The organism is Vibrio sp. 10N.222.52.B12 (genome assembly GCF_002875385.1).
Taxonomy (GTDB): domain Bacteria; phylum Pseudomonadota; class Gammaproteobacteria; order Enterobacterales; family Vibrionaceae; genus Vibrio; species Vibrio jasicida.
In genome coordinates, this window is the sequence record NZ_MDAW01000123.1 from 1 (window position 1) to 54341 (window position 54341).

Annotated in this window: 52 protein-coding genes; 24 read left to right on the forward strand and 28 right to left on the reverse strand. The window is 45.2% G+C overall.

The window, feature by feature from the left end; genetic code table 11:
• The coding region (locus tag BCT11_RS15780) for a transposase (RefSeq protein WP_198593956.1) at nt 1-168 on the forward strand (168 nt) is incomplete at its 5' end.
• Here BCT11_RS15780 and BCT11_RS15785 read toward each other — a convergent pair.
• Both BCT11_RS15785 and BCT11_RS15790 read right to left on the reverse strand, forming a co-directional pair.
• The gene (locus BCT11_RS15785) at nt 86-478 is read right to left on the reverse strand and encodes a hypothetical protein (protein WP_241909024.1); all 393 of its coding nucleotides are present in this window, start codon (nt 476-478) and stop codon (nt 86-88) included. The genes BCT11_RS15780 and BCT11_RS15785 overlap by 83 nt on opposite strands.
• Nucleotides 479-1082: 604 nt before the next feature.
• Complete coding sequence (locus BCT11_RS15790) at nt 1083-1892, reverse strand: helix-turn-helix domain-containing protein (protein ID WP_102388707.1); 810 nt, start codon at nt 1890-1892, stop codon at nt 1083-1085.
• A gap of 542 nt (nt 1893-2434) precedes the next feature.
• Between BCT11_RS15790 and BCT11_RS15800 the strand changes: the two genes are divergently transcribed.
• Nucleotides 2435-3211: a hypothetical protein gene (locus BCT11_RS15800; protein WP_102388708.1), complete on the forward strand. Its 777-nt coding sequence runs from the start codon at nt 2435-2437 to the stop codon at nt 3209-3211.
• 51 nt (nt 3212-3262) lie between these two features.
• Here BCT11_RS15800 and BCT11_RS15805 read toward each other — a convergent pair whose 3' ends face one another.
• The 4 genes from BCT11_RS15805 to BCT11_RS15820 all read right to left on the reverse strand — a co-directional run bounded on the left by BCT11_RS15805 (nt 3263) and on the right by BCT11_RS15820 (nt 6101).
• Complete coding sequence (locus BCT11_RS15805; RefSeq protein ID WP_102388709.1) at nt 3263-4018, reverse strand: hypothetical protein; 756 nt, start codon at nt 4016-4018, stop codon at nt 3263-3265.
• 286 nt (nt 4019-4304) lie between these two features.
• Entirely contained in the window at nt 4305-4535 is a 231-nt protein-coding gene (locus BCT11_RS15810) for a YgjV family protein (protein WP_102388710.1), read from the reverse strand.
• Between the two features lie 79 nt (nt 4536-4614).
• Nucleotides 4615-5637, reverse strand: a complete 1023-nt coding sequence (locus tag BCT11_RS15815) for an LLM class flavin-dependent oxidoreductase (RefSeq protein WP_102388711.1) — start codon at nt 5635-5637, stop codon at nt 4615-4617.
• A 29-nt stretch (nt 5638-5666) separates the two neighbouring features.
• On the reverse strand, nt 5667-6101 hold the full coding sequence (locus BCT11_RS15820; RefSeq protein ID WP_045406490.1) for a carboxymuconolactone decarboxylase family protein: 435 nt from the start codon (nt 6099-6101) through the stop codon (nt 5667-5669).
• A 119-nt stretch (nt 6102-6220) separates the two neighbouring features.
• Between BCT11_RS15820 and BCT11_RS15825 the strand changes: the two genes are divergently transcribed.
• Nucleotides 6221-7126 carry a LysR family transcriptional regulator gene (locus tag BCT11_RS15825; RefSeq protein WP_102388712.1) on the forward strand — a complete coding sequence of 302 codons (906 nt, stop codon included), beginning with the start codon at nt 6221-6223 and terminating at the stop codon, nt 7124-7126.
• 32 nt (nt 7127-7158) lie between these two features.
• Nucleotides 7159-7890, forward strand: a complete 732-nt coding sequence (locus BCT11_RS15830; RefSeq protein ID WP_102388713.1) for a hypothetical protein — start codon at nt 7159-7161, stop codon at nt 7888-7890.
• 105 nt (nt 7891-7995) lie between these two features.
• On the opposite strand, the gene gltS (BCT11_RS15835) is transcribed toward BCT11_RS15830, so the two are convergent.
• Nucleotides 7996-9222, reverse strand: a complete 1227-nt coding sequence (gltS, locus tag BCT11_RS15835) for a sodium/glutamate symporter (protein ID WP_102388714.1) — start codon at nt 9220-9222, stop codon at nt 7996-7998.
• 447 nt (nt 9223-9669) lie between these two features.
• Between gltS (BCT11_RS15835) and BCT11_RS15840 the strand changes: the two genes are divergently transcribed.
• The 3 genes from BCT11_RS15840 to BCT11_RS15850 are packed head-to-tail and all read left to right on the forward strand — an operon-like array spanning nt 9670 to nt 11725.
• On the forward strand, nt 9670-10041 hold the full coding sequence (locus BCT11_RS15840; protein ID WP_050902345.1) for a GntR family transcriptional regulator: 372 nt from the start codon (nt 9670-9672) through the stop codon (nt 10039-10041).
• On the forward strand, nt 10038-10895 hold the full coding sequence (locus tag BCT11_RS15845; protein ID WP_102388715.1) for an ABC transporter ATP-binding protein: 858 nt from the start codon (nt 10038-10040) through the stop codon (nt 10893-10895). The genes BCT11_RS15840 and BCT11_RS15845 overlap by 4 nt, the downstream gene beginning before the upstream one ends.
• Entirely contained in the window at nt 10895-11725 is an 831-nt protein-coding gene (locus BCT11_RS15850) for a membrane protein (protein WP_039840737.1), read from the forward strand. Before BCT11_RS15845 ends, BCT11_RS15850 begins: the two co-directional genes overlap by 1 nt.
• 79 nt (nt 11726-11804) lie before the next feature.
• Here the strand turns inward: BCT11_RS15850 and BCT11_RS15855 are convergent, their stop codons facing one another.
• Nucleotides 11805-13166, reverse strand: coding sequence for a tetratricopeptide repeat protein (locus tag BCT11_RS15855; RefSeq protein WP_102388717.1), 1362 nt, complete (start codon nt 13164-13166; stop codon nt 11805-11807).
• A gap of 74 nt (nt 13167-13240) precedes the next feature.
• The gene (locus BCT11_RS15860) at nt 13241-13810 is read right to left on the reverse strand and encodes a TetR/AcrR family transcriptional regulator (RefSeq protein WP_102388718.1); all 570 of its coding nucleotides are present in this window, start codon (nt 13808-13810) and stop codon (nt 13241-13243) included.
• Between the two features lie 135 nt (nt 13811-13945).
• On the opposite strand from BCT11_RS15860, the gene BCT11_RS15865 reads away from it, so the two are divergent.
• Together BCT11_RS15865 and BCT11_RS15870 are read left to right on the forward strand one after the other, a co-directional pair.
• Nucleotides 13946-15043: an FAD-dependent oxidoreductase gene (locus tag BCT11_RS15865; RefSeq protein WP_039973849.1), complete on the forward strand. Its 1098-nt coding sequence runs from the start codon at nt 13946-13948 to the stop codon at nt 15041-15043.
• A gap of 213 nt (nt 15044-15256) precedes the next feature.
• Nucleotides 15257-15784, forward strand: a complete 528-nt coding sequence (locus BCT11_RS15870) for an RNA methyltransferase (protein WP_038880074.1) — start codon at nt 15257-15259, stop codon at nt 15782-15784.
• 95 nt (nt 15785-15879) lie between these two features.
• Here the strand turns inward: BCT11_RS15870 and BCT11_RS15875 are convergent, their stop codons facing one another.
• From BCT11_RS15875 to BCT11_RS15890, 4 genes are all read right to left on the reverse strand, one after another.
• Nucleotides 15880-16425 carry an OsmC family protein gene (locus BCT11_RS15875; protein WP_102388719.1) on the reverse strand — a complete coding sequence of 182 codons (546 nt, stop codon included), beginning with the start codon at nt 16423-16425 and terminating at the stop codon, nt 15880-15882.
• A gap of 101 nt (nt 16426-16526) precedes the next feature.
• On the reverse strand, nt 16527-17297 hold the full coding sequence (locus BCT11_RS15880) for an SDR family oxidoreductase (RefSeq protein WP_095760348.1): 771 nt from the start codon (nt 17295-17297) through the stop codon (nt 16527-16529).
• Nucleotides 17298-17583: 286 nt separating this feature from the next.
• Nucleotides 17584-18819 (reverse strand): sodium/glutamate symporter, encoded by a 1236-nt coding sequence (gene gltS, locus BCT11_RS15885; RefSeq protein WP_038869865.1) that lies wholly within the window; start codon nt 18817-18819, stop codon nt 17584-17586.
• A gap of 564 nt (nt 18820-19383) precedes the next feature.
• Nucleotides 19384-20016, reverse strand: coding sequence for a CatB-related O-acetyltransferase (locus tag BCT11_RS15890; RefSeq protein ID WP_039973855.1), 633 nt, complete (start codon nt 20014-20016; stop codon nt 19384-19386).
• Between the two features lie 198 nt (nt 20017-20214).
• Between BCT11_RS15890 and BCT11_RS15895 the strand changes: the two genes are divergently transcribed.
• The 4 genes from BCT11_RS15895 (at nt 20215) to BCT11_RS15915 (ending at nt 24134) form a co-directional block, all read left to right on the forward strand.
• The gene (locus BCT11_RS15895) at nt 20215-20988 is read left to right on the forward strand and encodes a DUF4344 domain-containing metallopeptidase (RefSeq protein WP_102388736.1); all 774 of its coding nucleotides are present in this window, start codon (nt 20215-20217) and stop codon (nt 20986-20988) included.
• Between the two features lie 41 nt (nt 20989-21029).
• Nucleotides 21030-21416, forward strand: coding sequence for a DUF393 domain-containing protein (locus tag BCT11_RS15900; RefSeq protein WP_039986424.1), 387 nt, complete (start codon nt 21030-21032; stop codon nt 21414-21416).
• A 175-nt stretch (nt 21417-21591) separates the two neighbouring features.
• On the forward strand, nt 21592-23253 hold the full coding sequence (locus tag BCT11_RS15905) for a methyl-accepting chemotaxis protein (RefSeq protein ID WP_102388720.1): 1662 nt from the start codon (nt 21592-21594) through the stop codon (nt 23251-23253).
• A 386-nt stretch (nt 23254-23639) separates the two neighbouring features.
• The gene (locus tag BCT11_RS15915) at nt 23640-24134 is read left to right on the forward strand and encodes a peptidylprolyl isomerase (protein ID WP_020195057.1); all 495 of its coding nucleotides are present in this window, start codon (nt 23640-23642) and stop codon (nt 24132-24134) included.
• Nucleotides 24135-24237: 103 nt separating this feature from the next.
• Here the strand turns inward: BCT11_RS15915 and BCT11_RS15920 are convergent, their stop codons facing one another.
• The 9 genes from BCT11_RS15920 to BCT11_RS15960 form a co-directional block, all read right to left on the reverse strand.
• On the reverse strand, nt 24238-24888 hold the full coding sequence (locus BCT11_RS15920; RefSeq protein WP_102388721.1) for a DUF2268 domain-containing putative Zn-dependent protease: 651 nt from the start codon (nt 24886-24888) through the stop codon (nt 24238-24240).
• 68 nt (nt 24889-24956) lie between these two features.
• The gene (locus BCT11_RS15925; RefSeq protein WP_102388722.1) at nt 24957-25748 is read right to left on the reverse strand and encodes a LytTR family DNA-binding domain-containing protein; all 792 of its coding nucleotides are present in this window, start codon (nt 25746-25748) and stop codon (nt 24957-24959) included.
• Nucleotides 25749-25763: 15 nt separating this feature from the next.
• Nucleotides 25764-26786: a sensor histidine kinase gene (locus BCT11_RS15930; RefSeq protein WP_102388723.1), complete on the reverse strand. Its 1023-nt coding sequence runs from the start codon at nt 26784-26786 to the stop codon at nt 25764-25766.
• The gene (locus BCT11_RS15935) at nt 26787-28133 is read right to left on the reverse strand and encodes a hypothetical protein (protein WP_102388724.1); all 1347 of its coding nucleotides are present in this window, start codon (nt 28131-28133) and stop codon (nt 26787-26789) included.
• A gap of 45 nt (nt 28134-28178) precedes the next feature.
• Entirely contained in the window at nt 28179-28964 is a 786-nt protein-coding gene (locus BCT11_RS15940; protein ID WP_102388725.1) for an outer membrane lipoprotein-sorting protein, read from the reverse strand.
• Nucleotides 28957-30225, reverse strand: a complete 1269-nt coding sequence (locus BCT11_RS15945) for an ABC transporter permease (RefSeq protein WP_102388726.1) — start codon at nt 30223-30225, stop codon at nt 28957-28959. Before BCT11_RS15945 ends, BCT11_RS15940 begins: the two co-directional genes overlap by 8 nt.
• Nucleotides 30213-30911: an ABC transporter ATP-binding protein gene (locus tag BCT11_RS15950; RefSeq protein ID WP_045422972.1), complete on the reverse strand. Its 699-nt coding sequence runs from the start codon at nt 30909-30911 to the stop codon at nt 30213-30215. The genes BCT11_RS15945 and BCT11_RS15950 overlap by 13 nt, the downstream gene beginning before the upstream one ends.
• Before the next feature lie 9 nt (nt 30912-30920).
• Entirely contained in the window at nt 30921-31589 is a 669-nt protein-coding gene (locus BCT11_RS15955) for a hypothetical protein (RefSeq protein ID WP_102388727.1), read from the reverse strand.
• A gap of 84 nt (nt 31590-31673) precedes the next feature.
• Nucleotides 31674-32594, reverse strand: a complete 921-nt coding sequence (locus BCT11_RS15960; RefSeq protein WP_102388728.1) for a LysR family transcriptional regulator — start codon at nt 32592-32594, stop codon at nt 31674-31676.
• Nucleotides 32595-32713: 119 nt separating this feature from the next.
• On the opposite strand from BCT11_RS15960, the gene BCT11_RS15965 reads away from it, so the two are divergent.
• The 3 genes from BCT11_RS15965 (at nt 32714) to rodA (ending at nt 36182) form a co-directional block, all read left to right on the forward strand.
• On the forward strand, nt 32714-33763 hold the full coding sequence (locus BCT11_RS15965; protein WP_102388729.1) for an HlyD family secretion protein: 1050 nt from the start codon (nt 32714-32716) through the stop codon (nt 33761-33763).
• Nucleotides 33764-33773: 10 nt separating this feature from the next.
• Nucleotides 33774-34784 (forward strand): DUF2955 domain-containing protein, encoded by a 1011-nt coding sequence (locus BCT11_RS15970; RefSeq protein WP_102388730.1) that lies wholly within the window; start codon nt 33774-33776, stop codon nt 34782-34784.
• Between the two features lie 315 nt (nt 34785-35099).
• Nucleotides 35100-36182, forward strand: coding sequence for a rod shape-determining protein RodA (gene rodA, locus BCT11_RS15975; protein ID WP_038869887.1), 1083 nt, complete (start codon nt 35100-35102; stop codon nt 36180-36182).
• A gap of 83 nt (nt 36183-36265) precedes the next feature.
• On the opposite strand, the gene BCT11_RS15980 is transcribed toward rodA, so the two are convergent.
• The 3 genes from BCT11_RS15980 to BCT11_RS15990 all read right to left on the reverse strand — a co-directional run bounded on the left by BCT11_RS15980 (nt 36266) and on the right by BCT11_RS15990 (nt 39347).
• On the reverse strand, nt 36266-36982 hold the full coding sequence (locus tag BCT11_RS15980; protein ID WP_038869888.1) for a YebC/PmpR family DNA-binding transcriptional regulator: 717 nt from the start codon (nt 36980-36982) through the stop codon (nt 36266-36268).
• Between the two features lie 135 nt (nt 36983-37117).
• Nucleotides 37118-37327, reverse strand: coding sequence for a DUF3283 family protein (locus BCT11_RS15985; protein WP_038869889.1), 210 nt, complete (start codon nt 37325-37327; stop codon nt 37118-37120).
• Nucleotides 37328-37418: 91 nt separating this feature from the next.
• Complete coding sequence (locus tag BCT11_RS15990) at nt 37419-39347, reverse strand: hybrid sensor histidine kinase/response regulator (RefSeq protein ID WP_061035174.1); 1929 nt, start codon at nt 39345-39347, stop codon at nt 37419-37421.
• 68 nt (nt 39348-39415) lie between these two features.
• Here BCT11_RS15990 and BCT11_RS15995 point away from each other — a divergent pair, with 68 nt between their 5' ends.
• Nucleotides 39416-40171, forward strand: coding sequence for a transporter substrate-binding domain-containing protein (locus BCT11_RS15995; protein WP_102388731.1), 756 nt, complete (start codon nt 39416-39418; stop codon nt 40169-40171).
• Between the two features lie 96 nt (nt 40172-40267).
• Here the strand turns inward: BCT11_RS15995 and ribA are convergent, their stop codons facing one another.
• A complete protein-coding gene (ribA, locus tag BCT11_RS16000) occupies nt 40268-41326 on the reverse strand; it encodes a GTP cyclohydrolase II (protein WP_102388732.1) in 1059 nt (352 codons plus the stop codon).
• A gap of 167 nt (nt 41327-41493) precedes the next feature.
• Nucleotides 41494-41691 carry a hypothetical protein gene (locus BCT11_RS16005; RefSeq protein WP_038869893.1) on the reverse strand — a complete coding sequence of 66 codons (198 nt, stop codon included), beginning with the start codon at nt 41689-41691 and terminating at the stop codon, nt 41494-41496.
• 361 nt (nt 41692-42052) lie between these two features.
• Between BCT11_RS16005 and BCT11_RS16010 the strand changes: the two genes are divergently transcribed.
• From BCT11_RS16010 to BCT11_RS16020, 3 genes are read left to right on the forward strand one after another with little or no spacing between them, the layout of a single operon-like run.
• Nucleotides 42053-42907 (forward strand): ABC transporter ATP-binding protein, encoded by an 855-nt coding sequence (locus BCT11_RS16010; RefSeq protein WP_038869895.1) that lies wholly within the window; start codon nt 42053-42055, stop codon nt 42905-42907.
• Nucleotides 42904-43836: an ATP-binding cassette domain-containing protein gene (locus tag BCT11_RS16015; RefSeq protein WP_102388733.1), complete on the forward strand. Its 933-nt coding sequence runs from the start codon at nt 42904-42906 to the stop codon at nt 43834-43836. The genes BCT11_RS16010 and BCT11_RS16015 overlap by 4 nt, the downstream gene beginning before the upstream one ends.
• A complete protein-coding gene (locus BCT11_RS16020; protein ID WP_042600295.1) occupies nt 43836-44303 on the forward strand; it encodes a hypothetical protein in 468 nt (155 codons plus the stop codon). Before BCT11_RS16015 ends, BCT11_RS16020 begins: the two co-directional genes overlap by 1 nt.
• A gap of 310 nt (nt 44304-44613) precedes the next feature.
• Here the strand turns inward: BCT11_RS16020 and BCT11_RS16025 are convergent, their stop codons facing one another.
• Nucleotides 44614-46584 carry a replication initiator protein RctB domain-containing protein gene (locus BCT11_RS16025; protein WP_038871608.1) on the reverse strand — a complete coding sequence of 657 codons (1971 nt, stop codon included), beginning with the start codon at nt 46582-46584 and terminating at the stop codon, nt 44614-44616.
• 1243 nt (nt 46585-47827) lie between these two features.
• On the opposite strand from BCT11_RS16025, the gene BCT11_RS16030 reads away from it, so the two are divergent.
• From BCT11_RS16030 to BCT11_RS16045, 4 genes are all read left to right on the forward strand, one after another.
• Nucleotides 47828-49045, forward strand: a complete 1218-nt coding sequence (locus BCT11_RS16030) for an AAA family ATPase (protein ID WP_038871606.1) — start codon at nt 47828-47830, stop codon at nt 49043-49045.
• Nucleotides 49046-49052: 7 nt separating this feature from the next.
• Entirely contained in the window at nt 49053-50027 is a 975-nt protein-coding gene (locus BCT11_RS16035) for a ParB/RepB/Spo0J family partition protein (protein WP_012130357.1), read from the forward strand.
• A gap of 115 nt (nt 50028-50142) precedes the next feature.
• Nucleotides 50143-52161: a GNAT family N-acetyltransferase gene (locus BCT11_RS16040; RefSeq protein WP_102388734.1), complete on the forward strand. Its 2019-nt coding sequence runs from the start codon at nt 50143-50145 to the stop codon at nt 52159-52161.
• A gap of 447 nt (nt 52162-52608) precedes the next feature.
• Nucleotides 52609-54288, forward strand: a complete 1680-nt coding sequence (locus BCT11_RS16045) for a FapA family protein (RefSeq protein WP_102388735.1) — start codon at nt 52609-52611, stop codon at nt 54286-54288.
• Nucleotides 54289-54341 lie beyond the last annotated feature (53 nt).

The following is a 54341-nucleotide window of genomic DNA, read 5'->3' on the forward strand; positions in this document are numbered from 1 at the left end:
CCATATCTTCATGGGATTACTGCTTCAGCAAACTACCCGCTGAATACCTGTACGCTTGAAGGGATAAATAACAAGATAAAGTTAATCAAGCGGATGGGATATGGCTATCGAGACACCGATTACTTCTTCTTAAAGATAAAAGCGGCTTTCCCCGGAAAGCCGCGATGAACCAAAAAAAAGCGTTGGTGAAGCTAATTTCATTAATGAACACAAAGGGAAGTGACGCAAACGCGCTGCCTAGAACCCAGACTAGCGTGGTGATCAAAAACGCATCTTTTACTTTGAGAGCGAGTGACGTTTTTCCGCCAATCGCCACACACACCAATCCCCCGATATGGGTAATGATTGCTGATAAACCAAAATCTAACGCCCCTTGAGTCCCTGTCACTACAGCCATCAAAAATGGGATATACATAAACAATGCGAGTTTAGATAACAGGAATCCCAAAACGAGAAACACTGGTTTATAGCTAATCATTAAAAATCAGTTCATTTATTCTTACCAACAACTTTATTATTTATTCAATTTTCCCAATTAAATTCAATTGATATATAAGGTTTAATCAATGACAGATACAATATGAGCAAAAATATAAATCATGCTATTTATTAGGAAGAAACATCAAAACACAATAGGCAGATAGCGCAATGACTTATTCTTATCGTTCCGTTACATTGATATAAACAACTGATAAAGAACCATCTAAATTAATATTTATAACTTTATGTTTCTGCCTAAAAAGATCCCTCTATTACCTAGTTATTCGATGTCGAGTAACTGCTATATAAACACAGACTTTTCATCCCCCTTGAGCAATTGCAGTGAAAAGATTCAAATTACATCATGTTTAACAACGGTTTATGTCAAGTTATACAAAACCACCACTGATTTATATCTCTCGAAGTTTTGTTTGCCATTAAGCTCCATCATGAGCAATGGACTCATCAATTCACTCGACATTCTGCTCAAGAAAAATGACGATACTCTATCTTCCATGGATAAAGATTTACTAACCCATGCCATCTACTTTTTTAGGTCTCAGTTCTCAAACTAACGCTGAGCCACCATATAACCATCATCTTTAGACATTGTTTTCTTTGGAGTTTTTTCTGAATTCCTGAGGCGTTACACCATACTTCTTCTTAAAGATCGTACAAAAGTACGCCGAGCTATTGAAGCCACTGAGTTCACTGATTTTTAAAACATTGTATGACGTGAACGTTAAGTAGTTGATGGAGATACCTAACCTTACATCATTGAGAATGTGCGAGAAGGCTCCCCCTTCCTTCGAGAGGTTTCTCCGTAACGTAGAAGGGCTGGTAAACATACAACTCGCCGCCAAGTCTAACGTCCACTTCTTCGTTGGTTCAGACATAAACAGCTTGGCTAAACGAGAAGACAACGATATGTGATAATCACTGTTAAACAATATGCTGACATCCACACCTTTTTTATACAGCAGTAATACCAAGTGAAAGATACTCTGCTTCAGTGCGATATTTTTAATGCTTTTCAGCTTTTGGCAATTATTAAGTTGTCTATTTGAGTAAAAAATTTCGCACAGCTCTTTACTCTTATACAGAATAAATGACTCATTCTTGTTTTTGTTTAAGATGAGGTCATTAAGCTTTTCGAGCTTCACCTTCATCTTTTTGATGTCAGTCTTGTTGAGAGTCACTACCTCAAATGAGCTCTCATCCCCCTGCCTAAGCAGATCGCACTCAACCATCGCCCCTTCCGGGATAACCAATAAGCTATTGTTAAACAATGACAGTTCGTTTCCATTGATGGCGATGAACCCTTGGTAATTGGAGATCCGAACGAGTAGGCTCCTTTTCGAACGATAGGGCTTCAGTGTGACTTTCTTTGATTGAACTTGATGGAAAAACATATGCGAATAACCTGATGCTTTTTTCTGAGAGTATCACTCCTCCCACTGAAAACATCATGAGCCATAATCAATGAGATATTTTCAAAATAATATGATGGTATTTCTACATTTCGTATTTATTGGTTTATTTTCTGGTAAAAAAACGCAGTTAACATGATAAGCGTCTGTTTATTACATAAAACAGACAGAAAACCCTACCCTTGTTATTTAACACCTAATAATAACAACCATTTAATTATTCGCTCATTCGATATAACACAGCTAGGTTGGTACACTATCTGGGTTTCTGTTTGTATTTTTTAAATCACCTGAGATATACCACTATTTTCGAAGGAATTATGGAGCGAATTATTCGATTTTTTACTTTCGGTCTTTGGGGAACGAAAGAAGAGCGACACCTTTCAAGAAAGATCAATCATTCTTACACATCATTAAAAGTCGTTGGCAGGGGGACCGTGTTTATATCTGCCAAAGAGGTTCATCAAGACCTAATGACGAACAATATTTATGAAAGAGCTCGGTTACTCGTTGAGGAGAAATAGTTGTTTTTGTTGCTAATCTTACCAATCTTGGTAAGTGGTTTTTTGGTTTGTCATATCCATCCGTTCTATCGATACAAGGTGCACCGTTATGAAGGACAGTACCTGTACTTAAAAAGCGCAAACTTAGGCATGATATGTTTGTTTATCGCCTTAGGCTTAGTCTTGCTCATTAATCGCTACGCGTATTTTTTCGCAGCCATCGTACATGTCGCTCCGATAAAATGGTTGCCTGACGCATTGTTGGCACAAACGCCTTATGAGTTTACATCGAACCTACTCTACGAACTTGATGCCTTTACCAATCAAGAGGTAATTAATCTCACCTGGGTGACCCTGATTACGTTTTCGATGTTGCTCGTGCCTGTATTTTGGTCTCTGCTCGCCTACATCAAATATTGCATTCGCTACATGACGTTTAGCCCAAAAGAGCGACTGAATGCGAGAGTCTTTTCCGACAGCTCACTGGATGACTTTCTCTTTAAATCAGCGTTAGAAAAAGGGGACAAAATGGTCATGTTAACGCTATCAGATAGAAGGTTATATGTGGGGAAAGTGCTCAGCTTAGGCGAGCCCAACGAAGCGGAAGGACTCAACCAAGAGATATCGATAAAGCCGGTAATGAGTGGGTATCGAGACAAGGGTACGCTAGAAGTCCATTTTACTAAGCACTACGCCAACACTGATGCCAATGCCGTCACCATCATCAAGCAAGATCTGATCTCCTCAGCTTGCGCTTTTAGCTTTGCAACCTATGAGAAATTGCATCGAAAAGGCTAGAACTTGTGAAAGCGTATCATCCTACCCACGGTTGATACGCTTATCATACTTCTACGCTGGCTTAACGTTTAAAAGAAACTGCTCTAGAGAACCGATTCCCGCCAGTTCAAAAATCTGATTAAGCACGTTCTGATGGTAATTGTGCATATCAAGGATTTCCTCAATCACCTCTCGCTCCATGCTACCCAGAAAAATACCCGCTAATATCGCGTCAAACCAGCGGAAAGTACACCGAGCGACGACGTTTTTTACGTTAAGTTCATTTGCCCTAATCGTGATATCCAGCAGCAGTTGGTACTTATAAAAATATAGCTCACTGCCATATTCCTCCGTAATAGGGAACGCCTCCGCTTCCTCGCCAAATATCAACAAGCGATCTTCTATCATTTCTTGATGCTTGGTTTGCACATTGCGTTTGAAATTACTGACTTCCACACCCAACCATGAACCGGCCAGCAAGATGTAGCTGTCCATGCCTTGAAGGCTCTCAAGTACTTCCTGCTGTTTTTCATAGATGGCCTTTCTCACCGCTGGCACTTTAGCCTTTGGGCATAAACCACGCCAAGCAAGGTCCAATAAAGTCACAAGTTCATTGGGATCTTCGTTATCCGAGTAATAAAAAGTAGAGCGGTTGATGAAGCGATCTGCCAAACGTTGATGTTTATCCCTGTAGAGGTGAATCAGACAGGCATCCGTCGTTTTACAATAAGCTTCACAAGGTATAGAAACATAGTGTGATTGGACACGGTTGACTTGATAATGCGTGTTCTCGCACGAGTGTCCCAAAATACGTTTTAAGAGGCCCATAAATCTCCTAAAGACCTACAAGAGGTTGATATCCTTAACAAACAAACTTAATGGTGACTCTGCACCCTAGCACACTCATTTTTTATTTGGGTCTCATACCGGAAGTTGACGGTTTTTCACTGTAACTTGCTTGAGAATCTAAAGGAGAGAAGCCCTGCACCGCAACTCATTCAGGAGAAGAAGTACGTCAGATCAAAAAAGCCAGTCTCTCGGGACTGGCTTTTGTTTTGTGGAGTATTGCTGATTACTTAATTCAGGCTGCACTTCGCCAACTGCGATCATCAAATCACAGGTTATGGATGCCATTCCTTTGTATTTTCCAAAGATAATAGACATTTATACAAGTAATGAAGCTATTAGTAACCGTCACTGGCCATGCACTAATCATCACACCATAAATGGCAAATAAGGAGCAACCTATAAGATTCAAGACTCTTAAACTTACAATATTTTTCATTGTTAGAGATAACGCCACTATCGTTGAAGCAGCATACCCAGTAATTTCGACTACATTCATCGTTTTCTCTCAGATAAAATATAGAAACGCCTAACCACCCAAAACTAGGTCACAGCGTGTTGACGTGAGGCTAACAGCACTAATTTTCGAAATGAGGTAATACATGATCAGTAAATAACTTTAAGCAATGACTGTTCTGTTCATAGCTTAAACCATTCGCCAACCATAATGCGAACTCATCGATGCCTAAGTCCTGATATTGTTTCAGCACCTCGAGAATTTCATCTACAGTACCAACAAGTAAGCTATCTTCGAGTTCCTCTAATGAACAACCAACAGGTACACTTAACTCACCTTCTAATCGCCCCTTACAGACCGAATTAGATTGGTTAAACCATGCGAAGAATTCACTGTAATATCGAATAAAATGCCGACGTATAGTTGCTTTTTCCTGCTCACTTTCAACGATATAAGCATGCTGCAGCAGCATTAGTTTAGTGTTACGAGGTGATTCCTTTTTCGCATCATTGAATATAGCTACACTATCCTTTACCTTTTTCATACCGTGCCATAGCGGTGTCATCTGAACATTGCATTTTTGCTCAATTGCAAATTTAACAGTCTCAGGACTCTGCGCAGCAATCCAAATTGGGACACTAGTACCCTTTGAGGTCTGAGGTATTATGGACGTACTTGGGAATGACCAATTTTTTCCCTGGTGGGTGTAATTTCCATTCCACAAGCCACGCAATGTAGTCACATGTTCGCACAACATTTCAGAGGCTTGTTCACTGCTTATCCCTTGAGCAAGTCGATCGTATTCATATTGGAATGCTCCTTTAGAGAGACCAACTTCTAACCGCCCTTGAGTTATCTGATCTGTAAGCGCTACCTCGCCTGCGAGTCGAATAGGATGCCAAAATGGCGCCACAATCGTTGCCGTTCCAAGACGAGCATGTTGAATCTGGTCAGATAATGCGGCAATCGTAAGTAATGGATTGGGAGAAATAGCGAAATCCATTGCATGATGCTCCCCTGTCCAAATTGTATGAAAACCACCATGATCTCCTTGTTTGCAAAGTGCAACAAAGTGTTGATAAGCAGTTTCATAACTCGTTTCTACATCTGCCCTTTCAGTATGTAAACAAAGAGATAGTTTCATGGTGACGCCTCTAGGTTTGAGAGTTGAGATTAATGATGCATTTTTGTTGCTAGCGCAAAACGGTTCCAAGCGTTGATCATAATCACCTGCATCATAGCTTCTGCTGTTTGTTGTTCACCTAAGCTTTCTATGCACATTTGATAGGTTAATTCAGATACGCCTTTATGGTGAATCAATGTCATTTCATCAACCAGTTGTAAAAGCGATCGCTCTTTATCATCGAAGCGAGGGGACTCTTTCCATGCTGATAGCGCAAAAATCTTTTGTTGTTCAATTCCAACTTTGAGCGCTTCCTTACTATGCATTTCAATACAGTATGCACATTGATTAATCATTGAAGCTCTCAGTTTAATCAGTTCTTTTAAATTTGCAGAAAGTTGAGTGTTTGATAGATAATTTTCTATACCAAGCATAGCTTTAACTGCTTTTGGTTGAATTTCTGCTATATCAATTCTAGTGTTCATAATCTTGCCTATTCTTAGTTTATGTGTCTCATCGACAAAGCAGATTGTGAGCTAAAATATCTAAATAAAGAATGCACAGCGTAATGAGTTCAGTTTTGCAAAAAACGCAAAGGTAAAAAATGCTAAATCAAATTAGAATACTGGTTCAGGTAGTTGAGTCTGGAAGCTTTTCAAAGGCCGGACAGGTGCTCAATATGGCACCGTCATCAATATCTAGATCTATAGATAATCTGGAGCATACGCTGCAATCAACCCTATTCAGGAGAAGTACAAGAAGCTTGTCTCTTACAGAGGATGGTGAATATTTTTATCAGCAATCTACGAAGATTCTATTTGACACAAATAAGCTAATATCCGAAATGAAAGGAGACCGAGCAGAGCCTCAAGGTATGTTACGTATATCGGTGTTTGAAAGCTTTGGTAACTTAGTATTAGCACCTATTTTGCCGCGATTTCTCGCGATGTATCCTAAAGTCACTGTTGAAATTGACCTAGACAACAAAGTAGTAGATTTGAATAGTGAGAACGTTGATGTTGCGATTCGTATAGGTACTCCTCAGGACAGCGGTCTAAAAGCCCGACGCTTGATGCCCAACCTCACGTCTTTAGTCGCAACACCTGAATACTTGGCATCTCACTCTCCCATACAAGAGCCAGAAGATATTCAAGAGCATAACTGCCTACTCATTAGTCATGGGCGAAAAAGGCACAGCTTCTATTTTTCTAATGGTACAGAAAGTAAGCGAGTTGCCGTTAATGGCAATTTGGTATCTAAAGGAGGCTCACCATTACTCAGTGCAGCATTGAGTGGCTCTGGTGTCCTGTTGTTGTCGACATGGATGGTAGAGCCTTACTTAAAAAACAAACAATTAGTAGAGATACTGCCTGAATGGATAACAAGTTCTTCAGAGAGGGGGAGCGGTGAAATATATGCCATTTATAAAGGTCTTGAATACCCTAAACCTCACCTAAGGGCATGGTTAGACTTTTTAGTTTCTGAACTCAATAAACCTCAGAATTCTTGAATAAAATTATCAGTCTCGCAAATAGGAATATAATGAAGAGTATTCGCATTGCTGTGCCTGCTCTACTGAGTGAGCGAAAAAAACGTTACCATCTTGCTAAAATCGCACTGAAGCGCAAACAAAATACACCACATGACGCCTATTCAGTTCGAGACTTCTACTTCGGCGCCTACGAAAGCGAGTGGGTCTCCCCTTACACTAAGTCAGCAGCAAACCTAAATGCCGATGTGATGGTATTACTACAAGATTGGGCATCGAAAGAGTACCTTTCCAAAAAATTTCGACCGGAGTTAGCTTTGTTAGGTTTAGATCCCAAACTACCTACATCTCAAAGACTAGACCGCCTATTAACGCATCATCTTAATTTAAGACTTTGTGATACTTTCGCGACCAACCTGAACCCATTTATCAAACAAGGTTCGTTGTCTGCGGCGATGACTTGGCAAAACTTACTTTTCTGCGCCGAACAGTATGCTTTACCGCAAATAGAGATAATATCACCTCGACTTGTTATCTGTTTAGGGCTTAATGTATTCAATGCTCTCTCAATAGCCGCAGGCGGTGTTCGTCATAAACGTTTGGACAACGCTATTAAGGCGCCATTTCTTCTATTATCTCAAAATGGGAACTTTTGCTATGTATTTGCCCAATCTCATACAGGTTTCCATGGGTATACATCTCGAAATCGTAATAATCGTCAACAGGTAGAGCTAGACTGGAACCAAATGATGAGCCATTTTAAATATGAATTTAGCCCATATTAAAGGCGCACATTTTGCTCTCTTTTTACTTATCTTCATCAAGATAAGCTCTATAAAAAAGGTCATCGTTTGAGTGTGACCTTTTTTCTATATGTAGTATTTCTCTGGTTACTTGATAAAAGAAATACAGCCTTGCAGAATCACTAGGTTGACGATGTCGATAAAGAACGCGCCAACAATAGGCACCACCATAAAGGCTTGTGGTGATGGACCGAAGCGGTTAACGATAGAGCCCATGTTCATTACTGCGGTTGGGGTTGCGCCCAGACCAAAGCCACAGTGACCACTTGCGATGACTGCTGCATCGTAGTTGCTGCCCATCACGCGGAATGTCACGTAGTAAGCAAAAACCGCTAGAATCACCGATTGCACCGCCAAAATGATGAGGAACGGGATTGCTAAGTCGAAGATGTTCCACAGTTTTAGGCTCATTAGCGCCATCGCTAGGAACAGAGACAGCGAAACCGTACCAAGAATATCGACCGTCTCAACATCCACTTTGCGTACTTTGGTCACTTCCATGATGTTGGTGATCACCACACCGATAAACAGCGCGTAAACAAAGTCCGGAATCATCAACCATTTGATGCCAAAGCTGCTCACCCAGCCTTCTAAGTAATCGGCACCAGTAACACACAATAGAATGATCGATAAACTCTCGACCACTTTCTTCGCGGTTACGCGGTCTTCTTCGTGCTCGTTGTAGGTCACCAATTCAGGAAAACGTTCGTGAGTTTGGTTGGTGCGTCCGTATTCAGATTCAAGGTTACGTTTATCAATCAATCGCTGCGCTACTGGGCTGCCGATGATGCCACCAATCACCAATCCAAAGGTAGCGGATGCCATTGCCACTTCTAGTACGTTGTGTAAGCCGTACATGTCTTGGAAGGTTTGCGACCATGCTGCGCCTGTACCGTGACCGCCAGACAGCGTAATCGAGCCTGCAATCAAGCCTATTAGCGGGTCTAAGCCGAGTGCGGTTGCCAAAGATACACCGACCGCGTTTTGGATAAGAATGTACACCGATGCTACAGCTAAAAAGATAAATACCTTAGCGCCACCTTTAATCAACTGGGTGTAGTTCGCTGCTAAGCCAACGGTAGCGAAGAACATCAACATGAAAGTGTTTTGCAGCGGTAAATCGAAAACTAAATCCACGCCATTGAAGTGCATCGCGGTGATCGCACATGCGACAATCAAACCACCCACAATTGGCTCGGGAATATTGAATTTCTTTAAGATCGGTAATTTAGCGTTAACGAATTGTCCCAAGAACAACACACAAATAGCGACGAGAAACGATTCTTGTGGACCGACAGAAATGACCTGATTCATAAAACCTCTTTGCCTCCTTTTTCTCATCCTTTGAGTAACAACTCGCAGGTTGAGCGGTATTTAGGCAGGTCAGAGTGCCTACTGAACGTGTGGTTTTCTAGGGTCCAAACCCACTAAATTCTCATTAAATAAGAAAGCAACAACTCGGATATTCACCCAATTCTCACTCAGTGAAAAAACACACTTTTTCACCAAGTTTTGTGGCGCAATTTTCTCGTTTTTTTGGCTCTTCTCAACTTATGAGAAGTGAACAATTTTTTGCCAGTTTTTAGGGGCAAAAACGTATGCGATTGCGTGCAAATTTTGCGTGAAACTCTGGTGCAAACTTTGTCGAATTTTCGTCAACAAAAGTGATTGAGAAAACAGCGCAAGAAGATTGGCGCTTTCTATCCCATCGCTAAGGTGTTATACATATATATAACACCAACTCAGCCAAGGAAACCAATCATGACGCATTGGCATGATCGCCAACCGATTTTCCGTCAGTTGGCTGACCAGATCACCCAGCAAATATTGCAAGGCATCTGGCAAGAGGGCGAAGCTTTGCCTTCGGTACGCAGTGTCTCTACGGACATGAAGATCAACCACCTGACGGTCATGAAGGGCTATCAGTTATTGGTTGATGAAGGATTGGTTGAGAAGAAACGTGGGCAAGGCATGTTTGTCGCCCAAGGTGCAAAAAAACAGCTGCTTGCTGATGAAAAAGCCCGTTTCCTTGAACAACAAATTCCGCAGATCGCCGACACACTACAACGTCTGGATATGTCTCTTGATGAATTTATCCAACAAATCCAAACACATATTGAAGGTGACCAATGAGCGCATTAGTCAGTGTAAAACACGTCTCCAAGCAATATCGTCAGCAGGGTGAAGCGCTGCATGACGTGAGCTTTGATCTACAAGCGGGTCAGGTGCTTGGCTTGCTAGGTCATAACGGTGCGGGTAAATCGACTCTCATTAACGCCCTACTCGGTGCACACGAATATCAGGGCACCATTCGCATCAACGGCTTTGAGCCAATCATGCAACGCGACAAAATCATGCAGAGCTTGTCTTACATCTCGGATGTGAACGTTCTACCAAACTGGATGACGGTTGCTCAGCTGCTCGATTACACCGAGGGCGTACACCCAGGTTTTAATCGCAGCAAAGCCGATACCATGCTTCGTCAAACCGACATCAAGCCGCGTGCACGCATCAAATCCCTATCGAAAGGCATGAAGGTGCAATTGCACTTGGCTGTCGTCATCGCGACCAATACGCAGATTCTGATTCTGGACGAGCCAACGCTTGGCTTGGATTTGGTTTATCGCGATACCTTCTACCGTCACTTGCTGGAATGGTTCCATGATGGCGAGCGTGTGCTGATAATAGCAAGCCATGAAGTATCGGAAATCGAACACCTACTGACGGACGTGCTGATCCTTAAACACGGTCGACCTGTTCTGCAAACCTCAATGGACAGCATCAGCGAAGATTACTTCATTCTCGATGCCAGTGATGAGCATCGCGCACAAATCGAAGCGCTGAAACCACTGTCATCGCAAAAAGGCTTAGGCACGACTAAATGGTTGCTGTCGTCCCAATACGCAGAGCAAGTCGCTGGGCTGGGTGATGTGTATAGCGTCAAGCTTGCGGATCTGTTCTTGGCATTGCAGAAGGAGGCAGCATAATGAAATCGATTGTCGCGATGTTGCGTAAAGAATGGCTAGAGAACCCATTGGTTACACGCGTGCCGTTATTTATGTTTGCCTGTGGTGTGCTGCTGTTTGTCAGCTTGATGAGTAGCTCGACACTGCAACACAATATGTTCTTCCAAATGAGCTTTGGCGGTGATGTCAGTGACATCCACAAAGAACTAGGCGATGACGTCAACATGCTGATCACAGGTGGCATTGGTTTATTGTCTATCCTGCTTGGCACTCAATACTTCCCAAGAACGCTGCGTAAAGAGCGCTCAGAGGGCAGTATCATGTTTTGGCGCAGTATGCCTGTCAGTGACGTGAAAACCCATCTGGTGAAGCTGACGTTTGGTTTATTGGTGATTCCGTTAGTGTGTTCGGTATTGGTTTTCGCTGCGGACTTTATGCTGTGGATGTTGAATGTCTCAACGGACCACCAGTTGGCGTTATTGTATCGACAAGCATCACTGGGCTTCGTACTGCTGAACTGGGTTGAATTCTTGCTTCGAATGGTAGTGGCTGGCGTGTTGCTATTGCCGCTCGCACTAACCGCAATGGCAATCTCACAGAAAGTGAACTCCCCCTTGTTGGTCATCTTGATTGGTATTTACGCACTGCGCTGGATGCCGATTGCGATGTTCAACTACTATGGTCTGGATGATTTCTTCTCAGCGATTTTCTATCTACCACTGCATGCGATTCTTGCGCCAAACCCATTCAGCGCGATTCCAGATGCAGGTTGGATGAACGTTGGGATTTACGCTTTCATCGGCGTACTTGCTTGGACAGCGAGCATCAAATTCAGCCGCACCGTGAACTAGCAAACACAGGCAAAATAAACCCATCAAAAGCGAGGTACTGTCCTCGCTTTTTTATTTCCGCGCCCAAGCAGCATTTGTGCTAAACCACTTTGACTAAACTAGGCAGCAGAGCGTCGATGTTTTTCACTTCATCGAACTGAGCCAACTTTCGCTTTATCTGTTCTGCTGGCAGCGCTTGTGCTCTTGCGATATAGCGATTTTTCAACAGACACGCCACTTGGTCCCACTGTTGTATATGCGCATGGGCCATCAGCAGGTATTGTGAAATGACGTCTTGCTGCGCGTGACTTCCCCCCAGCTTGCTGTGCAAATCTCTCACCTGGTTAATCAACTCAATGCAATGACGGTAGTTCGAACTGTGGTACGCCTTGATGGCCTGCATTAACTTGCTGCCTGTCATAAACTCCACTTCCTGAGTTTGTAGTGGCGAACTGATAATTTGCGTTATATTGGCATCTAACTGGTCATGATGATCGGTTTTCGCTAACACCATGGCATTGTGAATTTCAGTAAACATGATAGTGCTGTCGGCAGAAATCTCTAGTGCTCCGGCACTCAATCGATGCCAACGTTCTCCAACATCAGCTCCCATTAACTCCAAGCGAGCCAATAACGAAGCTGCGTTTTGGATATCAAGGTATATCGAAGACTCTGCAGGGTAGATGTACTGATCAAACAAAACCAAGGCGCCATCAATATTGCCTTGCTCAAGATGGAACAACGCAAGGTGCCACCAAAGATGGCCGCGAAACGCATTGTGATTTGAAAACGTATTCGCATGACCTTGTAAGAACTCGATGCCCTCTTTCGCCTCGCCTTGCATCTCAAAAATATGAGCCATCGTATGCTTGGCAATTAGGTCTTGATGGTTCAACACTAACGTCTGGCGCGCAAACGCTTCTGCCAATTCATATTCCCCCGCCTCTTCGAGTGCAAAGGCATGAGCGGCGGCAAACATCCAATATCCTGGCGTCAGCTCATCCCAATAGGGTAAGACTTGCAAAGAAACGTGCAGTGCCCGTTGCTTTTGGCCAAACCAAAATGTTTGCCCCGTAAATTGGCGATAGGCAATGATATCCAAAGGCCAAAGACTCAGAATATGTTGCCATGTATCCAGAGCCCCCTTCAGATTGCTTTGGCTCCATTGTTTCAACGCATGCATGTGCAGCGCTTCACGCTTGGTGGCCGATTGCGCGAACTGATCCAACTGCGTAACCATTTTAGCCACGATGGGTAAAGTAGAACGACGCCCATCACTCGCATGGCTGTACGCCTTAAAAATCCATCCCATCATAAAGTCCGGATAGAGCAGTAGCAGTTGATCGAGATCGCTCATTGCACTGGGAAGAAAGGTCAACGTATCTTCGAGAATCCGTTCAAATTGTTCTGCCCCTGCAGCATCAATGCCGTTCATCTCTAGCGTTCTTTTGTCTTTAACCATTGCATACCTACTAGTAGATAGTTGTTGAATTTAAAATAATACCCGCACTTATCGCGGGCAGTATTATAAAAATATTAGCGTTTAAGGAGTGCGAGACAACTCGCCTTCACGCTGCGAATGTAATCGGCATCTTTAAACTGAGAAAGTAACATACTGCCTTCCAGCGCAACAAAGATTAGCCTTGCAACTTGAGCTGATTCCACTCGTAAGTCGAACTCTCCGTTCTCTACACCCTGATCAATGATTTTTTGTAGCCATTGCTCATTCATTTGCACAAAACGCGACAGCAGCCCTTCTAGGCCATCTGCCAAAGAGTAAAAGTCAGAAGCGTACATACCACACAAACACAACTTATCTTGCTCGCGTACGCCAATAAAAATATCAGCCAGCGCTTCAATTTTTTCCTCGGCACTGCTTGGTTGGCCCTCGATCTGAATTAACGCCGCTTCGTAGTTTGCGAGATAGCGTTCAAACACCGCTTCAGCCAAGTCTTGCTTGGTTTTAAAATGGTAATGAATACTCGCGGTCTTAATACCCAGCTCATTTTGGATGTCGCGAAAGCTAAAACCATTAAAACCTCGGCTTTGTATGTAGCTTTCAGCAAGGTCGGCAATCTTTGCAGCCGTCGGGCTAAGTTCTTTCATGTGGCTTCCACCTTAAACATTTTTGCAAAAGATAGCATGCCCTCACAAACCTGTCTACCTACTGATAGGTATTGTTTCTTTTTCAAAAAAGACTTAACCTACCTACCAGTAGATAATCAACATTAAAGGCAAACAATGAAATACGATTTTATTATTATCGGAGGCGGTTTGAGCGGTCTCTACACCGCAGCGTACCTAGAAAAAGCGGGGCATAACTACTTGCTACTTGAGGCGAGAAGCAAACTCGGAGGTCGAATTCTATCTTCTGCGAGCTTGGCAGCAAACAGTCAACACGACCAATTTGACCTCGGCCCATCTTGGTTTTGGCCCAAGATGAATCATCGCGTCATGAGGCTTGTCGACAACTTATCGCTTCCCATCGTAGAACAGTATGAAACTGGCGATATGTTAATCGAACAAGCTGGGCAGGCTGGTATTCGTCAAGTGTCGAATCAATTCTTTTCTTCTCCTCAATCCATGAGAGTATCGGGTGGCATGGCGCAATTGGTGGCAGGAGTAGCAAAGTTACTCAACCCAGAAAACATCAAATATGAACATCAAGTGCACGCTGTGAGTCATACTGAAGGCCAAGGATATAGCGTCGATGTTATCCACCAAGCAGAGCGGCTGACCTTAGAGAGTGAGAACATCATCTTCGCTCTCCCTCATCGTTTGATTGCCAATAACATCCGCTTGACGCCCCCCCTTCCAACAACGGCGTTAAATGCGCTGGAAAAAACGCCCACATGGATGGCCGCTCACGCGAAATTCTTCGCCATTTATGACCGACCTTTCTGGCGTGCAAACGGATTGTCCGGTTACGCAAACAGCCAAGTTGGTCCATTGGTGGAAATTCATGACGCCAGTGCTGAAAATGGCCATGCCGCCCTGTTCGGTTTTATCGGTTACGATGCTCAAGCTCGCGCACAGTTAGGCGCCACTGAATTGAAAACCATGGCAGTTGAGCAACTAGCGAGACTCTTTGGCCCCGAGGCGTATAACGTCACTGAAGTAAAACTGCTCGACTGGTCGAAAGAGGCATACACGGCGGTTGAAAAGGATCACACCATGCCAACTCATCACCCGCGTTATGGGCTCAACGCATCACTGGAGCAATTAAGCCAACAGGGCATGTACTTTGCGGGAACAGAATCAGCACAAGAGTTCGGTGGATTTATTGAGGGCGCGTTAGAAGCAGCAGAGAGTGTTATTGAAAAGCTTGCCGCTCGTTAAATTGCTCTATCCCTTCATTTATGGGGAGGTTGTTGCTCCCCGTAACCCACTCGTCCCTTAGTTTTACTTCTACTTCTACTTCTACTTCTACTTCTACTTCTACTTCTACTTCTAAAAAATATTGTGATAGTACTTCTGGCGGGTTAAGTCCATAATCCCACGATCAACGAGCATCAAGCTCTTATCTTGAAACCATTAAGTAGAACAACAGCAATGACAGCACAGTCAACGGTCATTCTTGGACTGTATAACCCGAAAGATCCAACCAATGTGGGAGCGGTAATGCGCGCAGCAGGTTGTTATGACGCCACACAAGTTCGTTATAACGGTACTCGCTATAATCGTGCAGTAAAATTCCGAACCGACACGAAGAACATGCACGAACGTATCAATTTGATCGAAATGGACGATCTCACCGCTCACCTTGCTGAAGACGTGAAAGTGGTGTGTGTTGAGTTGGCAGTTGGCGCTACGGCGTTGCCTCTTTTTACTCACCCAGAAAACGCGGTGTATATTTTTGGCCCAGAAGATGGCTCACTGCCGCAAGAGGTTGTCGATAAGGCTGACCACGTAGTGTATGTTCCCACCAATGGCTGCATGAACTTGGCGGCAACGGTCAATGTTGTCTTGTATGATCGTTTGGCGAAAAATCTGGGCACGATTGACGACCATCAACAAGTGATTACCAACCGAGACAACAAAAATCGATTGAAGGTCAAAGACTGCGTATCAGCGCAATAATTTGTACTCGGTACTGCTTAATAAAAAAAGAGCCTATATCGAAATATAGGCTCAAAGCAGTGAAAAAGTGTGCGTGATTTTGATTAATATTTTAGTTATGCAACGATGGCTGAAACTTTGACCGCATCGCTAATGGTGCGATAGTTTGGAGAGAACTGCTGTACGCTCGCAATGACTTCGTCATAATCAGCCTGAGTCCCCTCACCTTTTACTTCAAATTGAAATTGGATTTCATCAAAGCCAACCGGCGCTTCTTCGCTCACATTTAGGAAGCCACGTAAATCCAGGGCACCTTTGATGGTTAGTTTCACAGCGTCTAGCTTGATACCACGAGCACTCGCACCCGCAACAAAACCCACCATCATGCAACCAGCCATACCGCCCAATAGGTAATCTTGAGGTGTTGGGTATGCATTGTTGCCCAATAGCTCTTCTGGTTCACCAACTTCGAAGCTGAAGTCTTTAACGATTTCTTTTCCGCCAACCTTTTGATTCAAAGTACGGATTTCACTGTGAACGCCGCCTTTCCATTCAGCAACAATGCCGTATTCAGAGATCGCCTGCGTTGCGTCTTCAGTGATCACGTGAGTGTAAGCCGCTAGGTCATCGAGTTTAATGCCGTTTAGTGGTGAGTTATCCATGATATGTCCTTGTTATTATTTGATGTCGTGTTTACTACTGAATTTTTAAGTGGGGCCTTTAGGGATGGAGTGAAAGGCCCCAATTCGCACGTTTAGTGATGTTAGTTACGGCCAGCCATTACACCGCCGTCGACATTAAGCACTGTGCCAGTTACCCAAGACGATTTGTCTGACAGTAAGTACTCAATCGCGTCTGCCACATCTTCTGTTGAACCGATACGGCCAATCGGGTGGAAATCATTGAAGCCTTGTAGTGCTGATTCGATTTCTTCTTCCGCGATAAATGACTTGTAAATCGTCGACATCACAACAGCTGGTGCTACAGCATTTACGCGTACGCCGTGATCACCAAGTTCAATTGCTAGGTTTTTCGTCAGAGCATGAAGACCCGCTTTTTGCATTGAGTACGCTGATGATGGCGTTGCTTTAATTGCTTGGTGAGCCCACATAGAACCGATATTTACGATCGCACCGCCGCCGTGCTCTTTCATGTTTTTCGCCACAGCCTGAGTGATGAAGAAAAACGCGCGGTTCATGTCTAGTTGTAGGTCGTAATCACGCTCTGAGTGGTCAAGGAAATCAACCGGTTTGAAGAAGCCAGCAGCATTAACCAAGTAACCAATATGACGTTTTTCAGCATTCAATTGTTCGATGAAGCTTTTCACTGCACTTGGGTCATACAGATCAACTTGAGCGGTTTCTACTAGGCCTTTGGTCACACTTTCTAAATCCTGCTTTGCTTCAGCAAGATTGTTTTTATCGTGCGAAAGAATCATGACGGGTACACCAGCTTTAAGAAGTCGCTCTGCTGTCGCTTTACCCATACCTGATGAGCCGCCTACGATAAGTGCAATTGAAGATGTGTTGAACATAATACGTTTCCTTTCCCTTACTAGCCTACCTACTAGTAAGTAGGCAGTGTTTTTATTAAAAAAGGAGGTGGTTTGGGAACCAGCTCCTCATCAGTGGTTGTTACTCTAAGATCATATTATTTTAACGTCAACAACCTTATCTACCTATCAGTAGGTATACTTTATCATTTCCTTATTATTCAAATATTTATTTAGAATAATTTTTTATTCTACCCGTTCACATCATCAATAAATACAAAAAAAGGCCACAGATAAACTGTGGCCTCTATAAGTATTTTTTATCAATCTAGCCAAGAAACGAAATGTAGCCTTGCAGAATGATCAAGTTAACGATGTCGATGAAGAAGGCACCAACAATCGGTACAACCATGAAAGCTTGTGGCGACGGACCAAAGCGGTTAACGATAGAACCCATGTTCATTACCGCTGTTGGGGTTGCCCCCAAACCAAAACCACAGTGACCACCAGAGATAACCGCTGCATCATAGTTACTACCCATCACCTTGAACGTTACGTAGTAGGTAAAGATAGCCAGAATCACCGATTGCACGCCCAGAATCACCAAGAATGGGATCGCTAGGTCGAAAATGTTCCACAGTTTCAGGCTCATCAATGCCATTGCCAAGAACAGAGACAACGATACCGTACCTAGCATATCGACCGTTTCTGTATCTAACTTACGGACTTTAGTTACTTCCAAGAAGTTAGTGATGATCACACCAATGAACAATGCGTAGACGAAGTCTGGAATCATCAGCCATTGAATATCGTAAGTGCTCACCCATTGCTCTACGTACTTAGCGCCTGTCACACAGATCAATAGGAAGAACAATTTCTCAACCACTTTTTTCGCGGTTACTTTGTCTTCTTCGTATTCGTTGTACGTCACCAATTCTGGGAATTTTTCGTGGGTTTTGGCATCTCTGCCCCCAGGACCATACTCAGATTCGATCTTGTTCTTTTCGATCAATCGCTGAGCAACCGGACTACCGATGATACCACCGATGATCAAACCGAATGTTGCTGACGCCATCGCGATTTCCAACACGTTATTTAATCCATACACGTCTTGGAACGTTTGTGACCATGCCGCACCTGTGCCGTGGCCACCTGAAAGAGTAATCGAACCTGCGATAAGCCCCATCAGCGGATCTAAACCCAATGCCGCCGCTAATGAAACACCGACACCGTTTTGTATGATGATGTAGAACGACGCGACCGCTAAGAAGATAAAGACCTTCGCGCCCCCTTTCATCAACTGAGTGTAGTTTGCTGCTAAACCAACAGTAGCAAAGAACATCAGCATAAATGTGTTCTGCAACGGCAAATCGAATTCCAGATCGATACCGTTGAAATGAAGAGCAGTAATGGCGCAGGCGACTATCAAGCCCCCTACAATCGGCTCAGGTATGTTGAATTTCTTTAAGATCGGTAGCTTAGCATTAATGAAATGCCCCAAAAAAAGCACACTGATCGCAACCAAAAAGGACTCCAGTGCACCTACAGATATCAAATGATTCATATCGCCTCTTATTATTGTTCTCTTCATCCTCCGTAATGATTGAGTGTTAGTTTAACCTTCGCTCAATAGCAAATTTTCTCGCTATATTTTTTCGAAAATACTCAAAAGGTTGTGTTAAATGCGCCTTAGGCTAGTTTAAGGGACGGTCGTTAAGCGATGTTCTGATTTATGCGCTATTCGCAAGCCCTAAAATGTAAAAGGAGCCGATTAAGCTCCTTCTTATCCGGTTCACATTCAAAGCAAAAATGACTGCTTGATGTGGATGGACATATAGTGTTGTGAGTATTGTCCGAGAGAGACTTTCTGAACCGCTATCGGGCTCCCTTACTTAAACAGAAAGTCATCCTCACTATTGGGCAAAGTTCCTTACCGTTATAACGAATAGAGCGCCGTGGTGGCGCTCTAACATCTGGGTTTGCTTGTATCCTATCGTAGTTCAATAACTCTGACTCATGATGATTAAAACGAGCCGAATCCAAGGAAATTCTCAAGCTTGCAACAAGTGTTCTCGTTACAACGGAGCGAGATTATAACATATCGCTGAAAATTTTCCTCATTTCAGTGCTATTCGCCACTTTTATACTTTTCTTCTGCAATGATTAACTGCTCTATATCATTGTTACAGACGAAAGAGCGAAGCGCCTCAAACTTATCTTCATCCCACGTGTAGATTTGCAGCGCGAGCAGCTTATCGATGGTGTCTTGCTCAAAGCGAAGCTTGATGGGTTTTGCGGGCGATCCTGCCACCACGGTATAAGGCGGGATATCTCTAGTCACCACACTGTTTGCCGCGATGACTGCACCTTCCCCAATTTTGACACCAGGCATGATCATCGCGCGCATACCAATCCAAGCCGCATCACCAATAACGGTATCGCCTTTGCCTTGGTAAGATTGCTCAATGTCATCAAGAAACGGATACAGACAGAACCAGTCCGTCCTGTGATTGTGGTTGCCGCCCATCAAAATCACCGCTTCAGCCGCGATACAAACGTAATCACCGATGTAGAGCTGATCGACTTCCCACCTCGGCTGCCACGCTTTACTGATTTCATCGCCATGCAGATAACGCACGACCGAATCTTCAAAGCCGTTATCCCAACAATCGCTGTAATAACTGTGGGTGCCTTTGATGTGGATGTTTTGGTTTTGCACCACTTGGTGCAGGTACTGAAATTTGGACCAATGTTTTTTCATGGCAATTACCTTAATAGAGTAAATGTATGCCACGGAACGATTTCTCGTGGCGTTGTTGCTGCGTTCTCAGTCAACGACGCCTATTGGATGCGGGGTTGCAGTAATAATGGATTGTTCATGAATGTGCCCTCCAGCGCGCACACTATAAAAAGCATGTATAATTTTCAAGCAAACCAAACAAATAACAAGATTCCGAAAATGAAAAGTCACTCTGCCTTTGCCTCTCTGCTGCTGTTTGCTGCCACAGCGTCTGCGAGCGAAAACATTAAAATCGAATACCGCCCTGCAGAAACTGCCGACGATCGCTTTGCTGCACAAGTGATTGAAAGCAGTGAAGTGAACGACATCTTTGTCCAGCTTTCTGATGATTACTTCCCGTTTGATAATCCACTAACACTGACCTACGGTGGCGAAGACGGTCCACTTTACGATCCAGAAACCCACACCATCTATATTCCCTACACCTTCTATCTGGAATCATTCAACTACTTCACCAACAACAAATACCAAGAACGTTACGGTAAATCACCGAAAACGGGCGCGCTCGATACTTTGCTGCACACACTATTGCACGAAGCCGGACACGCGTACATTGCCGATCAAAACATTCCGGTACTGGGTAAAGAGGAAGATGCGGTCGACAACTTCGCTACCATTTTGTTGATTGATTACGTCGATGACGGTGCCGATGTGGCGATCAGTGCTGCAGACATGTTCGCATTCGAATCCGACGACAGACCGGATTACTACGATTTTGGCGAGTACATTGACGAGCACAGTTTCGATCTACAGCGTTACTTCTCTACCCTGTGTCTGGTCTACGGCAGCGATCCAGAGCAATACAAAGCCTTGTTAGATGAAGTAGAAAAAGATTACTTACGCGATCGTAAAGAGTTCTGCCAATTCAATTACGGCAACATCCGTGATAATTGGCTGCATTACTTGCAAGACAATGAACTAAAAGAAAAATAATCGCGTAAAAGGGATGAGAACCGTCAATAATGAGCCCAATCATGACCAAACTGACCGTATTTTATGATGGCACTTGTCCCTTGTGCGCCAAAGAGATGAAGGCGCTAAAACAACGCGATGCCAAGCAGCAAATCAAAACCGTCGATATCTACAGCGAGGCGTTCGCCGCTTATCCGCAGATCGATCCGGAGCAAGCCAACACCATTTTGCATGCCCTAAACGATAAGGGAGAGCTTCTGCTTGGGTTGGATGTGACTCATCGCGCATGGCAACTGGTCGGTCGCGGTTGGTTGTATGCACCGCTGCGTTGGCGCGCTGTCAAACCTGTTGCGGATTGGCTTTACCTCAAATTTGCCAAAAACCGCTACCGCGTCTCCTACTGGTTAACGGGCACTTCTCGCTGCAATAACGGTTCGTGTTCACGTTAATTGTGATCCTGCTTAAAAATGCTACGACCTTAGTCTAAATTTATAAACTTCCAGTACTTCTGATTGATTAACTCGGTTAATCTCTAAGCATTACAACAATAAGTATTAATAATTTTATCAGGCAAGCTTATTCAGCTTGTCACTTGTAACGCTGCGCCGAGAGAAGGACGTCTCTATGAATCTGACGATCAGAAAACGACTATATATCCTTTCAATAATTCCAATTCTAACCATGGCAATAGGCATGATGTGGTTCACCTATCTACAAACCACAGCCTACAACGAACACGAGATTGAGCAGACTCGAAGTCAAATGATGGAGATGAAAAAAGCCGAGCTCAAAAACTACGTCCAAATGGCGCGCTCCGCCGTCGAGCCACTACTCGCTCAAAATGCCTCGCTTGAAGAAGCACTGCCTATCTTGAAACAGCTGGAGTTCGGTCAATCCGGCTACATCTTTGGCTACGATTCAAAAGGTGTGCGTGTCGTGGTGGGTAAAAACACCAAAGGCATCGGAGAGAACTTCTATAACTTGCAGGACAAGAAGGGCAACTATCTGATTCAGGATTTGATCAAAAACTCCAAAACTGGTGAGTTCACGACTTATTACTTCCCGAAACTCGGTCAGAGCGAGGCGCTACCGAAATTAAGCTACTCGGTCTTTATTCCTGAATGGGATTTGATGTTGGGTACGGGCTTCTACACTGACGATATCGACGCCATTGTGGCAAACATGGAAGAAGCCGCGCATCAGGCCCTCAACACCACACTGACAGCAATTGCTCTGTTCTGTGTCTCGATTGCAGCCATCGTTGCGGTCTTCGCGGTGTTTGTTAACCGCAGCATCATGAAGCCTATTGAGCTGTTTGATGCCTCAATCCACTCTTTCGCGCAAGGCGATGCAGACTTAACCGCGCGCATGGAAGAATCAAGCGTACCTGAGTTCACCCAGTTGAGCCGTAACTTCAATATCTTCGTTGAAAGCCTGCAAGGCATCATCAAGAGTGTTAGCCACGTAGGGCAAGAAGTGGTTTCAGAGACCAACGACATGTCACAGCGAGCATCGCAAGTGGACGAGTTGGCCTCTGGTCAGCGTGAAGAGACCGAACAAGTCGCAGCGGCAATGACCGAGATGACAGCAACGGCGCACGAGATTTCCAGCAACGCTAACCAAGCGGCGCAATCCGCCAAAGACGCCGATGAAAACTCACAGCAAGCGAAACACATTGTTGATTCCGCAGCAAACTCTGTTGAAGCGCTCGCGCTAGAGGTGTCAGAAGCCAGCACGGTGATTTCTCGTTTAGAGAGCGATGTACAAAACATTTCTTCTTCACTAGAAGTGATTCAAGACATCGCCGAGCAAACCAACCTATTGGCACTGAACGCAGCCATTGAAGCAGCCCGTGCAGGCGAACAAGGTCGCGGCTTCGCAGTCGTTGCCGATGAGGTTCGCAAACTGGCAAGTCGCACTCAAGACAGCACAGGCGAAATTCACCAAATGATTGAGCAGTTGAAGTCTGGCTCGGATGCAGCAGTGAAAGCCATGGGTTCAAGCCAAGCGCGTGGTGAAGCAACGGTTGAGGAAGCACGAGCTGCCTCAGCCGCACTGCAAGAAATCCAAGCCGCAATTGCTAACATCATGGACATGAACACGCTGATCGCAACAGCAACCGAAGAGCAAAGCCAAGTTGGGCAAGAGATTTCACAACGCATCGAAGTCATCTCTCAACAAAGCAGCCAATCGGCGCACCTTGCGAATCAAAACCGCGCAGGTAGTGGCAACCTAAACCACAAAGCTAACGAGCTGTACGACTTGGTCGGTCGCTTTACGGTTTAACGCTTTCCTCACCCACTCACCATTCAAACAGCGACGCCAAAACGTCGCTGTTTTTATTTCTGCTATCCTCAGAAGTCTTAGGGTCTGTTGACCTTTCGGGTTAAATTTTGTTCGAGATAAAATCGTTTTAGGCGAGGCAAGGAGTGTGTAGCCTAGTCACTCTAAGCAAATACTCCTTAACGAAGCATAAAACGATTTTAGCCGAACCCTTTGGGCAGCATTTGTTGGCTCTTTCTACTGCGTTATCGACTTCTCATGTAGGCTAGCTACACAGCAAAGCCTCTGCCTTGTATAAACACCCAACCATTCGCTGCAAAAATCAGCTCGAAAGGTCAACAGACCCTAGCTATAATGCCGCCAACTTAGTACCCATAAGGGCAAACCAGATGATTATTATGACCACCAATTTCGGTGATATCGAGATTGAACTGAACCTAGAACGAGCGCCAGTTAGCTCAAAGAACTTCAAAAAATACTGTGAAGATGGCTTCTACAACGGCACCATTTTCCACCGCGTTATCGATGGCTTTATGATTCAAGGTGGCGGTCATACAGAAGACATGGCAGAAAAGCCGACACGCGCCCCGATTGCGAACGAAGCAAACCGTGGTCTAAAGAACCTTGTTGGCACTATCGCAATGGCGCGTACCGATGCACCGCACTCTGCAACAGCACAGTTCTTCATTAACTTGGAAGACAATGATTTCCTAGACCACACCGCAACCACCAACCTAGGTTGGGGCTACGCCGTGTTTGGTAAAGTGACCGCGGGTATGGATGTCGTAAACCGCATCGCGAAAGTGAAAACGACCTCTAAGCTTGGTCACGATGATGTGCCATGCGATCCAATCATTATTGAGAAAGTGACGATCAGCGAATAAGCACACTCGCCTCTTCGGAGAAATCGTCGCTATAAAACGACAAAAGCGCCTAACGTCATATGACCTAGGCGCTTTTTGTTTTTATGACTGGCTTGTGCCGGAGTTATTGATAGAAAAGCTCGGCTTTTGCTCCGACTAAATCAAGCTCAGAGCCTTGAAAATCAGCCAGATATTCAGCAACAAGGTTGTACCCAACCCAATACCCCATGTATTTCGGCCAGCGGCTTTCATCGCAACCAAGAAAGTAAGCGTCGAAGTTGTAATCTAAGTTGGTCAACTTGTCTTTCATCTCAGCATAGAAAGGACGCCAATCTTGATCTTTGATTTGCTCAAACAAGCTTGGAGTGACGCCGCCATTCACCTTACGTTCGAAATGACAAGCTAACCCTTCCATAATCAGTACATCACCAAGCGCAACGCCATTCTCTCCCGCTCGCATACGGAACAGGTGATGCAACTCATGCGCTAACACCGCAGCTAGTTCTTTCTCAATAACGTTCTTAATATCAGCACGTTGAGTATCAAGCAGAATCTCTACACGATAGGCGCTTAAGCAATAGCCACCAATCCCCGTCTGCGGTACGTCATTGCGATCAAACGGGCTAACAGTCAGGTCAACATTACTTAAATGGTTGTTACTTAAATCAAAGTAACTAGAAAGTTGTGAGCTCAGATCATCAAGTTTCTGATGCAAATACTCAGAGATTGGAGACAACTCTCCCGTCGCATTTAACAGGGTTACGCGATAACTCATTTATCTTCCTTGATAATTTGGGTTAAGAGTAGCGAGTTTACAGTGTAAAGAGTGAGCAGTTCTAGCAATTACATCCCTTTGAACAAACTTTGAGATGCACGGCTCACAGGGAGCTTACTTTCTCCAACATGCACAAACATTCTGCCAGCAAAGTCTTTGTTTACTTTGCTAATTTTGCACACTTGCACCACGCTTGAACGGTGCACTTGCCAGAACTGTTCTGGGTTAAGCTGCCCTATCAACTCTTTCAACGATGTGCGAATCAAATACTCTTGCACTTTGCCTTGTCCTTGTTGGGCATACACAGAAACGTATTTTTCTTCCGCTTTGAAATACAACACATCAGACGTAGCAATCAGATAAATGTCTTCCCCTTGCGTCGCTTTGATCCACTGAAGATATTGCGGCGTTTGTGGCGCGGATAATTGTTGTAACTGTTCTAACAGGCTGCTCATCTGCACATTACTGCTTTCTTGCTCTCGCTTGGCAAGGCGTGCTTTCACTCTTTCACACGTCGTCAAGAGGCGCTCATCTGAAATAGGCTTGAGCAAATAATCGGCGGCATTTTGTTCAAAGGCTTTTATGGCGTAATCATCGTACGCGGTGACAAACACAATCAAAGGTGGATTGGCGAGTTGATTGAGTTCTTGCGCTAATGTCATGCCATCCAAAACTGGCATACGAATATCAAGAAACGCAATGTCAGGTTGGCTTTGCTCAATGGCTTGCAACGCTTGTTCACCATCGGCGACTTTGGCTATTACCTCTAGCTCTGGCCACACTTCAGCTAGGCTTTTATCAAGATGACGCCTCAATAACGGTTCATCATCAGCAATAATGGCAGTAAACCCTGTATTCATTCCTTTCTTCCTTGATTACGATTCCATTGGCCAACTCAGGCGAACACAAACGCCACCCTGAGCAGACTCACTGATAGAAACCTCTCCTTGCCCTGCGAACAAAGCTTCAACTCGCTGCTTGAGATTACTTAAACCGACGCCAGAGCCCATGTGCCCACTAACGTGATTCAAGCCAACACCCGTGTCTCTGACTTCAATCTTCAAGTTCTGTTGTTCGCGCTTGATGAGCAAGCTGACTTCACCACCTTCTCGCTTCGGCTCAATACCATGGATGATGGCGTTTTCGATTAAAGGTTGGAGCATCATCGGCGGTAATTCGGTTCTGCCTAACCCCTCTTCCACCTCAATCTTGTAACTGAGTCGATCACCCAAACGAGTTTGTTGGATGCCTAAGTAAGCCTCAAGTAACGCCGTTTCATTGTCTATGGTAGTGTGCTCTTCGCGTGAGCTTTTGAGCGTTGCTCGCAGCAGCGCGGTCAACTGTTCTAGTATCAGCTTGGCTTTATCGACATCTTGCGACATGAGTGCACTGATATTCGCCAAGGTATTGAATAGGAAATGCGGTTCAATCTGGCTTTGCATCTGCTTAAGCTGGCTCAGCAACAGCGCACGATCTTGCTCTGCTTTCTCGCGTTTGATGGCCTCTAACTCTCTTTGAGCGATCGCATGTTGCTCGCGTGAATAGAAATAGAAAAAGCACATGGCACTGAATAACAATCCCATTAGACCAACCGACAGCATACTTGAGATACCGAAGTATTCCCCAAGCCAAAGCTGGGCGTTCACCACGCCAAACAATAGGCAAGCCGTCAGCGAGATAGCCACTTCCGCCAAACGAGAAATGGTAGGAAACAGGCGGTCGACAAGCCATGAGAAGAAGATAGCCGAATAGCCAAATCCAAAGCTAACCGCCACATGAATGTAAAATGGACCGCCCCAAACCGAGAGCGTCATTGCTGCGATAAAGAGACAAAATGCCGTGGTCACTAATAAGCTACGCGGCCATCCACTTTTCACCACTGATTTTGCTGAACACATTTAGAATTTCCCTTTGATGTTAAATACAATCATATGCTTATCATTGATTTGTGCGTAAGCAGATTGGTCGTCTCCGGTTAAAAAGCGTGCGGCAACTTCCACTTCTACACTTTGATCGCCAGTATCAATCCATTGGTAGTTAAGCCACTGCGTGACAATCACACCACCATCTTGTGGCGACAGCATCAGATCCAACGTAGGGGTTACATCACTTAGCCAGCCCATATCCGCTTTACCGTTCCATGCAGCCCACGCTTCCACATCCCAACTCCAGTGCAGCATTACGTTATGCTGAACGATATTGGCATGCTGAAACCCTTGGGCGTAGCTTGTCGCAAGTAGAGCGCTGCTAGCCAACAGAGAGTTGTTAGGATCAGGGATCTGAGAGAGTAATTCTCCACGTTCTATTGCTTGTTGCCATTCGCTTTTCGACCATGCACGGCTGTCGTACCAATATTCAGCAATCACGTTGTGTCCGGCTTGGTTTGCCCAGTTCAATCCAATTAAGGCTTGGAATGCGCTGCCCTGGTCCTCAACCGAAACGGGTTGGTAAAGATCATCCTGCTGAAACTGATACCCAACACTTTGCTTTTGCCACAGCATGGAACCGTGCATGGCGATGGATTCATCCCACACCGCAATGGCACTGGCTCCGAGTAAACCTCGGCGCACATCATCGTAATAACCAATAAGTTGATACTCGGTATCACCCACCAGCGCATAACGACGAATACCAACACCATGCTGCTCTGCGGCTTGATCCAGTGCACTTTGGTCTTGTTGCCCCCAGCTTGAATCCGTCGCAATCACCGTCCACTCGCCTGCCATATCGTAGTGTGAGAGTGAAAACACACCCGCACCTTCTTCTGCTACTAAGCCAACAGGATTTTGTCGATAAGGCTTAAACAGATCCAAAGGTCGGTAGCCATAACCTACGCCCCAATCCACGCGCAACTTACCCAAACTCACATCAAGAGTGGTATCACCGACTTGCCACTCCCCTAGCCAAGCCAGCTCTCTAATCAGCAACTGGTTATCAGCTTCACTCCACCAGTCACTCTCACCTTGTTGATTGAGGTACAAACCTTGGCTGTACAGAGCAAACAAGCCACTGAAGTTCTGATAATTCACCTGCACATCCAACAGTGCATTAAGTGAATCACGAGAACTGCCCTGCGCCTGCGTAAATGCGCTGTCACGCTGCTTGGCCGTTTCGTAGCTGACAGCCCAATCCCACTCAAAACTCAGCTCATCATTGGCAAAAACTGGGGCTGCTGCGCCCACACACAACGACGCAGCAATCAACAAACTGGTGCTTTTGTTAAGGTTAGACAGGTGCGATTTCATGTGACTTCCTTGCTCGTTTTCATGGTTCTATTTACGGAGTTCAGGCTAAAGCTGAGTCGTATTGGCTTTCGGCAAATAGCTTGGGTTGTAGAACTTGTTATCCAGCTGCCAAGGCACGATCTCTTGATACTCGATAACAGTTTTTTTGCTCGGCTGAATGCTATCAAGCAAGGTCATCTCACTGACGTAGTCTTCACCGTTGTCGCTTGCACGTCCGTATTGCGCTTGCTTGGCGAGTTTGCCTGAGCGCAAGTAGAGATCGGCTTTAATTGGGAACGCATCTTGCTCAGACAACCATAAATCGATCTTCTGATAACTCGCCCCTTTGGTTTTCGCGGTTAAGGCAAGGTGATAAGCCGCAACACTTTCTCCATTCACCGAAACAGTTTCTGTCGCTTTCCATTCACCTTGATAATCTTGGCTCCACGTCAGGGTTGAGATGTCGCCGATAGACGCTTCACCAAGCAGCTTTTGCATTGGCGTAATTCGAATAGGCCGACGGCTCTTTGGCATTTGCAGCCAGTAGTTATCGCCCATCATCAACATCTTTTGCCCTGCTTCAACCGCCGATTTGAATACCACCAGCGATTCACGATTTGGACGCGTGTACACGTGGTAAAGGCGGGTTTTATCTAACTCTTGGTCTTGATATAAGCGCACCAGTGACACCACTTTGGAAGAATCATCGTGCAAGCGGTAGCCGTCGGCTTTTTCAATCAATTGCGCGACTTGCTGTGCATCTAACGCTGTTTCATTCGCACTGACATTCATGCTTGCAACGCCAGTTACCGTTAGCAATGCAATTGGTAATAGTGATTTGAAATTAAACATAAATCAGTGCCTCCGTAATTGGCTTGTTCACCCCTTTGCGTGCCGAGAAAAACGCCGCAACCAAACAAATCATCAATACTGCAAATCCTGCTATAGCTACCAGCTCCCAAGAGAAGTAAATCGTTAATGGGTAACCTTCTGTGCGTCCTGGCGGTGGCGGCATTTGCACATCCACGACCATCAGTAAGACGGTGACTAGCGCCGTAAACAAAGCACCGATTAAGCTGCCGATCACGGCAAGTAACCCTGCTTCGCGCAAGAACCCAGCAATAATTTCGCGAGGGTAGCTACCAAGTGCTGACAAGGTGCCAATTTCACGTGTGCGTTCCGTTACCGACATGGTCATGGTGTTAAACAGCGCGACAAAGACTACCAATGCCATTACTGCGCCCATGATACCGAAGATGCGGTCGTACAAATCTTTCACTTTGAGATAGAAGAACGCACGTTCTTGCCAAGGCGTAATCTCAATATCTTGGTCACCAAAGTTCTGTTTTTGCTTACTCAGAACCGAAGCCACTTGTTGCTCGACTTGGCTCGTTAAACTGGTATCGAACAGGAAGACAGATAACGCGCTGACTTTGTCTGAACCGAGCAGCGATTGCGCACTGTTGATGTGTACGTACAGCTGGCGTTTATCAAGCTCAGGCACGCCAGTTGAATAGATGCCACGCACTTTGAAGTCATACGCATTCAATGCGCCATCGGTAGTGGTCGCCAGCAAGGTAATCCAATCGCCAACGTGCACGCTTAGGTTGTTCGCCAAATCAACGCCGAGCATCACCTCTGGCTCTGCTGGGTCATAACGCGATGCATGAATGTTGGAAAGTGTTTGCCCTTCGCGCACATCCAAAAACGGTCCTTTCATATCGAATTCGCGCTCGTTCACGCCAATGCCGATAAAGATCGAGGACTTGTTGCCGTTGGAAATCAAACCACTGAACTCAACTCGTGGTTGCACGCCTCGCACTTCGTTTAAGCCAATCAATTGCTTGGTGATATCGTCGGCGTGAGTTAAACCGTTACTCAGTGGCATCTCTTCTTCTTTAGCGAAGTAACCCGGAGTGGTTAACGTCAGATGCCCCGTGTCACGCGCTGTCGATTCTTTCAAACTATCGTAGGTGTATAGCCCAAAACCACCCGCACTGGTTAACGCAAACACGGCAATGGCAATGATCAGCATCGACAACAAACTGCGACGGCGATTGCGTTGCAGGTTCAACCAAGCAAGGCGAACGGAAACTGGAATTAGCTTGCCCATGAAACCTCCTCCACACTTGCGTGCGTTTGGGTAATTTTGCCATCCACCAACTCAATGGTTCGATCACAACGGGATGCCATGCGAGGGTCGTGAGTGGCGACAATAAAAGTGGTACCAAGCTCGTGTCCGAGCCCTTTCATAATGTCGATGACCTTGTTGGCAGTTTGGCTATCAAGACTTGCGGTTGGCTCATCGGCAATCACCAATGCCGGTTTGTGCACTAAGGCTCGTGCAATTGCCACGCGTTGCTGCTGACCGCCAGACAGGTTATCGGGCATATGATGAATAAACTCGCCCAAGCCAACGTGTTCTAGCATTTGTGTGGCGAGCTCGGTTTGCTCTGCTTTTGAAAAGCCGTTGAGGAGTAGCGGATACGCCACGTTCTCTAACGCCGTCATCACGGGAACAAGGTTGAATTTTTGGAACACAAAGCCAAGCTTCTCACGACGCATTTTCGCCGCTTGCATTTGTCCGGTTGGGTATGGGCTGCCTGCAAATGTCACCTGACCTTGATATTGAGTATCCAGCATGCCAAGCACGTTAAGTAAGGTGCTTTTGCCTGAGCCCGACGGTCCACACAATGCCACCATTTCGCCGGCAAATACTTCTCCAGACACGTCTCGCAATGCACGCACGGTTTGGCTGCCAAGGGCGTAATCGCGACTAAGTTGATTAAAAACGATCATGACGCCTCCCTAATATTTCGCTAGCAGCGCTTTCGCGGTTTGCGTTTCTAAATTGCTGTCGCCCAACTGCTCCATTTGCGCTAACCATGTTTTGGCTTGTTGAACATCTTCAGCTCGTAGTGCTGCTTCAATGGCGTAGCGATAAATCCAAGACGTTGCGGCGAAAGGTTGCTGACTAAAACTCGGTTCATCGAGCAGAGAAAGGTACAGCTCGTAGCCACGCTCAAAGTGATTGAACATGTCTGGCAGAGAGGTAAACGTAGTAGCTGCCATGGCGGTGGCTAATTGGTATTCCGGCAAGCCTTGTAAGCGTTGTTGCTCTTGCAGTGGTAATGGCTGATTCGCCATTAAGTCCAAACCTTTTTGGATTGTGGCAAGACCGCGCTCGGTGAACTTCATCTTGTTCCAAGGCATAAACGCCTCACGACCTTGCAACGTTTCAGCACTGCCCAAGTAAACCAAGGTCACCGGCGTTGCGCCCTGCTCTTCAAGTTGTTTGGATAATTCGCCGTAAACGGTATCAACTAAACCAGAGTCACCCTGCGCCGCTTGGTTGAATTGACTGAGTGTGCGCTCGTTTGGGTTAGCCAGAGCCAGATTGCTGCTGAGTGCAAATGCGGCGATAAACGTACTTGCCAGTTTAAGAGCTTTGATTGAGCGAGATTGAGAAACCATCATGTACTGTCCTTAGTTGAACGTGATTGGATGGTTTCAGATTAAGGGAGAAGATCGCACGCTGCTTTTGCATGCGACCAATGGCAGTTATGCGGAGTGAATGGTATTGAGAGAGGATGAATGGTTTTGCGTTTCGGCAGCCTGCAATATCGCCTCAATCATTAAGCTGAGAGCCTTAGGCTGGTAATTGCGTTGGCGATAAACCAAATAGGCTTGGCGATCTCCACGGCTGTAGGACTGCGCGACCTGCACCAGATTCAGCTCAGGCTTCACATGACGAATGGGAATCGAGGCGATCCCCAAGCCGTTTTCCACCGCTTTGATCACTGCGGTTATGTCATTGACCACCAAACGCGGCTTGCAGTTGAGCATGTCCACTAGCTTGTCTTGTTGGTAAATAGGCACTTGCGTGGTGTGCGTGCTGGCAACCCAATCTTGCTTGGCTAAGTCCTCTAAGTTTTCAATACTTCCACCCGCTTGCGCTAGGTACTCTGGGCTAACAAAAAAGGCGTGCTCCGCTTTAAACAACGGACGAGCGATCATGTCATCTAACCCGTCCAATTCGAATGTCACCACCAGATCGCGGTCGGTTTCTGGAATCGAATTCACTTGGCTAAGCAGCAGATCAATGGTCACTTTTGGGTAGGTTTTGATGTAGTCCTCAACCACCTTATCGACCAAGTCATTGTAGAAGCGGCTTGGCATCACCAATCGAATCCGCCCTTCGACTTGTTGGCTTTGCTGGTTGAGCTGCAAGATACCGGATTCAATCTGCGCCATCGCACTGCTGAGTTGATCAAACGCCTGTAAACCTGTCTCGGTTGCCACCAACTCACGGCCTTTCTTCTCCAACAATCTCAGCCCTAGACGCGCTTCCAGCGCCGATAAACGACGAGACATGGTAGAGACCGGCAGCTCGAGCTTTTTCGCCGCCGCGAGCAAAGAGCCTTGCTCAACCACTGAGCAAAACAGGTACAAATCATCAACGTTTCCAAATATGGAATTCATACTTCTTCCATTGGTTATTTTTTCCAATTTTAGATAAGTATAACCTAGCCCACGTAGAAAAGAGACCCGAATATGCCGTGAACGCGGCGCGTAATAACGAATGAATACTAGGTACAGACGTGAAAGAAAATTTTTATAAATACGCGATATACACTGTTTTTTCAGCGGCAGCTTTGTTCTCCGCTTTTTTAGTCACCTCAGACAATGTTTCCCCTTTCACCACCCAAGCGACACTGCATCGTAATGTCGCAACCATTGCGCCCGAGGTATCTGGCGTGATCACAGATGTGCTGGTGAGTAACGGCGAATTGGTTGAAAAAGGTCAGCCACTGTTTGCTATCGATGACAGCAGCTACCAATTGAAAGTGGCACAAGCGAAAGCCGAACTGCGCCAAGCACGTGAATCAGATTCCGCGAAATGGCAACAATTGGCAGCAGCGAAACAAACCCAGAGTCAACGCGAATTCGAATACCATAACGCGAAGCAAAAACTGACGCGTAACCAAAAACTACGCAATAAAGGGTTGGCAACCGAGCAAGAGCTTGATGACGCGATCACCAATACACAAGTCGCCAGCAGCGCGGTGGAAGCGGCGAACGCGGAAGTGAAACGCATTGAGGCAGAGCTTTCTACTCAAGACCGCACAGCGGCTATTGAACTAGCAGAAGCAAAACTTGCCAGTGCAGAGCTCGACTTAAGCCACACCCAAATCGTGGCGCAAACCGAAGGCGTGGTAACTAACTTGCAACTGCAATCAGGCAGCTACATTACACAAGGCACAGCGTCTTTGATGCTAGTGGACGAAGCTCATGCGTGGATCAGTGCAGACTTCAACGAAAAAGGCATTGATAAGCTAACTAATGGTCGCGAAGTGTTGGTGTCCTTCGATGCACTACCAGGCAAAGTGTTTACTGGTGAAGTCAGCAGCCAAGAGCGTGCGATTTACGATACCAACAATGCCAACGGCCAGCTTTCTAGCGTGACCAATGATACTCGCTGGATCCGTGAGCAACAGAAAGTGCGTACCCGCATTACGGTTAACGAGTTGGATCCTTCAATGATTTCTGGTTCACGAGCAAGTGTGATCGTTGAAAGCGGCAATCCTGTTATGGATGTCATTAGCTCGGCTTGGATTCACTTGGTGGCGATGTTCCGCTACATCTACTAGGGGGTGAACCATGTGGACCTTCGAAAGCCTGTTTCAAAGTCGTTCTGAGCGCAATGAAGCACTGCGTGTCGCCCTTACTGTGACGATTTGTATGATGCTAGGCAAACTGCTGAACCTGGATTCTCCAGTTTATCTGGCGCTGTACCCAACCATCATCATGACCAAGAACAAAGACTACTCTTGGCTTGGTCTGCTTCGCACCTTGCTACCTACGTTATTAGCAGCAAGTACAGCGTTGGTGGTGACCGAAGTGTTTTCACAGCATCCATTTGTGGTATGGACCATTAGCTTGTTCTTCTTCGACTTTATGCGCCGCAGAGCGACCACGCCGCCGAAGAAAGGTCAGATGCTAATGCCAACCTTCAACTGGATTCTGATTGTGGTGTTTGCTCAGCACACCACCATGGACATGCCAATGCGCATTCATGAAATCCTACTATCGATGCTGATTACCATGGTCGTCGCAAAAACCATGGTGACTCTGTTCCCTGTTGAACGTGGCGGCAAACCACCAGCATTTGAAGAAGAACCTGTTACGTTTGAGAACCGAGCGATTTCACTCGCATTGATTGGTCTTGGTGTGGCGTTCTTGATGATTGTCGACATCATTTCAGCAACGTTTTGTTTGGTGCCTGTGATTGCCGCAGCAACGCAAACCACACACAACAGCTTTATCGACGTGGTTGACCGCCGTTTTCAAACTCAGGTGGGCGGCTGTGCATTAGCTGTAGTGTTCACCTTACTGATGGCTGGGCATCAATCCACGTTCGGTTACTACACCATCGTATTGGGTTTGCTTGCTTTTATGATCACCGCATCAATGGCAAAAGCGAAAGGCCCAGCAAAAGACGTCCATGCCGATGCGCTATTGGCGACCATGTTGCCGATTCAGCTGTACATGACCAGCAATGAACTGGGCTTGGAGAGCACCTTCCTCCGAGCTTGGGAGCTTACTGTGACTTTGTTTGTGCTGTGGGCGTTGTACCATTTCACGCACAAACCAGAAAAAGCCCAAGCCTAATCACGCCATCGCCTTAAGTACCCAATACTTAAGGCGTTTCCCTTTCCTATTTGGCTCATTTCATTGCGTTTTCTGTACCAATTTCCATTTCAATCTTATAAAAAATGTGGCGCAAAACCTCAGCCTGGTGTATTTATCCTTCCCACGACTTTCCAAGTCAGCTTACCCATAACAGGCGTCGTCGCACACTCCTCTCTTGCACACCTTTGCGTGGTGTCTGTTATTTCCAAATAGGATTCTTAGCATCGGAATGTTTGAGCTCGCAGAGTTCTGGTTGTTTTCGCCCCGCATTGGGGCGTTTTTAGGTTGTAGAAGATGAACAAGCGTTTCTTCCCTAGGATTGATTTGCCATTGCTGATGGCGATCATTCCGATCATGCTATTGAGTTCGCTCACTCTCTGGAGTGCCAGTGGATTCAATGAAGCTATGCTATTTAAGCACCTCGCTCGATGCGGTTTGACGCTGGTGTGTATTTTGGTCATGTCGTCGATTCCAGCGTCCAGCTATCAACGTGCAGCGCCTTATTTGTATCTGGTTGCGGTTTCGCTCTTGGCAGCAGTTGCCCTATTTGGCGATAGCACCAATGGCTCGCAGCGTTGGCTCGATATCGGCTTCTTCCGCTTCCAGCCTTCGGAACTTATCAAGCTTTCAATCCCCATTATGATCGCGTGGATGCTGCATCTAGAAGGTGGCCGACCAGACATTCGCAAAATTGCTTTCTGTTTGCTGATCACCTTTGTGCCTGCGGGCTTGATTGCCTTACAACCAGACTTGGACGGTGCTATCTTCACGGTGATCTACGCGTTGTTTGTGCTGTTCTTTGCTGGCATGAGCTGGAAGATAATTGGCGGCTTTTTGGTGAGTATTCTAACGCTGGCACCAATACTTTGGTTCTTTGTGATGGAAGCGTATCAAAAAAGCCGTGTAACGCAGTTCTTGCACCCTGAATCGGATCCATTGGGTTCGGGCTACCAAATCATCCAATCATTGATTGCGATTGGTTCTGGCGGCATGAAAGGTAAAGGCTGGATGAATGCCACTCAAGGTACACTAGGCTTTATCCCTGAAAGCCATACTGACTTCATCTTCTCGACCTACGCAGAAGAATGGGGCTTTATTGGTTGTGTGGTGTTGTTAGCGCTGTATTTGTTCATTACGGCACGTGTGATGCTGCTGGCGTGCCAATCTGAGCATTTCTTCAGTCGCTTAGTGAGTGGCGCATTGGCAATGAGCTTCTTCCTTTATGCCTTCATCAACACAGGTATGGTCAGTGGTTTATTGCCAGTAATGGGGAGTCCACTGCCGTTCTTTAGCTACGGTGGTACGGCGATGCTGACTCAAGGCATCTGTTTTGGCGTGATCATGTCGCTGTGTTATTCCAAGTACCGAAACACCTAAACGCTAGTCACAATAGAAAAGACAACAACACGATCAAAAAAGGCTTCCCTCGGGGAAGCCTTTTTTACAACTGGAGAACCGAATTACAGTTCGCCGTTGTGGTATACCTGTTGAACGTCGTCACAGTCATCTAGAAGGTCTAGGAACTTCTGGAATTTCTCTGCATCTTCACCCGCTACTGGCGTGTGAGTTTGCGGAACGAATGTGATTTCTTCAACGTCGATCACGAGATCTGGGAATGCTGCGTTAAGTGCAGTTTTCGTTTTGAAGAACTCTGTATGAGGAGCAAATACAGTGATCACGCCGTCTTCTAGTTCAACGTCAGTAACATCAACGTCGTCCATCATTAGCGTTTCAAGAATGACTTCATCATCTTCGCCTTTGAACTGGAATACTGCTTGGTGATCGAACATGTGAGAAACTGAACCTTCAACACCGATCTTCGCGCCTGTTTTAACGAAACATTGGCGAACGTCTTGGAAAGTACGGTTACCGTTGTCTGTTAGACAGTCAACAATCACACTTGTGCCGCCAGGGCCAAAACCTTCGTAACGTGCTGGTGCGTAATCTTCACCGCCACCGCCGTTCGCTTTATCGATCGCTTTATCGATAACGTGTGCAGGTACTTGGTCTCTTTTCGCTTTACTGATCAGGTGCTTCAGAGACAAGTTCATGTCTGGATCACCGCCACCGTTTTTAGCGCACATGTAAATTTCTTTACCGTATTTGGAATAAACTTTAATTTTTGCGCCTGCAGTTTTCGCCATAGAGGCTTTGCGCACTTCAAAACTTCTTCCCATCGGGATGTCTCTCTAAATTCAAATTTAATGCGAAGGATTTTAGCAAAAAGCGAAACTTTTTCCATTTCGCCCTGCAAAGGAATGGGGAGGTCACCTCTTCCGCCGCGGTAATTTCATTTACCGCCACGATTCGCTTTACGCGACACCCATTACTCGTTTGTACTTATCGACTGCCTGTTGAAAAAACACTTTTTCGCCAGCGTCGTTAATCTTAGACAATTGTTCTTCTATCGCCTCAGGACCAGATTTGGCCTCTTTGAGTTTCCAAACTAAAAACGACGCTTGTTTATCAAGTTCGATTTTATTTTTCTCGTCAGGCGGTAACAAGGATAGATTGAACGACATTCACAGCCTCAAGGTACTTTAAATACTAGCCGCGCACTATAACATACAGAATTACCATTTAAGAATAGAAACGCGCTTATCTTGATCAATTTCAAGTTGCTTCTTTAGGTTTATCCCGAGTTTGCAGCTCTTGTGGTAAGTGCTGCTCAAAAATTTGCTGCAACCGCTCCTTCGTCACAGGCTTAGAGACAAATTCATTCATTCCGACATCAAAACAACGTTTTTGGTCTTCTTTGATGACATTCGCACTCAAAGCAATGATTGGCACTTGTTTGCCCCATTCGCTCATCTGTCTAATATTTTCTGTGGCAATAAAGCCATCCATGACGGGCATCTGACAGTCCATGAGAATGAGATCAAAATGGTTTGCTTCGCATAGTTCTAACGCTTCTTCACCGTGCTCAGCCACACTGACTTGCATACCCAATTTTTCCAACATGATGCGTACAACTTTCTGATTCACAGCCGTATCTTCGACCACTAGTATCCAAGGTTTACTTTCATCTCTTGGGGAGGAAGGCACGCTCTGCGTTTTACTTTCTCCGTTCGGAAAATCGAGAATATTGGGAGTGTTGGGCGTGCTCGGAGAGATAGGCTTATCACTGACGACAATCAAAGGAATGGTGAACTCAAAACAACTACCAAGTCCGGGCTCACTCGTGAGACGAATTTGCCCTCCCATCACTTCAACTAACTTCGCACAAATGGCTAATCCTAATCCAGTGCCGCCATATTTACGTGTGGTGCTGCCATCTGCTTGCTGAAACTTCTCAAACACCGCTTGCTGGTTTTCTTTGGCGATACCGATCCCAGAGTCCACAACTCGAAAGTGCACTTGTGCGAGCTTATCTTCTTTGCTCACAAGGGAAACCATTAGTTTCACGTGGCCTCGTTCTGTAAATTTCACGGCGTTGCTGAGTAAGTTACTCAAGACTTGCTTCAGTCGGCCAACGTCCCCTTCCACCTCAGACGGCAGTTGCGGATCAATATCGCACACTAACTGTAAATGTTTTTGCTGTGCTTTTACTGTGTGCAAGCTGCCTACTTCATTAAGCAACTGCAGCAGATTGTAGGTCGCCGCTTCGAGTTCGATCTTACCCGCTTCAATCTTGGAGAAATCAAGAATATCATCGATGATCACCATTAGTGAGCCGGATGAACTGTTGATGATGTCGACATATTCGTGCTGCTGATCATCTAACTTAGTATCACCGAGTAATGATGCAACTCCAATGATACCGTTCATCGGCGTACGTATTTCGTGACTCATTGTGGCAAGGAATTCACTCTTCTTGCGATTGGCCACTTCGGCTTTTTCACGTGCGTCTTCAATTTCACTTTGGTGTTCACGAACTCGTTCAACGCTTCGATTATATTTGTGTTCTAGTAACCCTACTTCATCAAAGAACCAACGCTGAGGCAGTTGCAATTTGCTTGGCACATGCCCGCCACTGAAATCGCTCACCGCTCCAGAGAGTAATTGCAATGGTTTCACCATCAAACGAAAGGTAACCCAAAGCACCCCAAGAATGAGCAAGAAGATCTTGATCGCCTCGGCGATCACAAGGAAAAAGAAAGTTTGCCATAATCCTTGGTAGATCGGACTCAGATCCGATTGCACCGTAACCTCTGCAAGATCATAAGTTTTGACGCCCATGTCATACTGTAATGGCCACTGGCGCTTGATACTGTCGGATCCTAATGGCGATCCTAATTCCACGATCACTTCATCCGGCGTAGCAATGAGTAAATAGTCGACCGAAGGTAAACGCATCGCCCCTTCAGCCTGTGTCAATAATAGCTCTCGATCTTCCACCCATAAGCTGGCAGAAAAACCAGACAAGTAGCTGGTTTCAACCTGCTTCAACTCCATATCTAAACGAGCAAGGTCATCATTGAAATCACGATACAAACTCAAAGAAGAGATAATCACGGTAAAGATAAAACTCAACGCAAAAATCGCCAACATAAGCTGGTTGCCGATGCTAAACCGACGTTGAGTTCGCTCTTTTTTTTCCATATGAAATCACTCCCTTAATCTTGCGCTACTATAAATATAGTCTGGTCACGACAATAATCGAGGTTAGGATGAAAGGACTCTTACGGACATTGGGCTTTAGTTTCATAGCCCTAAGCACGCACAGTATGGCAAGTGAAGTGAACTACTACGTGATTTCTGAACAAGCCAGACCATTTCAAATAGAACAACAGGGTGAACAGCATTCCGGAATTGTGACGGATATCGTCAGTGAAATTTTTGCCGAGTCCAATTATGAAGTGAAATACCATACTTATCCGTTTAAACGCATGATCTCCGTTTTGGAAGCGGGCGGAGAAGAGAATTGGGTGACTTACGGCAGCCCAAACTGGGGCAAGGTACAATCAGAAAATTTGTCAGAGCAACCTATTTACACTGTAAAACATGTATTGGTTTCCAGCAGTAAAGCACCATTTAAATTCAGCGATATGGAGCACATGCAAGGCCGCTCAATCGTACTTCTACTCGGCTTTGATTACCCAAACCTCAGCCCGTTTTTTGATAACGGCACCGTGAATGAAATGCGCGTCAAAGATTACGATGCAGCGTATCGAGTTCTGCAAAGAACCCCTGGCGATACCGCATTTGTTGAAATGGAATCGCGGGTGGTATACAACATCAAACGTTTAGAGCTTCCGATGAGCGATTTCCAGATCCAATCTTTTAGTAATGTGATCCCAGATTACTCTATCTATCTAGCCTTCTCTCCGAACATTAAGCCGGAAGTACAGAGCTTCATCAATAAGCGCCTAGCAGAGCTCAAAAGTTCGGGGCAAATCGACAACATCATCAAAAAATACATCTAACCACTCATACCTAACCAATCATGAAAAAACCGCCAGCTTCGATAAGCTGGCGGTTTCATTTTTATATCTTCTCTGTGATTAATCTTGTTCGAGCGCTTAATCTTGTTCGACAAATTTGGGATCGAACATGTGGCCGAGCTTATTGGCTTTGGTTTGTAAGTAGTGTTGGTTGTTTGGGTTATTGCCCTCTTGCAGTGGCACTCTTTCTATCACGTTGATGTTCACCTTCGTCAGCGCTGCAAGCTTACGTGGATTGTTGGTCATCAAACGTACTTCATCGATTCCAAGATGCTCCAGCATCCCTTTGCAAAACGCGTAGTCACGCATATCTGCGGCAAAGCCAAGACGCTCATTGGCTTCGACCGTGTCTGCGCCTTCGTCTTGCAAGTGATACGCACGAATCTTGTTGATTAAGCCAATCCCCCTACCCTCTTGGCGCAGATAAAGCAGCACACCGCAGCCTTCTTCGACAATGTTTTGCAATGCACGGTTAAGTTGGAAGCCGCAATCACAACGCGTACTAAAGAGTGCATCACCAGTTAAACATTCAGAATGAAGGCGAATCAGCGGGGCTTTACTGTTGGCCGGATCACCATAAACCAATGCTAAGTGCTCTTTGCCTGTGGCGCTCTCGATAAAACCGTACATTACAAACGTGCCCCACTGAGTCGGTAATTTGGCTCTATCAATAAACCTCACCAAGCTGCTGGGCTCGATATGTTTTAATTCAGCACGCACGTTCATCAGAATCTCCCCTAAATGATTTTGACCAGAGCCATCTCCCCCATCTCCCCAAAAACCATCTTTGTGTGAGTGCTCTGTTAGACAGGCATTACCCGTTTTCATCAGTTGCTTGGCTAATTGAGGGTTTTGCAAAAACTTCTCACGCACAACAAACGCCATCACTGAGAGTTTGTCGTCATCCCAGTCTTCACGCACGAAGTGTTGATATTGACGACTGAGGGCGAAAGCTTCATCAGGCGTCTTCGCTGATTGGATTTTACTTTGCAGTTTGAGGTCGTTGAACTTTTGGGCTTGGTAATAGTGTTCGCTGGTGGGCCAAGATTGAGCTGAGACTTGAATCGGGGCATGACAGAAATTAGAAAGAAAGCCGTGAGATTCATCGGGCTCATAGAAAAGGATCTGATCAACCATAATCGTACTCCTGACGTTGCTGTTTTAATAGTCAACAAAAAGCATATTGCTATTGATATAATCTTTAGTAACGCTGAAGGAGAAAGTCAAACAATTGGTTGTAAAACAAAAAATGAAAAGGGCAGTCTTATGGCTACCCCATGATTGGTATTACCGTAGTGCGAGAATTAGTGAATCAAGCCAAGTTCCCTTGCTTCTTCGATGCTCAAACCGCTTTCACGGATTTCACGAAGTGCTTCAATGCGTCGTCTTGCTTCTGCTGACTTCACGATTTTCTCAGGTCTCACAACGGATTCTTCTTCTGGGAGTTCCCATTTGTGAGCGATGTTGCTCATCTCTTCATGGTCGATAGAATTAATGGACATATTTCCTCCGAACACACCATGTTTTCGATGGGTAATCTATAGCAAACCCCCAATGCAGAGGTAAGAAAAACAGTGGGGAAATGTGACCCCTCCCGACCTTTCATCAACTCGTTAATAGATTCATCATTTAGTTTTTGCAAACCACAGTATTAGCGATTAAATTTGAAGAATTCCCCCTACGAAAAGTGAGCTGATCCAGCTCTCATTTTTCCCGTGATTCTTCACACTTCTATAACCGAAAAAATTCTTTTTATTACACTCAACTTTCGAGTCACTTCACTTATTAGACGGTTCTGTCTTTCGTAAAACTCGCACACCTGATAATGATAATAATTATCTTTTGTATTGGTAAGGTGTTTTTATGAGTGACATAAACCTGATTCAGGCATACCACTCTGATCCGGTCATCCAGATCAGAGACTTATGTGTGGACTACATCACCGATCACGGCGACTTTAACGCAGTGAAATCGGTAAGCTTCGATATTGGCAAAGGCGAGATATTTGGCCTCGCTGGTGAGTCTGGCTGTGGTAAAAGTACCATTGCTTTCTCTATCAACCGTTTACACAAGCCGCCAGCGTTTATCTCAGGAGGCCAAATTCTATTTGAAGGCAAAGATATTCTGAGTCTATCCGACAGTGAGTTAAACACACTGCGTTGGAGCGAGATTGCGATGGTGTTCCAAAGTGCCATGAACTCCCTCAATCCAGTATTAACCATTCAGGAGCAATTTGCCGACGTACTGCGCCATCACAAAGGCATGACCAATGAACAAGCCAAGGACCGCGCAGAAAAGTTGCTCGACTTGGTCAACATTCCCCGCGATCGACTTGGCGAGTACCCACACCAGTTCTCCGGGGGCATGCGCCAACGTTTGGTGATTGCCATCGCCCTTTCTCTCAACCCAAAGATGATCATCATGGATGAGCCAACCACAGCGCTTGATGTCGTGGTACAGCGTGAAATCTTACAGCAAATCTATCAACTACGTGATGAGTTCGGTTTCTCTGTGCTGTTTATCACTCACGATTTGGCACTCATGAGCCAGTTGTGCGATCGCATAGCCATCATGCGTCACGGTAAGATTGTCGAAGTAAACAGTTCATACGAAATTCGCAATAACCCTCAGCATTCTTACACTCAAAAACTATGGGCTTCATTCCCGAATATCCACGACGTGCATAAAGAGTCAGCCACTGAAGGAGCGTTATCATGAGCGAACCAATCATCCAAATGAAAAACGTGATCAAAGAATTTAAAGTCGGTGGTGGTTTCGCGAAAGAAGAAACCTTCCGTGCGCTTCAAGGCGTGAGCTTTGACCTTTATGCAGGCAAAACTCTCGCGCTGGTTGGCGAATCAGGTTGCGGTAAAAGCACCTGTGCGCGATTAATTACCAAGGTGTATCCGGCCAGCGATGGTGAAATCCTTTTTAATGGAAAAAACATCAACGATATTACCGCTCGTGCAGAAATTCAGGACTATCGCAGCAAGGTACAAATGGTGTTCCAGGACCCATTTGGCTCTTTGAACCCAACCCACACGATTCGTCATCACCTGACTCGCCCGCTTAAGATTCATAAGCAAGTTAAAAGCGACAAAGAGATCCCGAGCAAACTACTCGAATTCTTGGAGCTAGTGGAGCTACCAGAAGAAACATTAAACAAGTTCCCACATGAACTGAGTGGTGGACAACGTCAGCGCGTTAACTTGGCGCGCGCATTGGCAGTAGGCTCCCAAATCATTCTTGCCGATGAACCAACATCAATGTTGGATGTTTCAATTCGTCTGGGCGTATTAAACCTGATGCAGCGCATGAAACAAGACTTGGGCATCGGTTTCTTGTACATCACCCACGATCTGGCAACCGCTCATTACATCGCCGAAGAAACCGCCGTGATGTATAAGGGCCAGATTGTTGAGTGGGGTGACACGCAAGCGATCTTGAAAAATCCGCAGCATCCATACACTAAGTTATTGATCTCTGCGGTACCAGATCCTGATCTGCCATTTGGCAATCTCGTGGAAAGTGAACCAAACTATTCAGTAAATGCAGATGAGATCCGAAACCGCAGCAGTATTGTGGTAGAAGACTTTGATCAAATTGGACCAAACCACTTTGTAAAACAATGGACTAAGGCAGCTTAATGGACTTGAATACTTGGCAAGATCTTATTTCGGATTGGTACGAAAACCGGAAGCATGATCAAGTTGAAAGATTGGAAGCGATCCTGTATCAGGCACCGGAATCAGTGTTTGGTCCTGAATTGACTGACGAGCAGAGCAAAGCGATCGCTTGTTGGCTCGATGGCTGCTTAAGAGTATTTCAATATGCCAGGTATCAAAACCATCAAAAAGCCTATCAGACCTTGCAATACACGAGTGCCAAGCTCGAACAAGCTGCATGTCAACCAATGACAGACATTCTGATTAAAGATTGGAGCTTAAAACGCTTACAACATTTAACGGTATTAGCGTTGGAATTTTGCAATCAGCAACAAGATCAAAGCGAATGGCAACAACAAGCGAATTGCTTGATAGAGTCGCATGTAGCGTTGATGCGATCGTTGAATTGGAATGAATCAAGGAAGCATGATCAAGGCTTACGTCATTAATTCGGAAGAATGATCAAGGTGTTGATGACTATAAATTAGGTTTTGAGCGGAATTTTAGATAAAAAAAAGCGAGTTTCTTGAGGAGAAACTCGCGAAGTCTATTCAGAATGAATGTAACAATATGAGCCAATCTATTAATCATCAGAAAGGACAAAAGGTTGTCTATTCGGGATAAATCTTAGTCCGCCATCCGCTCATCAATGTCAGTGATTTGTAAGAGTTAAGTCTGATTTCCATCAGTGCAATTCATTGTTACATTCTGAATCAATTGGTTATGCTTATTACTTAAAAATCATCGACCCAACACATGTTAAATGGCCATTTCATCAAGTGCTCTGAATACCATCTCGTCCATGTGCCCATCAAAAATCTGACGACATACCTTCCGACGAACGGCCAAGCCCGCAATCAAACGTTCAATGGTCAAATGCTTTATATCATTTTGGCTGTTGAACAGCTCCACCGTCTTACTCAGTGTCTCGTATGGCAGAGGAGCATCCCCTACTCTCAAGAAATCAAGCTTCTCAATGAAGTCAGAACACTCTTCTTTGATTGAGGCATACGAATGCCCTGTCATAGCTGACAAAGCCGTTACACTGCGTTCTAGAGCCTCTGGAGAGGTATATTTGGATAGAGTAATGGTGATCTCGTCAGCATTGATCTCAACCAAGTGCTTTTTCTGCTTAACTCGGCGGCCTAAATTGCCACGAGGGGACGGTGCTTTACGCTGAATAGGCTCAAATTCGCCATCTATGATGCCTGAGAGCTCGTCTAGCTGCTGCCTTGTCACCATCTCATTGCGAAGTGGATTTGGCAGTGTAGGCGCCATATTGCGCTTACCAGCGTTGGTTGTACGTGCTCGTGAGTAACGTAAGACCTCTTCGACATCACATTTGATGTCGATTTGGTAATCCATCACCTTACCGTTCTCGATCATCGTTTCGATCGTTAGGTGATAGCCCCAAAGATTGACGACAAAAAGATCTTCCGTCCCCTTGCCGTCTGACAAACGCTTCAACTCGCGGATCAAATCCATTGAGAATCGGCGCCATTCGATATTACGTGCTAATTTCTGGTTTAACTCGCTCAACAGCATGCAATCAGTATGCTTGCGTACTAGGCGACTACGGAAGAATGAGTACATCTGGAATACCAGCGTATGCTGCTTCAGAATTTCTGGCGGGAATAGGAAGAAGTAATCACGAGTGAGCAATTCTTCGTAGAACGAAGGCTCCCAAACCAAGATGTAAAGATTAGGTTTGATTCGAATCTCACCATCCAGACCTTCTGTAGGCGCTTCTTCCGAGGCAGTAATGGTTCGAGCGATAAACCGGAAACGATCACTCTTAAACCCTTCAGGCATGTTCTCACTCAGCCAACGGCCAGTCAGTTCATGCAACTGGAAATCGGTAAATTCAATACGATCAATACTGTCACGAATAGAATCTCGAGCAGGCCCACTGTCTTTTTTGCCACGCAAAGACAGAATATCGGTAATGTACAACGGCGTCTTGTTAGGGACATGCGCTGCATCCATGTGGTACTGATCTTTGTGATGATCATGGTATTGAACTGTAAGCGTAAACAACGCAAACAAGGTCATCAGATCATCAACGGTCATGATGTTTTTAGAAGATCGCGTTTCAATCACGGCTTTGGTGCCAGAGATCGATACCATCGATTTCTGATAACTCTTACGAGTACGAGGTGGTGCGAGGGCTTGGTCAATGATCCCTGCCCAATTGGTCGGTGATACGATGAATTGATCCGCTTCATCTTTCATCATTGGAGGTGTGTTAAGACCGTGCTCATTGAGCAAGCGTTTGTTCACTTGTGTTTGTGCTAACGCTTTGGAACGCTTTTGCTTCTCGCTTTGACGAACCTTTTCTGTCACCAGGCTGGTGGCTCCCAATGCCGAAATTAATTGGTTCGGGTTTACGAACTTATGCAGCATGGTTTTACCAGCAAGGCCTTCTTCAAAACGGACTGGTGTTTGCGTAAATAAACCAATATTCACCGCTGCTCGTAAACGTTGCTGTAATGCAGCACGCGTAAGTTGACCGTCGGTAGCACCAACAATTTCTGTTGTTGAAACTAATCCATCTTTGCTGCTGAATCCACGCAGTGAAATAAGATTAAGCAGTTCTAAGATGCTTTTGGTTACCCCTTTGAAATGTTGGTATTGTTCTACCCAATCTGCAGAAGATTCGTGTACCTCAAAAAGGTGCCCATCCTTATGGCTTCTTGGCGCTTTAATCAGAATTTTTTCATCAGCCGTCATTTTAGATCCAGATCACACTAGCCGTAGTTTCGCTATGGTTCCGAAGAATAAAGAAAAACAGATCATAAATAAAGAAAAAATCTTTGTTTTTTAAATAACTGATCTTTTTGATTAATCTGATCTTAATTGATTATATGATCTAATGATCTGGACATTTTTAGCGTCGTAAGTAGCTGTTTAACTTAGATATTTTCAATCGCCATTTCGGAACTATGATCATGTAACTATCGAAAGTATGATCATCGAAAGTCAGAAAGCATGATCACAACTCTCCGTAAGCATGATCATTAAGTTTATGAAAAGATGATCAAAATAGGGCTGAAACGATGATCATGATGTTTATACAACTTATCCACAGAAGCTAGGGCTTCACTTGGAAAACTCATCGTGTGTTATTGCTTACTTGTCTTCATATTAACGTCGGATCGATGATCAAGAGAGAAGATTTTCATCGTTCTGCTCTCAATATCGCGCGGAAATTATTCAATTGATGAAAACTCCACCATTTTGGTTGAATCTCGCTACTTAACAGGGCTTAAGATGAAATCAACGGAAGCATGATCATGATTGTCTTGTCTACATTTTACATGATGCTTTAATTCATCGTTCCGGCTTTTACGCTCTGGTTTTCTCTCTATCCCCCAGTCTATCTACATTCTTCCGTAAATTAGAGGGAAAAATACATGCTTCCGTGTTAAAAACGTTCTTGATCATTTTTCCGATAAATTGATCTGATTGAAAAATTAGCCCGATATGTAAATAGAAGCATGGTTTCCTTGATCATGCTTTCAGTTTTGATGCTTACCTCGGAAGAATGATCATGTACAGTCCTTGATCATTCTTCCAATAGAAACCTCATTCCCTACAAAAAATAGCACTGGACGCATGATCAAGGGTTAGTTGGGAAGAACTCTTTTGACTTAAAGCCACATAAACACTCCAATACCTGATTGATCTCACAGTGCCCGTAATTTAGGGCTGTTTTATAATCGTTCCGAGATAAATGCTAGATTTACATTGTAAATACGTGACGATGTAACATTTTTAATTTCATCGAGTTTGAATCTCTTTATTGGCAAGTATTTGATTAAATTTTGTGATGTTTTCATGGGAGAATCATAAAATTGGCGTTTGTGAGTGTTTTTTATGTGATGGTTATTCAAAATGTTTGTTCACCTTTTTGTTGTTTTAGAATGCTAGTGCTGTACAATTAAAATCAGATATCCTTCCAACGGAATTTGGCATGAAAAGAGAAAAAACGATTGAAAATCTCCAGGAGTTAGCGGAACTGACGCAGCAGGTTCAAGCTGACCGTATTGAGATTGTTTTGGAAGAGCGAAGTGACAATTACTTCCCACCAATGTCTAAAGCGATGATGGAAACCCGCTCTGGTTTAACTCGTCGTAAGCTGGATGAAGCTATTGGTAAAATGGAGGCAGACGGCCATCAATTTACTAAGAATAATGCTAACCATTATTCAATCACTTTAGATGAAGCGCACATGCTAATGGACGCGGCAGAAGTGCCAAAATTCCATGAGCGTAAAAAGAATTCAGAAAATAAACCGTGGATTATCAACGTACAGAACCAAAAGGGTGGTACGGGTAAATCAATGACTGCGGTTCATTTGGCTGCATGCCTAGCACTAAACTTAGATAATCGTTACCGCATTTGTTTGATTGACCTTGACCCTCAAGGTTCATTACGTTTGTTCTTAAATCCACAAATCAGTGTGGCAGAACATGACAACATTTACTCTGCGGTTGATATCATGCTTGGTAACGTGCCAGATGGTGTGGAAATCGATCGAGAATTCCTACATAAGAACGTACTGCTACCGACGCAATACCCGAACTTGAAGTCGATTTCTGCTTTCCCAGAAGACGCAATGTTCAACGCAGAAGCATGGCAAACACTCTCTGAAGACCCATCGCTAGACATCGTTCGTCTGTTGAAAGAGCAGTTGATTGACAAGATTGCGAATGACTTCGACGTGATTATGATTGATACCGGTCCACACGTTGACCCGCTAGTATGGAACGCAATGTACGCATCAAATGCGCTATTGATTCCTTGTGCAGCGAAGCGTCTTGACTGGGCTTCAACAGTAAACTTCTTCCAACACCTTCCAACGGTTTATGAGATGTTCCCAGAAGATTGGAACGGTCTTGAGTTTGTTCGTCTGATGCCAACCATGTTCGAAGACGACAACAAGAAGCAAGTTTCTGTTCTAACTGAAATGAACTATCTTCTAGGTGACCAAGTTATGATGGCCACTATTCCTCGTAGTCGTGCATTCGAAACGTGTGCTGACACCTACAGCACAGTGTTTGATTTGACCGTAGGCGACTTCGAAGGTGGTAAGAAAACGCTCGCTACTGCACAAGATGCGGTACATAAGAGTGCACTAGAACTAGAGCGCGTACTGCACTCTAACTGGCCGTCATTGAATCAGGGGTAATGAATAAATGGCATTGAAAACGTCTGAATTAAACGCGAAATTATTTGGTAAAACCAATAAGCGTCGTGTTGCGACACCTCAAGAAGCGCAAACGGCGGCAAAAGACAAAGCACAAACTATCGAACTTGCTGTCGCAGGCGAGAACACCGTTCAGTTTGAATTGGTCCGCATTCCTGCGGATAAAGTGGCGACAGACACTAGCGTATTTGCAGAGAACGCTCGTGAGCAATCTTTCCTAAACGAACACGCTTTATCGGATGTGTTGGTGACGTTGAAAGAACGTGGTCAACAATATCCAGCGGTTGGTCGTCGCACTGAAGATGGCAAGATTGAAGTATTGGACGGTAGCCGCCGTCGTATGTCTTGTATCTTAGCAGGACAGGATTTCTTGGTTTACGTTGGTGACGGCATCAACACGGACCACGCGAAATTCCTTTCTGATGTTGCAAACGCGCACAAGCCACTGTCTCTATACGAAAAAGGTAAAGAGATGCAGGCGAAGCTTGAAAGTGGCGAAGCTGAAGACCAAAAAGCACTAGCAAAAATGTTCCAGTGCAGTGAAGCATTGGTGAGTGGCGCATTAAAAGCTGCGGCACTTCCGCTTGAACTTCTGCAAGCTTACCCGAATGTTGGTGATTTAGGTCGTCCAACGATTGTTAAGCTGCATAAGCAGTTCTCGACATTGAACGGCGAACAACAACAAAACTTGTTGGATAAGTGTCGTACGTCGGAAGGTTATTTGTGGCAGCGCAGTACAGCTCAAGGTGTGGCTCGTCTTACTAAAGAAGTGACAGAGAGCATTGAAAGTTGGATTGCAGAACTTGCACCAGCGAAGCCAGCTAAGAAAGCGGAAAAAGTTGATCTAGTTAAAGGTCGTGCAAGCTACAGCCGTAAAGGTAACAACCTTGCTCTTAACTTGAAGAAAGTTGACGACAGCTTGATGGAAGAAATTCTTGCTTTCGTTGAGAGCAAAATGAAGTAAAACTCTCCTTGTTTGAAACCGCCTTCGGGCGGTTTTTTTATGTCTGCAATTTGGCAAAGTCTCCATGAATCGAGATGTGATAATATGGCGTCAGTTTAATGCTTGGATATACGTAATGCTCGCACAACCTGAATTCCTTTCTCAGCTTCAGCTCCAATCTTACAAAGCCTTTCAACGCAACGGCGCAGTGATTTATGGTGATGCCGATTGGCAAAACACCTTGATTGCCGACTTTCATCAAAAGCAACAAAATCAAACGTGGTTCTGTGTTGGGGATTGGCAACTAGAAAATGCCCTCTGCATAAATGCAAAGCAAGGCAATATGTTGCTCGGTCGTGAATGTGACGTGCTGCTGTTTGACGCGAGAAAAGAGTTTGACGCCAACAGTTTTACCTCGGCTCTTGGTGCGCTCGTCGGCGGTGGTCTATTGATTGTGGTTGCCAATAAAGACCAAGATGCGGATGAAGCGGAACTGTGGCTGCAAACGCAATGGCAACAACTCACCGTTATTGAGGAGAATTCACCATTACCTCAATTACCAGACTTCATCCAAGCGGAAAAAGCACAACAGTATAGTGAGCAAGCTGAAGCGGTTTCTTTTATCGAAAAAGTGGTGACAGGGCATCGCAAACGTCCTTTAGTATTAACCGCCGATCGTGGTCGAGGAAAAACCAGTGCGTTAGGTATTGCATGTGTGCATCTTCTAGAGCAAAAGCCATTACGAATTCTCGTCACAGCGCCAAGCATCAAAGCTGTTGAACCTGTTTATCAGCACTCGCTCAGATTGCTATCAACAGCAGAGCGCGTTAAGAAAGACCGATTAGAAGCGGGGCAGGGTTACATTCAGTTCATCGCACCGGATGAATTACTCTCTAATTTACCTGAGTGTGATTTGTTATTGGTTGATGAAGCCGCCGCGATTCCGGTTCCTATGCTTAAGCAGATTACTGAGCAATATCATCGTCTCGTGTTCTCAACCACCATTCATGGTTATGAAGGTTGTGGCCGTGGCTTCACGCTTAAGTTTGTTGATTGGCTACAAAAGCAAAGACCTGGAATGAAGCTTTGTCATCTTCAACAACCCATTCGATGGGCAGTAAATGACAACTTGGAATCTTGGTTGTACCAAGCATTTTTACTGGATGCAGAACTCACTCCGAGTCAACCTGCCGAGCTTGGCGATATTTCATTAATCAACCTCCGTAAGTCAGCGTTGATTTCTAATCCTTCCGTATTGAAAACGTGCTTCGCGTTACTTGTGAATGCGCATTATCAAACCTCGCCAAATGATTTGCTGCATCTTCTGCAAGATGCACATTGCCAGATCTACGTAGCCCAGAATAACAATGAAATTGTCGGGGTGATGTTAACGGTAGAGGAGGGTAATCTCGGTTCGAACCTCGTTAAAGATATTCAGCTTGGGAAACGTCGTCCGAAAGGTCATCTGACGCCAGTGACTATTATCAATCAACTTGGTTACGCCGATGTGGGTGCGCTTTCTACTTTGCGAGTCATGCGAATTGCGGTTCATCCAGATTTGCAAGGGCAGGGTATTGGCCAACAAATGTTAAAGCAGTTGGAACAAACTACGCCGCCTCATATCTCTTATTTGTCCACCAGCTTTGGTGCAACAGAAGAACTGATTACGTTTTGGAACCAATCTGGTTTTGAATCCATTCGTCTTGGAAGTATGCGAGATGCGGCAAGTGGGTGTTACTCATTGTTGATGGTTCGTCAGTGTGGCTCACAACAAGCTTGGATAAACGAAGCCAAATCGCTATTCGAAGAACTGTTGCCCTTGAGTGCGGCGTCTACTTATCCCAAGTTAGAGCCAAGTTTGCTTCGTGCGTTATTGCCAGCCTCGGTATCTACTTGCCAGTCCCATTTAACGAAGTGCACTTTAATCGAGTGTTATGCTCAAGGTGGGAACAACTTTGAATCGGTCTCTGTTTGGATTCAGCAATGGTTACTGCAATGTGGTTTGGCTGATGTGTCTGACTTGATGGTCAGTAAATTATTCTTAAACAAAGACTGGAGTGCGTGCGCTAAGCAATATGGCTTGCCGGGACGTAAGCAAGTTGAAGCGCAGATAAGAAAAGAGCTACAAGTTTTGATTGCTAAATTTACAGTGTAAACGGAGCAAGCAATTTACACTGTAAAAGTGGTTAACGGGAGGAGAGGGTTTACACTGTAAATCCTCTCCTTTTTTGTTTGCCATCTTAACCACGGTTTTCGGTTGGGATGTAAAGCCAATCTCGATTTACACTGTAAACACAAGTTGTGTGCAATGAGCTATCTGTGAAGTGAGCTCAATAATAAACTTCCCTTAAAGTCAGATTACCCATTAGGAATGCTTCACCATCTATTCAAATAAAGATCGTGATGCTTTGGTTATGAAGAGACAGTTCCGCCCAAAAATGAATCCTAACGTAATTTAGAAATTCTGTGCCTGTCTGCCTCAACCTCAGAAAAAGCGGGGCTTCCTTTAGTGATGTGAGCCTGATTCTGAGAAGTGAGAGGTTTGTTCAGAAAATGAATTTGGTTAGACTGAATTGGGTGATGGGTAGTAGATGGATTGGTTATGTGGAAGATATGCCTTGAATGGTCGGAAGACAAAACGAGGATTTTAGCTCGCCTACCGGGAGATATTGAACTCGGAGGTGAGCTAAATCTGAAGGAGTTACCTGAGCAACTTGAAGCAATGAATGCCAGTCAGGCGTTCGTTGATGACGTTGAAGTGGTTCGATTCGTTAACTGTGCTCGTGAGCGTAAAGCAGAAGCATACGAAGGTATTGTCGTTGCGCAGATTAAGAATGCTCAGGTAGAAGTTGAACTGTCGAACAACGACATGCTCGCGAGCATGAAGATTGTAGGTGCTTATGGTGGCCGTGGTTTGCGTGGCCCTGAAATCGTTCAAGCACTTGCTCATGCGAGAGTATCGAAAGGCATTAATAAGTTGGCGCTTAAAAAAGTAATGGTCGTCAGCAATCAACTCAAACCCGGAGAAACCTTCACTCAACCAGTCGCCGTTGGTAAACAACCAGTCAAAGGTAAAGACGCCATCTTTACGCCTCTCGTTAAAGACATCACCAAACGTATCCTCAAACCAAAAGAAGGCCAAACCACTAGCGACAAAATTGATTTACGAAACTTAGGTGAAACCATTGCCGTGGACGTGGGTGATGAGGTCATGCGTCGAACACCTGCTACCAAGGGCGTTCCGGGTTTTACTGTGCAAGGTCGCGTGATTCCTCCTCAAGCAGGCAAAGACAGCCCTATCAAACCGGGTAAAGGAACCGAAATCAGCAAAGCCGACCCTAACCTTCTGCTCGCTTCTGTGTCTGGTACGCCACTCATCAAAGATAAAACCATCGAAGTTGATAGCGCTCTGTGTTTAAACAGTGTGGGTGTGAACACAGGACACGTAAAGTTTAAAGGCAACGTCATCATTGGCGGCAACATTGAATCTGGCATGATCGTCAAAGCGACCGGCTCTATTACCGTTGGTGGCTTTATTGAATCCGCGGACGTTCAAGCTGAAGGCGACATCCAAGTCGCGAAAGGCATTATTGGCCACACAGTGAGTGATGGTCAGCCGAAAAGCTGCCACGTTCGAACCAAAACATCGATTCGTGCCAGTTACGCCCAGTATTGTGAATTGCAGTCTGGCGAGGATATAGAGCTGGCTGTGCACAGTATGAATAACGACATTGTGTGTGGACGTAATCTGACGGTACTTGATGCTAGCGGTAAAAACGGCACTTTAAGCGGTGGTGATGCCAAAGTCGGAAGCAAGGTGCTTTGCTCGCAACTTGGTGTAGAAGGCGATACCGCAACGAAAGTCGAGGCTTTTGCTCGTTACGCCTTGTACAAAGAGCGCATTGCCAGCTTAAAAGAAGAATACAAATCGGCCCAAGAAGGCACGATGGATGTGATTCGTAAGGAACTTGAATTTAAGAAACGCCCCAAAGCTGAGCGTACCGATGAAGAGCAAGCTCAAATCGAAGTAATGAAAGCGCAAAACAATGCTCGCCTTGAAGAAGTTAAACAGAAGCTAGAACACACTGAGCAGGAGTTTGAAGTCTCGCTGGAAGAGAATATCGTCGAAGCCAAAGATCGCGTGTTTACGCGCGTTACAGTGCAATTTGGAGACGAACAGGTGACAACCAAACGCACCCATGGCGGTTGTGTGTTTAGCTTTAACCAATACGAAATCAAAGTGGCGGCAAATTTTGAGGAAGAAGACGTCGTCGCGATTTAACTCTTTAATCGGAAGAATGAAAAAGCCCGTGTCTGAACTGACCCCCAATAGTT

What these genes read in the sequence shown, in the direction of transcription:
- BCT11_RS15980 (WP_038869888.1), bottom strand. Translation starts at nt 36,982, where the DNA reads ATGGGAAGAAGTTTTGAAGTGCGCAAAGCCTCTATGGCGAAAACTGCA.
- gltS (WP_102388714.1), bottom strand. Translation starts at nt 9,222, where the DNA reads ATGAATCAGGTCATTTCTGTCGGTCCACAAGAATCGTTTCTCGTCGCT.
- BCT11_RS15790 (WP_102388707.1), bottom strand. Translation starts at nt 1,892, where the DNA reads ATGTTTTTCCATCAAGTTCAATCAAAGAAAGTCACACTGAAGCCCTAT.
- BCT11_RS16005 (WP_038869893.1), bottom strand. Translation starts at nt 41,691, where the DNA reads ATGTCCATTAATTCTATCGACCATGAAGAGATGAGCAACATCGCTCAC.
- BCT11_RS15990 (WP_061035174.1), bottom strand. Translation starts at nt 39,347, where the DNA reads ATGGAAAAAAAAGAGCGAACTCAACGTCGGTTTAGCATCGGCAACCAG.
- BCT11_RS16010 (WP_038869895.1), top strand. Translation starts at nt 42,053, where the DNA reads ATGAGTGACATAAACCTGATTCAGGCATACCACTCTGATCCGGTCATC.
- BCT11_RS15960 (WP_102388728.1), bottom strand. Translation starts at nt 32,594, where the DNA reads ATGAATTCCATATTTGGAAACGTTGATGATTTGTACCTGTTTTGCTCA.
- gltS (WP_038869865.1), bottom strand. Translation starts at nt 18,819, where the DNA reads ATGAATCATTTGATATCTGTAGGTGCACTGGAGTCCTTTTTGGTTGCG.
- BCT11_RS16045 (WP_102388735.1), top strand. Translation starts at nt 52,609, where the DNA reads ATGTGGAAGATATGCCTTGAATGGTCGGAAGACAAAACGAGGATTTTA.
- BCT11_RS15865 (WP_039973849.1), top strand. Translation starts at nt 13,946, where the DNA reads ATGAAATACGATTTTATTATTATCGGAGGCGGTTTGAGCGGTCTCTAC.
- BCT11_RS16030 (WP_038871606.1), top strand. Translation starts at nt 47,828, where the DNA reads ATGAAAAGAGAAAAAACGATTGAAAATCTCCAGGAGTTAGCGGAACTG.
- BCT11_RS15945 (WP_102388726.1), bottom strand. Translation starts at nt 30,225, where the DNA reads ATGGGCAAGCTAATTCCAGTTTCCGTTCGCCTTGCTTGGTTGAACCTG.
- BCT11_RS15805 (WP_102388709.1), bottom strand. Translation starts at nt 4,018, where the DNA reads ATGGGCCTCTTAAAACGTATTTTGGGACACTCGTGCGAGAACACGCAT.
- BCT11_RS15935 (WP_102388724.1), bottom strand. Translation starts at nt 28,133, where the DNA reads ATGAAATCGCACCTGTCTAACCTTAACAAAAGCACCAGTTTGTTGATT.
- BCT11_RS16035 (WP_012130357.1), top strand. Translation starts at nt 49,053, where the DNA reads ATGGCATTGAAAACGTCTGAATTAAACGCGAAATTATTTGGTAAAACC.
- BCT11_RS15785 (WP_241909024.1), bottom strand. Translation starts at nt 478, where the DNA reads ATGATTAGCTATAAACCAGTGTTTCTCGTTTTGGGATTCCTGTTATCT.
- BCT11_RS15880 (WP_095760348.1), bottom strand. Translation starts at nt 17,297, where the DNA reads ATGTTCAACACATCTTCAATTGCACTTATCGTAGGCGGCTCATCAGGT.
- BCT11_RS15810 (WP_102388710.1), bottom strand. Translation starts at nt 4,535, where the DNA reads ATGAATGTAGTCGAAATTACTGGGTATGCTGCTTCAACGATAGTGGCG.
- BCT11_RS15900 (WP_039986424.1), top strand. Translation starts at nt 21,030, where the DNA reads ATGACCAAACTGACCGTATTTTATGATGGCACTTGTCCCTTGTGCGCC.
- BCT11_RS15920 (WP_102388721.1), bottom strand. Translation starts at nt 24,888, where the DNA reads ATGAGTTATCGCGTAACCCTGTTAAATGCGACGGGAGAGTTGTCTCCA.
- BCT11_RS15930 (WP_102388723.1), bottom strand. Translation starts at nt 26,786, where the DNA reads ATGTGTTCAGCAAAATCAGTGGTGAAAAGTGGATGGCCGCGTAGCTTA.
- BCT11_RS15845 (WP_102388715.1), top strand. Translation starts at nt 10,038, where the DNA reads ATGAGCGCATTAGTCAGTGTAAAACACGTCTCCAAGCAATATCGTCAG.
- BCT11_RS15850 (WP_039840737.1), top strand. Translation starts at nt 10,895, where the DNA reads ATGAAATCGATTGTCGCGATGTTGCGTAAAGAATGGCTAGAGAACCCA.
- BCT11_RS15895 (WP_102388736.1), top strand. Translation starts at nt 20,215, where the DNA reads ATGAAAAGTCACTCTGCCTTTGCCTCTCTGCTGCTGTTTGCTGCCACA.
- BCT11_RS15815 (WP_102388711.1), bottom strand. Translation starts at nt 5,637, where the DNA reads ATGAAACTATCTCTTTGTTTACATACTGAAAGGGCAGATGTAGAAACG.
- BCT11_RS15870 (WP_038880074.1), top strand. Translation starts at nt 15,257, where the DNA reads ATGACAGCACAGTCAACGGTCATTCTTGGACTGTATAACCCGAAAGAT.
- BCT11_RS16040 (WP_102388734.1), top strand. Translation starts at nt 50,143, where the DNA reads ATGCTCGCACAACCTGAATTCCTTTCTCAGCTTCAGCTCCAATCTTAC.
- BCT11_RS15860 (WP_102388718.1), bottom strand. Translation starts at nt 13,810, where the DNA reads ATGAAAGAACTTAGCCCGACGGCTGCAAAGATTGCCGACCTTGCTGAA.
- BCT11_RS15950 (WP_045422972.1), bottom strand. Translation starts at nt 30,911, where the DNA reads ATGATCGTTTTTAATCAACTTAGTCGCGATTACGCCCTTGGCAGCCAA.
- BCT11_RS15855 (WP_102388717.1), bottom strand. Translation starts at nt 13,166, where the DNA reads ATGGTTAAAGACAAAAGAACGCTAGAGATGAACGGCATTGATGCTGCA.
- BCT11_RS15970 (WP_102388730.1), top strand. Translation starts at nt 33,774, where the DNA reads ATGTGGACCTTCGAAAGCCTGTTTCAAAGTCGTTCTGAGCGCAATGAA.
- BCT11_RS15915 (WP_020195057.1), top strand. Translation starts at nt 23,640, where the DNA reads ATGATTATTATGACCACCAATTTCGGTGATATCGAGATTGAACTGAAC.
- rodA (WP_038869887.1), top strand. Translation starts at nt 35,100, where the DNA reads ATGAACAAGCGTTTCTTCCCTAGGATTGATTTGCCATTGCTGATGGCG.
- BCT11_RS16025 (WP_038871608.1), bottom strand. Translation starts at nt 46,584, where the DNA reads ATGACGGCTGATGAAAAAATTCTGATTAAAGCGCCAAGAAGCCATAAG.
- BCT11_RS15995 (WP_102388731.1), top strand. Translation starts at nt 39,416, where the DNA reads ATGAAAGGACTCTTACGGACATTGGGCTTTAGTTTCATAGCCCTAAGC.
- BCT11_RS15940 (WP_102388725.1), bottom strand. Translation starts at nt 28,964, where the DNA reads ATGTTTAATTTCAAATCACTATTACCAATTGCATTGCTAACGGTAACT.
- BCT11_RS15825 (WP_102388712.1), top strand. Translation starts at nt 6,221, where the DNA reads ATGCTAAATCAAATTAGAATACTGGTTCAGGTAGTTGAGTCTGGAAGC.
- BCT11_RS16020 (WP_042600295.1), top strand. Translation starts at nt 43,836, where the DNA reads ATGGACTTGAATACTTGGCAAGATCTTATTTCGGATTGGTACGAAAAC.
- BCT11_RS15875 (WP_102388719.1), bottom strand. Translation starts at nt 16,425, where the DNA reads ATGGATAACTCACCACTAAACGGCATTAAACTCGATGACCTAGCGGCT.
- BCT11_RS15955 (WP_102388727.1), bottom strand. Translation starts at nt 31,589, where the DNA reads ATGATGGTTTCTCAATCTCGCTCAATCAAAGCTCTTAAACTGGCAAGT.
- BCT11_RS15925 (WP_102388722.1), bottom strand. Translation starts at nt 25,748, where the DNA reads ATGAATACAGGGTTTACTGCCATTATTGCTGATGATGAACCGTTATTG.
- BCT11_RS15985 (WP_038869889.1), bottom strand. Translation starts at nt 37,327, where the DNA reads ATGTCGTTCAATCTATCCTTGTTACCGCCTGACGAGAAAAATAAAATC.
- BCT11_RS15840 (WP_050902345.1), top strand. Translation starts at nt 9,670, where the DNA reads ATGACGCATTGGCATGATCGCCAACCGATTTTCCGTCAGTTGGCTGAC.
- BCT11_RS16015 (WP_102388733.1), top strand. Translation starts at nt 42,904, where the DNA reads ATGAGCGAACCAATCATCCAAATGAAAAACGTGATCAAAGAATTTAAA.
- ribA (WP_102388732.1), bottom strand. Translation starts at nt 41,326, where the DNA reads ATGGTTGATCAGATCCTTTTCTATGAGCCCGATGAATCTCACGGCTTT.
- BCT11_RS15820 (WP_045406490.1), bottom strand. Translation starts at nt 6,101, where the DNA reads ATGAACACTAGAATTGATATAGCAGAAATTCAACCAAAAGCAGTTAAA.
- BCT11_RS15890 (WP_039973855.1), bottom strand. Translation starts at nt 20,016, where the DNA reads ATGAAAAAACATTGGTCCAAATTTCAGTACCTGCACCAAGTGGTGCAA.
- BCT11_RS15905 (WP_102388720.1), top strand. Translation starts at nt 21,592, where the DNA reads ATGAATCTGACGATCAGAAAACGACTATATATCCTTTCAATAATTCCA.
- BCT11_RS15830 (WP_102388713.1), top strand. Translation starts at nt 7,159, where the DNA reads ATGAAGAGTATTCGCATTGCTGTGCCTGCTCTACTGAGTGAGCGAAAA.